This window comes from Pasteurella sp. XG20, from assembly GCF_018968665.1.
In the GTDB taxonomy this organism is placed as follows: Bacteria; Pseudomonadota; Gammaproteobacteria; order Enterobacterales; family Pasteurellaceae; genus Pasteurella; species Pasteurella multocida.
In genome coordinates, this window is record NZ_CP076656.1 from 1 (window position 1) to 57,671 (window position 57,671).

Consider the following 57,671-nt stretch of genomic DNA (forward strand, 5'->3'; position numbering starts at 1 on the left):
ATGAAATTTTTTATGTTAATTAAGCGATTTTTTACCAAGCCTTCTGCCAAAATAGGTTTGGGTATTTTAGTGAGTATTGGCTTTATTGCAGGTGCGATTAGCTGGCAAAAATTTAATGATTTAATGGATCACACCAGTACTGAAGAATTTTGTATTGGTTGTCATTCTATGCAGCAACCATTAGAAGAATTAAAGCAAACGGCACATTGGTCAAATCGTTCTGGTGTCACTGCCACTTGCTCAAGCTGCCACTTGCCGCATGATAAAACCGCCAAATATGCCCGCAAAGTCCAAGCGGTGCGTGAGGTATTTGCGGAATTCACCGGCAAATATGAGGAAGAAGGCGCCTTTGAAAAGCACCGCCAAGAAATGGCAGAACGAGAATGGGCTCGTTTTGCAGCGAATGGTTCGAAAGAATGTAAAGCCTGTCATAGCTATGAGCGCATGAACTTCGACAAAATGTCTGAGGCAGCGAGAAAAGCCATGATTCCTGCCGCAGCGAAAGATCAAAGCTGTATGGATTGCCATAAAGGCGTAGCACACCATTTACCAAAAACACAAGTGAGTGAAGGCAGTACTTCGAAATTTGATCAATTTGTGGCAAAAGCACCACAGGCGGATAAAACGTATTACAGTAAAGCCAATATCGCGCTGTTTAAAGATGAAGCTATGCAAGCGCAAATTGGTCAACTGGAAACGGCGGTACCAGTACGTTTTGTTAAAGCAGGTCAAGGCGCGGATTTAGTGGAAATGACCATGTGGCGTAAAGACAAAGGTTTTGGTCGAATTTGGTATCACCAATTTGGCAAAAATATTACAGATGCCGTATTAAGCAAAGAATTTATGCAAAATGCACCGCACTTTACGGTGTTAGCGAAACAAGAAGATCCTTTAACAGGTTTAACGTGGCAACAAGTCAGCATGCAAGTGTGGATTGCTAAATCACAGTTAATTGAGGACGTGAAGCCAGTATGGGCAGCGGCGGAAAGCATGTACAAAACCCAATGTAGTACCTGTCATAGACAGCCAGAAGTGGCGCACTTTGACTCGAATACATGGATCGGTTTATTCAATGGTATGGTGGGTTTCACCAACATGGATAAACAAACGAGTAAAGAAGTTTTACGCTATTTACAACTGCATTCATCTGACTTTGAAGCCCATTCTGACAGCAAGTAGGAGAGAACACCATGAAACAATCACGTCGTCAATTTTTGAAAAATATGTCTGCCATGGCGGCGACATTTGCGATGCCTAATTTCCTTATTGCTCAAAACGCGTTTGCACAGTCTGCAGAAAACGTCAGTGAATGGAAAATCACAGGTTCACACTGGGGGGCGATTCGTGCCAAAGTGCAAAATGGCAAAGTAGTTGATGTTAAACCCTTTGAATATGATCAATACCCAACGGAAATGATCAAGGGGATCAAAGACTTAATTTATAGCGAAGCACGTATTCGTTACCCAATGGTGCGTTTGGATTGGTTAAAAAAACGTCATAACAGCAATACGGCACAACGGGGTGATAACCGCTTTGTGCGTGTGACTTGGGATGAAGCATTAGATTTATTTTATGAAGAATTAGAACGTATCCAGCAAAATTACGGTCCATGGGCATTACACACCGGTAACGTAGGGTGGCGATCTACCGGGCAATTCCATAGTTGCGGTAACCATATGATCCGTGCTGTGGGGATGCACGGCAACAGTGTCAGTACCAGTGGGGATTATTCCACTGGGGCAGGACAGGTGATTTTGCCTTATGTCTTAGGATCAACAGAGGTGTATTCACAAGGTACTTCTTGGGAAATTATTTTAAAAGAAAGTGAAAATATTATCTTCTGGGCAAGTGATCCGGTGAAAAACTTACAAGTGGGTTGGAACTGTGAAACTCACGAAGCCTATAAATATTTAGAACAATTAAAAGCAAAAGTAGCAGCAAAAGACGTGAATGTGATTTGCGTTGATCCCGTGAAAAGCAAAACCCAAAATTATTTAGGTTGCGACTTCCAATACATCAACCCGCAAACAGATGTTGCCTTTATGTTGGCGCTTGCCCACACCCTTTATGTCGAGAATTTGTACGATAAAAAATTCATCGAGATGTACACCGTAGGTTTTGAAAAATTCTTGCCATATTTACTGGGTGAAAGTGAAGATAAAGTGGTTAAAGATGCTGAGTGGGCAGCAAAAATTTGCGCTATTCAAGCAGAAGACATTCGTCAATTTGCTAGAATGCTAGCGGGTAAACGTACCCAGTTGATTTTTGGTTGGGCAATCCAACGTCAACAACATGGCGAACAACCCTATTGGATGGGCGCGGTGCTTGCTGCCATGCTCGGGCAAATTGGTTTAGCGGGTGGTGGCATTAGCTATGCGCACCATTATAGCTCGATTGGTATTCCAAGCTCGGGTGCCGCCATGCCAGGCGCCTTCCCATTAAACTTAGATGAAGGGCAAAAACCGAAATACGATAACAAAAATTACAACGGCTACAGTGCCGTAATCCCTTGCGCTAGAATAACGGATTCGCTATTGCAACCAGGCGAGACCATTCACCACAATGGTCAAAAAATCACTTACGCCCCATATAAAATGGCGATCTTTACAGGTTGTAACCACTGGCACCGCCATTCTGAACGTAACAAGATGAAACGGGCTTTCCAACGGTTAGAAACCATTGTGTCGATCAACTACAGCTGGACAGCCACTTGTCGCTTCTCGGATATTGTCTTACCCGCCTGTACCCCATTTGAGCGCAACGATATTGATGCTTATGGTTCGTACAGTAACCGTGGCGTGATCGCCATGCAAAAACTGGTAGATCCGTTGTATGACTCGCGTTCTGACTTTGAGATTTTCAAAGATCTTTGCCGTCGTTTTGGTAAAGAAAAAGAATATTGTCGCAATATGGACGAAATGGAATGGGTCAAACACCTGTATGAAGCCTGTCGGCAAGAAAACCAAGGCAAGTTTGACATGCCACCATTTGCTGAATTTTGGCAAAAGGGTTATGTATTATTCCCAGAAGGGGAGCCTTGGGTACGTCATGCAGATTTCCGTGACGATCCTGAATTACATGCGTTGGGTACACCGTCCGGCTTTATTGAAATTTTCAGTAACAAAATTGCCAGTTATGGGTATGCAGATTGTAAAGGTCATCCAATGTGGTTTGAAAAAGCTGAGCGTTCGCACGGTGGACCAAAATCAGACAAATATCCGTTCTGGTTACAATCGGCACATCCTGATAAGCGCTTGCATTCCCAGTTATGTGAATCGAAAGCATTGCGTGAGACCTATGCCATTCAAGATCGTGAGCCTTTGTTTATCAATCCAGAAGATGCCAAACGTTTAGGCATTGTTCATGGTGATTTAGTGCGGGTGTATAACGATCGGGGACAAGCGATTGTTGGTGCGCATGTGTCAGATAATTTCCCACAAGGTGTACTACGTTTACAAGAAGGTGCATGGTATTCACCTTTAGACGAAAAAGTCGGTTCTATTGATACCTATGGTGATCCGAATACCATGAGCTTAGATATTGGCAGTTCAAGTTTGGCGCAAGCGGTATCTGCCAATACTTGTTTGGTCAATATTGAGAAATTTGTGGGACAAGCACCTGCGGTAACGGGTTTCCATGGTCCACATGAGGTCGCCCTATGATGCCGTTTTCCCGTGAAGAACGCCAATTTGTCTATACCTGGCTGAGCAATATGCTTGGTCATGAGCTTTCCGCTAGCCAATTAGCGCAATATCAACAAGGTCTATTTGATGATTTCTTTGCGTTTCTCACGGAGCAAGGCTTTCAAGCACAAGTAGAAGGTATTCAACAGCAATTACAGCAGTTAAAAACAGTTGAATTGGCACATTTGGAATTAGCAGCGGATTACACGCAGTTATTTCTGTTAGATGGTAGCAGTAGTGCGTTACCTTATGCCTCTGCGTATTTACCCGAGGCACAGCTGACTTGCCATTTTACTTTTTTGGAGGCATTGCTCGTGCGTTTTCAGTTACAACTGAATCGGGATAAGCCTGAGCCTAGCGATCATTTGTGTGTCTATTTAGAATTACTACGTCAGCTTGCTGAAGTAGATGACATGAAAACCTACCAGCAACTGATCCAAAATGCACTGTTACCTTGGTTATTACCGTTCAATGACAAAGTACAGCGAGTAAAAACATGCACCACGTTTTATCAACAGGTCGTCGTGTTGTTGATTTTGTTATTACAAGCAGATTGTCAAAATTAAAGGATGCCTCATCAAAAAGAAAGCCCGGCATGTGTCGGGCTTTTTTCTTATGAATATTTATTGCCAATTCGGGCTAGGTTTTATTTAAAATAAGCTACGAGCGCAATGATGAGTGCGGCAAGTAAAATGAGCGGTAACCAACGTGCTACACCACATTTTAACTGACAACATTCGCTGGTTGTGCTTGTTGAACAACAAGCATTTTTAGACGCTTCTTGCTTCGTATGCGTATAAGGAGTCGCTTGCATGAATGCTTTATCAAACTCTTGCGCAATGTTTTTTAAAGTTGCATGCGTTGAAGTACGATAAAGCGGTTTACCTTCAAACTTCGATAAATCAATCTCTATATCCGTGGCGGCAAAGACTAAGTCAGCGGCTGCGACTTCTTCAGCTGTAATCAGGTTATCTGCCCCCATTTGTCCGTGTGTTTCGACTTTGACACACCAACCTTGTGTTTTCGCATACAACATGATTGCTTCTGCAGACATAAAGGTTTGTGTTACCCCTGTTGGACAAGCAGTAACTGCGACAATCTTTTTAGTGGCATCACAGGTCGCAAAATCATTGTGGTAGTCACGTGGTGGTGGGGTGATAATGCCGACATCATCCTCTTTCGGCGCATGATAAACTGTCGCCTGTGTTAATGCTTGTTGGAAAGTGCTTTCTGTATTGTTGAGGACTGCGCGTGTTGATGTACGGTATAACATCTTTCCTTCAAATTTTGACAGATCGGTTTCCACATCCGTTGCCACAAGAACAAGATCAGCCTCTGCAATATCTGCTTCGGTTAGAATATCTTTCACGCCAATCTGTCCACGGGTTTCGACCTTAACATCCCAACCTTGTTGTTTCGCATAGTTCATAATGGCTTCGGCAGCCATAAAAGTTTGTGTGACGCCTGTTGGACAAGCCGTAATCGCAATCAAGCGATTCACGTTATAAGGCGTAGAGAAAGAGGGAGTTACACTTTCGGCATGCTCGTTTAAAACATAGGGAGTTGCCTCTGCGAAAGCCTTAGTTAAAGTATTTTCGGGAGCATTGAACGCCTCTTCTGCATCGACAATAACGCATTTTTTACCTACAAATTGAGGGTTGTGTATTGCTTCACCGAATACAATCACCAGATCTGCCTCATCTAATTCGGTGATTTGGTGACCTTGTTGATGGGCGGCTGCTGTGATAACTTGATGCAATAAGAATACTTTTGCATTGCCAATGTCTTCTTTTTGTGTGAGAAAAATGTTCATGAAATTATCCTTAAATGAATGTGATTTTTATTTTTTCTAAAATTGGGTTGAGTAACGTCAAGTCAGTGATGCCTACATTACTTTGTGAAACTGCTAAGCTCGAAAGTGCGGTCGCAAAAGCCAATGTTTTTTCAGCAGAATATGCATTAAGCATACCATAAATTAGACCCGCCACCATGGTATCTCCCGCGCCTACGGTACTGACGATAGGCGTGTCTTGTGGGGGTTGGGCGTGTAACACTGTATTTTCATTTAGCCAAATTGCCCCTTCTTCCCCCATTGAAACGACGACATGAGGGATACCTTGTCGTTGTAATTGTGTTGCCGCGCGGATGATGTCTTGCTGTGTCGCTAATGGCGAACCATGCCAGCTTGCAAGCTCATCGCGATTAGGTTTGACGAGCCAAGGTTTGGCTTGTATGCCTGATGCGAAAGCTTGTTGACTGGTGTCTAATATGAGCTTGATGTTATTTTTATTAAGTTGGCTGAGCCAAGCTGTAAAGTCATCTACGCTGATTCCTCGAGGAAGGCTGCCACAAACTGCAATCACATCAAATGTTTGGCATTGTTGCAATGAAAAGTCCACAAACGTTTGCCAATCTGTCTTACTCACATGATAGCCTTGAAAATTGAGGTCAGTGACGACGCCATCTGATTCTGTCAGTTTCACGTTGATGCGTGTTGCTCCGGTAATACGATGAAAATGATCAGTGAGCCCCAAACGCGAAAACAATTGTTGAAATCCCGTTTGATTTTCTTGCCCGAGAAAGCCAGTTAATGCCACGTCTACCCCTAAGTCATGCAGAACTTTGCCAACATTAATCCCTTTGCCGGCAGGGTAAAGTCCTAAAGAATCCACTTGGTTTACCGCACCTCGTGTTAGGTGAGGGAGATGCCCTACTAAGTCGTAGGCAGAATTTAGTGTAATGGTCAGTACTTTTGTCATGCTGTCTCACCTAAATGGTTGTCAATAAGCTCACCTACACATTGTATGGCTTGCTGTGCTTCTGCACCAGTGGCAACAAAGCGTAAACGATGTCCTTGTTGTGCACCCAGTGCGATAACTTTCAGCAAACTTTTTGCGCTGATCAGTTGACTGTTGGTTGTTAAATTTTGCACGGCGATAGACGCATTATATTTTTTGAGATGACTGACTAAGATTGCGGCAGGACGAGCGTGTAACCCATGTAGATTACGCAGTGTAAAAATCGCTTCAATAGGTTCAATCTGTTCATTTAAACCCGCAGTCCCTTCCGTTTGGTTTACGTGCTTGTGCTCAAGATTTAATAAGGAGGCAATTGTTTCTTTTGAGCCGGTGAGTAATTGTTGTTGAACTTCTGGTGCTAATAAACGGGTTAGGACGGGATGAATGTTATCATCAATTGCTGCAATGGTGAGTACGGCATGGACGCTTTTACCATTATGTAAGAATGGGTTTTTAGCACGACTAAAAGCACAAGCATTTTTTTGATTGCCGAGCGTAGCATCCGTCAACCAAATCCCTTGCCCTAAAGGCAACGCAGGGCTAGCAAGTACTTCACGAACAAATTCGTTATTGACGGCTTGGTACTGTTGTAATTTTTCGGCATTACGTGCCGTCAAAGTTAATAGGCTAGTTGTATCGAGATCTAAGCTAATTAAATCAGGTTGGTTAGTCGCACTTTTCCCCATTAAGCGCGCATAAAATTCGGACACATCCTGTGTTGTGATTAAGTGTTTGACCGTTTCTTTATCGTGAAGCAGACGAGCTAATTGACGCAGGAGAGCTAGATGTCCATCTGAATCAGCGGCAAGCCCAATCACAAGGTAGGCGATATTATCTTTATCCCAAGCGACGCCTTGTGGAAACTGAAAAATTTTCACGCCTGTTTTTTTGACTAAAGCGCGGGTGGTCACAGAACCATGTGGAATCGCAATACCATTGCCCAAATAGGTAGTAATTTGCGCTTCACGTTCAAGCATGCCAGCTAAGTAGCCTTCTTCTACATAGCCTGATTGTATAAGTGCTTGAGCAACCATTTCAATGGCTTGATCTTTATTGACGGCTTGAGAGGATAAGTGAATGTCGTTTTCGGTGAGTTCAAACACGGCGACTCCTGTACTTCTTCATTATAGATCATGCATATGTCGAGAAAATGTCATCTTTCTCTTTATTGCCAAAAGCGAAAAAAACTGCTGATTTTCACATCAACAGTTTTTCACTTTATTGGGCACAACGTTTTAATAATTGTTCAGAACCTTGGACAATATAAGGGTCATCTTCAGCCCTTTGTTTGCCTTTTTGGAGATCTTTCATTGCATCATATATGCCTTGTGTGACACTAGGCGCATCTAAATATGACCAACAATTTGGGTTAAGCTTGTTAAAGTTGCTTTGTAAAGCGGAGGCAAACACGACACCACTATAGTAAGCGTGAATATTCGAGTCATGCCCACCTTGATAGAGGTTCTCTTTGATTTTGTCAATCGGCAATAAAATACGATTTAAATACCAATCATTTGCACCGCTACTAAATGAGTGCACATCATAATCTTGATTCACTCGTCCTTTATAGGTAGCAAGCGTCGCTTCATAGGCTGTTGCATAAGATTTTTGATCAATTTGTGTTTTATCTAAATCAATCACCGCTTTTTTATCATTCATAAAAGGCACATAAGAAGACATTGAACACGCGCTAAGTAGCGTGATTAAGCTGATAAGAGAGAGTGACTTTAACATAATGAGTTCCTTGTTCAGTCCAGTGCATTGATCGTTGATTATACTGTGAAAGTCTATATTAGCCAATCTCTTGCACATCTTTTAGCAGATAAAGTATGGGGATGAGGTTTACGTCTGCAGATCGACTAAGTTGTTGATATTTTTAAAGGCATCTGGCGTCGCTGAGAAATCGACCGCTATGGCGTGCTGTTGCTGCATAAATGTTAACATGCGTCGCTCACCTGTCGCGAGATATTGTGCTAAAGCCGGTGCGAGTGAGGTGGAAACTAAACAAAAAGTGGGATGTTCTCGTTCGCCGTCATGGGCGTAGGCAAGTTGCGCGTGTTGCGAAATGACAGCGTGTTTGAGTTTGGCAAACAGATCCATAGGGAAAAAAGGACAATCACAAGGCACAAATAACACAAAGTTGCTTTGGGCACGCTGTAAGGCAGTTAAGATCCCACTTAGCGGTCCTTGAAAGCCGGCTAAGTCATCAGAAAAAACCGGCAATCCACTTTGCGCATATCGCTGTTGGTTACGGTTAGCATTAATCGCAACATCAGCAATTTGTGGCTGTAAACGCTGGTAAATATGTTCAAAGAGCGGTTGATTTCTAAAAAGTTGTAAACCTTTATCCACGCCGCCCATGCGACGCGCTTGTCCCCCTGCTAAAATTACCGCACTAAATGTGATTGTCATGTTTTCTTCTTTCTCTAATTACAGTATGATTCTTGCAAATTTTTTCAATCATAAGGAAAACTTTATGAAATGTCATCGTTTGAACGAGGTTTTGGAACTTTTACAGCCTTATTGGTCTAAAGACCCGGATTTGCATTTATTACAAATTTTGCAGAAAATTGCCGATGAGGCAGGGTTCGAGAAACCTTTAGCTGAATTAACCGATGAAGTGATCATTTATCAGCTAAAAATGGATGGGACGGATAAAAATGCGCCGATCCCGGGTATCAAGAAAGATTACGAAGATGATTTTAAGACTGCGTTGCTGAAAGCGCGTGGCATTATTAAATAAGGATTTGCAATGAAAAAATTAGTTTTAGCGGTGACGTCATTCCTTTTTGCTGTTTCTGTACAAGCGACAAATTTAACCGAGGGTAAGCAGTATGTAACGTTAAATCAGGCGCCTGTACAACAAGCAGAAGTCATCGAGTTTTTCTCTTTTTATTGTCCACATTGTTATTCGTTTGAATACGAATACCAAATCCCAAATAAAGTGAAACAGCAGTTGCCAGAAGGTGTGAGCTTGAAACAATATCATGTCAACTTTTTAGGCGGCGAAATGGGGAAAAATCTTACTCGTGCATGGGCATTGGCTATGGCGACCGGTGTACAAGATAAAGTAAAAGAACCTTTATTTTTCGCGGCACAGCAAAATAAATTACGTAGTATGGATGATATTCGTCAAATCTTTTTGGCTAATGGTCTCAGTGCAGAACAATTTGATGGCGGAATTAACAGTTTTGCCGTCACAGCGTTAACCAATAAGCAAGTGACAGCGGCTGAACACATGAAAGTGCGTGGTGTGCCAGATTTTTACGTAAACGGGCGTTATCGTGTTAATCCTGAAGGACTGAAAAACGACAGTCATGAAGCGTTTGTTGCTGATTATGTCGAAACAGTAAAAGGTTTATTGCAAAAATAACAAAAAATTGGTTTAATGCTTCGTTTTTTGAACGAATAGCTTATTGTAGAGGATATTATGGCAGAAAGTTTTAGTGTTACACGTCGTTTTTTTGATGATAAAAATTACCCGAGAGGCTTCTCACGTCATGGCGATTATACAATCAAGGAATCACAAGTCCTTGAACAATATGGACAAGCCTTTAAAGCATTAGAATCAGGCGAACGTGAACCTGTGACAAAAGAAGAAAAAAACTTTGTTGCATTCTGCCGTGGTGAGCGTCCAGCAGAAACCTTTTTTGAGAAAACATGGTCTAAGTATCGTGCGCGTATCTCGACGACTAAACGTGTTTATACGTTATCAGGTGTAGTTGGTACCGATAATTTAGACGATTTCTCAGCAGAATAATCTCGCGTCATCTTATAAAAGGCTTGGACAATGAAACTGAGCCTTTTATCTTCATTTCATACAGACATCATTATAGAACTCATCTTATGCAAGCGTTGCTTCCTATTGAACAATATGACAGCTTATTGGCGGAAAAACAGAAAAAACTGACCGCACTTTTAGCGCCTTTTCATGCTCCCGCATTGGCGGTTTTTCCTTCACCTGTACAGCATTATCGTATGCGTGCAGAGTTTCGTATTTGGCATGACAAAGGGGATTTTTACCATATCATGTTCGATCAACGGACTCGTCAACGTTATCGTGTCGATTGTTTTCCGATGGCAAGTCAGCTTATTAATCAGATGATGGATACGCTCTTACCGTTGTTAAAAACAAACAGGGTACTACATCATAAACTGTTCCAAATTGATTATTTAAGCACTTTAAGCAATAAGATCATTGTCAGTTTGCTATATCACAAAACCCTTGATGAACAATGGGAACAGGTAGCAAAACAATTAAAAGCAAGTTTGTTACAACAAGGCTTTGACTTACAACTGATTGGGCGTGCTAGCAAACAAAAAATCTGTTTGGATCAGGAATTTGTCGATGAAGTGTTAACGGTGCATGGAAAATCTTACGTGTATCGTCAAGTGGAAAACAGCTTTACTCAACCCAATGCGATCGTGAATCAGAAAATGCTTGAGTGGGCGGTGGACTGTACCCAAAACAGTGAAGGTGATTTGCTTGAGCTTTATTGTGGCAACGGTAATTTTTCTATTGCGCTTGCACAAAATTTCCGCAAGGTTTTGGCGACAGAAATTGCCAAACCCTCGGTGGCAGCCGCCCAATTTAATATTGCCGAAAATAGCATTAAGAATTTGCAAATTATTCGGATGTCCGCAGAAGAATTCACGCAAGCGATGAATGGCGTGCGTGAATTTCATCGCTTAAAGGGCATTGATTTAAACGCCTATGAATGTAATACCATTTTTGTGGATCCGCCTCGTGCTGGTTTAGATGAGGAAACGGTGAAATTAGTACAGAATTATGATCGTATTTTGTATATTTCATGTAATCCACATACTTTGTGCGATAATTTACAACATCTTTGTCAAACACACCGTATTGAAAAAGCTGCCTTGTTCGATCAATTCCCCTATACCGAACATATGGAAGCCGGTGTGTGGTTAATTCGGAAATAAGCTATGAATATTCAACTGATTTGCGAAACGGAAAATCCTGAAAAATTCACCGCACTTTGTACACAATATGGTTTAGTGCACGATCCGGAAAGTTATTTGGCACTGGTACAAACCTATGATGAGCAGGGACAAGTCCGTTTAGAGTTACGTAAATTAGATGAAGCAAAACTGGGCGCGGTGTTTGTAGATTTTGTAGCGGGCGCGATGGCACATCGGCGTAAATTTGGTGGCGGACGAGGGGAGGCTGTGGCAAAAGCGGTAGGCATTAAGTCAGGCTATTTGCCGACAGTGATTGATGCGACAGCGGGACTTGGACGAGATGCGTTTGTATTGGCATCGATCGGTTGCCGAGTGCGTTTAGTGGAGCGTCATCCGGTGGTACGTTTATTGCTACAAGATGGCTTACAGCGCGCTTATGCTGACAGTGAGATTGGCGAAATGTTGCAACAAAATATGCAATTATTACCTGTGAGTCACATTGCGCAATTAAATCCTGCATTGGATTGTGTTGATGTTGTCTATCTTGATCCAATGTATCCACATAAACCCAAAAGTGCTTTAGTCAAAAAAGAAATGCGTGTGTTTCAGCATTTAGTTGGGGCAGATCTGGATGCCGATAACTTACTCGAACCCGCCTTAGCGTTGGCAAACAAACGTGTGGTGGTGAAACGTCCTGACTACGCGCCATTTCTTGCGCAACAATCACCGCACTTTAGTCGAGAAACGAAGAATCATCGTTTTGATATTTATTTAACTGGGTAAGCTGATGAATGAAAATGCCCAGCTACGCTGAGTAGCAACGTTGAGTCGTATTTGAACCGCACGATATTCATGCAAAAACCGCACATGTTTTTAATGTGCGGTTTTGTTTTTCTGCTTGCTATCAAGATTAAGGTTGTGGTGGTGGACCATATTTTTGCATTAATTCGTCATTCATTTGCGAAAATTCATTACTTATTTTAAGTAAGATATCTCTTTTCTGTAATAACGCCATTGAACCTTCTGGCGAAGGATTATGATGTAATTTTACATTATCACTGATCAGTTCAGCGGACGTAACCAGTAAAACCTTGGCTTTCTCTTTGAGTTTAAGAATTTCAGCACTGTAAATAGGGAGTGTATCGAGATCTTTTACAATCGCCTTAATTTCCGTTGAAAATTTGTTCACGAGAGGTGCTAAGCTGGCGATATCGCCAGATTGTGTCACATTGGCGATCTCATGATTGAGGGCGGCGATTTTGGCATTATTGGCGTTTTGAAAATCAATAAAAAGATGGAATTCTGCTTTAGGATCCAAGGCTACCGCGGGGGCTTTCGTTTGATTTGTGCTGTTGGATGTGGTTGTGAATTGGGTTATCTGGTCACAGGCGATTAGACCAAAAGATAACAAGCACAAAAAGCCAAGTTTTGAAAATGTCTGCATATTTACCTCTTAACATCACATGAATATGGTTAGCATTGAGTCCTCACTATACACCGCTTTATTTGCTGTTTCAATTTACTTGCTTTAGCTGGCTTGTTTTGGGTGATGTGCGTTTATTTTTATTGTAAAGTTAGATTATAATTTTGAGCAGTTATTTTTTTATTCATCAAACAAGAGAAGATTATGAAAGAGAAAGCATTAAGTATCGTGATTTTAGCGGCCGGTAAAGGGACGCGGATGTATTCTGATTTACCAAAAGTGCTACATAAAATTGCCGGAAAACCGATGGTAAAACATGTGATCGATACGGTGAAATCCATTCATGCAAAAAATATCCATTTAGTGTATGGACATGGTGGGGAAGTGATGCAAACTCGCTTGCAAGATGAACCTGTGAATTGGGTCTTACAAGCCGAGCAATTAGGTACGGGGCATGCTATGCAGCAAGCAGCCCCGTTTTTTGCAGATGATGAAAATATTTTGATGCTTTATGGTGATGGACCATTAATTACTGCAGAAACTTTACAAACATTAATTGCGGCAAAACCTGAACATGGTATTGCATTATTGACCGTCGTATTAGATGACCCAACTGGTTATGGGCGTATTGTGCGTGAAAATGGCAATGTGGTGGCGATTGTGGAACAAAAAGATGCCAATGCAGAGCAATTAAAAATCCAAGAAATTAACACAGGCTTGTTAGTAGCAGACGGTAAAAGTTTGAAAAAATGGTTATCACAGTTAACCAACAACAATGCACAGGGAGAATATTATATTACGGATGTGATCGCCTTAGCGAATCAAGACGGTTGCCAAGTAGTGGCGGTACAAGCCAGTAACTTTATGGAAGTAGAGGGCGTGAATAACCGTCAGCAATTAGCGCGTTTAGAGCGTTATTATCAGCGCAAACAAGCAGACAATTTATTATTGGCTGGAGTGGCATTAGCGGATCCTGAGCGTTTTGATTTACGCGGGGAACTAAGCCATGGGAAAGACGTGGAAATTGATGTGAACGTGATTATCGAGGGCAAAGTCAGCTTAGGTCACCGAGTTAAAATTGGAGCTGGTTGTGTGTTAAAAAATTGCCAGATTGGTGATGATGTAGAAATTAAACCTTATTCTGTGTTGGAAGAGGCGATTGTTGGACAAGCTGCGCAAATTGGACCCTTCTCTCGTTTGCGTCCGGGGGCTGCATTAGCCGACAACACACATATTGGTAATTTCGTTGAAATTAAGAAAGCGCATATTGGGACGGGCTCGAAAGTAAACCATTTAAGTTATGTGGGAGATGCCGAAGTAGGGATGCAATGTAATATTGGTGCCGGCGTGATCACTTGTAACTATGATGGCGCAAATAAATTTAAGACCATTATTGGTGATAATGTGTTTGTAGGGTCTGATGTACAACTCGTGGCACCGGTTACCATCGAAACGGGTGCAACCATTGGGGCGGGGACTACGGTAACCAAAGATGTGGCTTGTGATGAGTTAGTGATTTCACGTGTTCCTCAACGTCATATTCAAGGTTGGCAACGCCCTACTAAACAAACGAAAAAGTAGCCGCACTTACGAACAGTATTTATGTACTTGCTGCCCACCTGTTGGTGGGCGGTTTGTTTAGTTAAACGTGATATCTAATCCCATTTCATTAAGCACGCGTTTTTCGGCTTTTAGCTCGTTACAGATCAGCGGTGTATGCGTCAAATAGCCTTGTGCAAACTTGAGTGTCCAATGGGTTAAAGCACGGTTGAACGTCAAGGTGATTTGCTCGGTTTTCTCTGTAGCTTGACGGGATTTGTTTAAGATAATGGCTAAGCGTAATAAACGTACTAAGGCTAACACATCTTGCTCATCATACCGTGCAAATTTACTTAATTCAGACAGTTTAAACAGGTTAATTTGATAACGCACTAAGGTGGCTAATAAGCGTTGTTGTTCTTTATCGAAACCCGGTAATTCTATATTTTGTAAAATATAGGCGGAGTGTTTTTGCATCCCTTTATGGTTAATCACAATGCCGACTTCATGTAAACGTGCTGCCCACAGGACGATTTCGATCATCTCTGCTGCCAGTTGCGGTTTTTTCCAATGGCGATATTGTTGGCTAAGCAGTTTAACACTTTGATGGACACGTTCTGCTTGGGCTTGGTCTATGGTAAATTGTTCTGCTAAACCTAACGCCGTCCGCTCACGAATATTGCTCACTTGAAAGGTCTTTTCGAGGCTATACATGACTCCTTCGCGTAACGCCCCATCAGAATAACGCATTTGTTGAATACCAAATGTTTCAAATACAGCACTCAAAATAGCCAATCCAGGCACAAAGACATCAGCACGTTCTTCAATCAAGCCGGATAATTTCAGATCTTCAAAATGGGTATGCTGTAATGTTTGTTTGATTAATTGTTGTAGACGTTCAGGGGTGATAAGACCGTTTGGATCAATATTTGCCATGATGACTTGATGTACAGTTTTAATTGTACCAGAGGAGCCTAACACCACATCCCAGCCCAAATGCCGATATTCATAGGCTAAGTCTTCAATTTTCATTAATGCGGCTTGACGAGCATTTTCAAAATGTAACTGACTTATTTCACCTTGAGGGAAAAATTGTTTCGCAAAGCTGACACACCCCATATGTCGACTTTCAGCTAAAATAGGGGTGAAATTTTCCCCAATAATCATTTCAGTCGAGCCACCACCAATATCAATGACAAATTTTTTTCCAGTTTCAGGTTGGGTGTGTGACACACCGGCATAAATAGTTTGCGCTTCGGTTTTCCCTGTAATGATATTGATTGGATAAGGGAAAACAGCTTTGGCTTGGCGTAAAAACTCGTCATTGTTCACTGCACGACGTAAAGTATAGGTGCCAACAACATTGACATTTTCTGGTGCGAACCCCTGTAAGCGCTCCGCAAACAAGGCTAAACAATTTACGCCACGAGTAATTGCCGCTTGGTTGAGAACATTGTTTTCATCTAAGCCCTCTGCGAGCTGGACTTTTTGCTTTAAACGAGAAAGAATCTGAATAGAGCCATTCATAATACGTGCGACAATCATATGAAAGCTATTTGAACCCAAATCAATGGCAGCAATTTCCCTCGCTTCGAGACGCGAGGGAATGGAAAGTGCGGTGCCTTTTTCCATGACATTTTCACTCTTCATATTCTTCCTTAAAATTCAAATTGATATAGCAAATCCACCGCTTGGGTGACACCGGAAACAGATTGTAAATATAATTTAGGGATTAAGCGATAACGTACCGTAAACTCCGCCAGTCCATCAAACAGACCCACACCATATTTGACTTGTAAACGTGGTGTGATATTGCCACTGACCACCACTTTCGAGCTATCGCCGACGCCTTGGGTACCTAAGTTTAGATCTTGAATACCAAAGGCTTGTCCAATTCCGCCAACGGCTTTACCACTTTTCGCGAGCCCGAGTCCAAGTAAAGCAGCACCAATAGACCCACCAGAGCCAGCTTCGCCGCTGTTTTCTAATGAACGCCCTGTCAGCACATAAGATAAAGCTTGATCTTGTGACATACCGGGTTCGGAGAAGACCTTGATCTCAGGACGTTCGGCGAGCCCAAGGACTTTAATTCCAGCGACGACCCCAGCGGTATCCATGGATTCAGGATTACGAATTGCTTCAATGTTTAGCATGGGTTGTGAAGGTTGACCAGAAAAGCTGATCATGCCTTTGCGGATCAACAGATCTTGCCCAAAGGAAGCATAGCGACCATTGGTTAAATGAATTTGCCCAAAGAGACCCAGATTGCCTTTTTCTTGACGTACACTGAGTAACCCATTGAGGTTGGTTTTCAATCCATACGCGTTCAGATAGACATCTTGTCCAATATTAATTTTTAAGTCGGACAGAATCTCCATTCCGGATTTGGTTTTGCTTGGCAGCTTGGCGGTGATTTTTTGTGTTGTCTGATTGTCTAAGATGACTTCATCAGGACTGACGGAGACCGCACTTTCCGGTAAGCTTTCAATTTCAATTCTTGCCCATGGGATATCAATATTGCCCGTTAACTGCAAGCGTTTTGGACTGGCGGTGATTTCCACATTAGGACTGATTTTAAGTTTCGCCATCGCAGGAATATCAACTTTAAATTGGTCAGCTTTGGCATGTAAGCGAGATGTCCAATTATCTAAGTTCTGCCAACTGGCATCACCCTCTAAATTTAAGCGGCTGTCTGGTGTTTTTATATGACCATTTAATGTTGAACGGTTACCTGCAAAGTTTAACGCCAGCTCCCCGCCTTCAATGTCAAAGGGTAATGATTTCATTTTGGCATTTAAGCGAGAAAGCTTGAACTGACCGTTTAAGTTGGGGGCATTGAGGGTACCCGCAAATTTCAAGTTAGCAACAATATCCCCCGTGATGACCTCATTATTGGATAACAACTGATTGAAAATATCTAAATTCAGTTTATGAATTATCAAGCTTCCGCCCAATTGGCGTGCTTGTGCTAGATCTTTGACCTCGAGATTCGCACTGATATTGCCTTGGTCTTGCAGTAAGAGATTACTGTTGAGCACGAAATGGTTATTCTGTAGATCCGCGTTTAATGTGAGTTTAGGGATATCTAAGCCAAAAGTACGGTAGTCTATTTTTTGTGTGAAGCTTAAATTATCCCCTTTGACTTGGACATTCAGCTGGAGCGGTTTGTCACTAAACCAAGCAACTTTTCCTTCACTTTGTAATTGTCCTTGTAGCAGATCTTGTTCGAGGAGATCATTGACTAACGCTAAATCAAATTTCGTTATTTTAAATGGTACTTCGCCACTTTTGCCGACACGAAATGCCTGTGGAAAGCAAAGTTCCACATCGTTATTTTGCCAACAATGTGCAGAAATCTCAGTTTGCATCGTCGGATTATCATAGGCTAAAACAACGTTTTTATCGGTATGCCAATGTCCAATAACTGAGGCAATCGACACTTGTTTTAATGCACCTTGCCAACGTTGTGTCGCACGATCAAATTGCCCTTCCAAACTGAGTTTAGGTGCAACGGGCTCACCTTGAGAAACTAAGGTCAGATTATGCTGCGCTTCATTACCATGTAAGGTTAAATCTAACGTATCCAGTTTTACATCGCCAGATTGGAATTTATTTACCTGTAATGCCAGTTCACCGGCGGTTTGTTTCGCCATATCCACATGACCTTTCAAGGTAACTTTATTGATATTCAAGTCATTAAGTTTGATCTGATTACCGACTAAGTCTAGGGCGACAGTAGGCTGCACAAGTTGTCCATTTAGCTGGAGATGACCTTGTAAATTCGCGCTTAAGTTTGGCATTAAACCACGTAGGTCAGGGGCGTTAATATCGAGTTTGAGATCTGATTTTTCACCAAGAAAACCGGTGGCGACAATCTTATTTTCTCCGTAAGTTAACACTAAATCAGGCACTTTTAACAATAATTGATGAAGCCATGTTTCTGACCCCACACTCAAACTGCCTTTGAGCGCTAATGGACGTTGTGATAGCGTACCTTCTAAGTCTAAATGTGGGATATCAAACAGCCATTGCTGTTGATTAATTAATCCTGTCGAGAACAATTGCCCTGATAATATGGTAGGCAAACCTGCCAAATAGTCACTCAGATTTAATTTATCAAGCTGTAAATTGCTATACCATTGCACCCCATTTTGCCAACCAATTTTCCCTTGTAGATCAGCGCTGCCTTTTAGGGTATCAAGATGGAGTTGAGTAATATCAAGTGATAATAATTCCCCTTTTGCGTCAAATTGGAGTGCTGTTTTGGGAATATTCGCGCCTTCTGCTTCGGTGTTTAGCTGTAATTGATAGTCCAGTAAATTACCGCTCACTTGTAAATTCAACTGAGGAATATGAACAAGAGCCGGTTGTACTGGCTGAAACGGATAACGGAAGTCTTGGCTACTTAACTTGATCTGGAAGGGGGTCTTTTCTTGAGACAGCGCAAATTGTCCGTTCAAATTTGCATTTAATGCTCCACGGCTTTGTAACGTAAGTGCGGTCTGTTTTTTCAAATTTCCAGACAAGGTGACATCTACTTGACTGGCGGGCAATAAAATTGCTTCGCCTTCGTTTAAAGCATGCATTTCAGCATGTAGTGCAACATGCAGGGGAAAATCTGCGTCAAGTTGCAAGTGTCCGCTACCGTGTAAATTTGCTAAGTTACTTTCTACATTGAACTGGCTGAGTTCAATCTGCGCGCCAGTGGCGTTTGCTTGTAACTGAAACACGGGGATATCAATCACTTGCGTGTGTTGGTCGTTGACTTGTTGATATTGCCAGTGCTGTCCTTGAATGTGTTGAATATGCATATCAAAAGGCAAAACGATATTTTCCAATTTTGCTAATAAAGGCGCACTCAACTGTTTTTCTATTTGAACCCAATCAATCGGGGCTTTTTCTGTCTGAGACGGTTCTTTCACAGCTGCCGTTGGTGGGACAACCTTGACTAATAATGCTTGAATTGTCGTTGGTGCAATGGTTAAGCCTGACTCATTATTTAAACTGGCTGCTGTTTGGAAGTGGGCTAAGTCCACGGCATTATCATCAATCACAAGACGTAATTGCTCTACTACCATGTTGTCGACATCAACAGAAATAGGCAAATGGATACGTTGCATTGGTGCACTGGTTGGTTTCTCTTTTGCTTTTGGAGGCAGCAGCGCGGTATTCACTTGAATATGCGGTTGGTGTAAAGCGATCTCTTTAACACAAATATGTAAGCGCCATAGACAGCTTAAATCCAGTTGTAAACGAACTTGTTCTAATTGTGTTTGTACCCCTTCTGCATCAAAACGCACTTGATTCAGGACAAGGCCTTCTTGTAAGCCACCATTTACTTGTGCAATCGAGAGCTGAGGTAAGGCTTTATCTACGAATTCAATCAGCCAGCGTTGACCCGCACTGGTGCTGAGTGTGATGAAGAACGCTAAAATTGATAAGAAAATGACCGCACTTAGACCACATAGCAGTTTGCGCCAAAACGATTTTGGGCGCTTAACCGGTGGGGTCTGGTTTTGTTGTTCAGGTGAAGCTGGTTGTGCTGCGATATGTTCTGTCATGTTGCGTGATCCGTCTTTTTTAGCTACATATTTTCTTTTAGCTACGTCTTCTCTTTTTTGCGGTGATGCTGTGGTGATTAAAGTTCCGCGCCTAGTCCAATATAAAATTGGATATTTTTACTGTTGTCTTTATCTCTGACTGGGGTGGCAATATCAAACTTAATTGCCCCTACGGGTGAGGCCCAACGTACCCCCATTCCTGCGCCATAGCGTAATTCTTTTGTTGTAAACTGGTTAGCAGCCAGTCCCGTATCCGCGAAAGTGGCTAACCACCAGTCAGGATACACTTGATACTGATATTCAAATGACCCGGTTAATAAGCGAGAGCCACCAACTAATTTGCCTGCATTGTTTTTTGGCGCAATTTTTTTATAGCCATAACCACGAATACTGCGATCGCCCCCCGCAAAAAAACGCAAGGCAGGTGGAATGCGTTCGATATTTTTGGTATGTAACCAGCCGAGTTCTAGTCGGGTAACGATACGATGGTGCTGTAAATAAGTTCTGACCCATAAACTCGACCCTTGCATTTTGAGGAAATCCACATCAGACAGCCACCATGTACGACCTAAATCGATGGTGAGTTTTTGTGTATCCCCCCAAGTCGGGAATAGCCCGCCTTGTAAACGGGTTCGTCTGACAGAGGCAGTTGGGAACACAAGCAATGTTTTGTCTTTTACATTCGCTTGAATAAAAGAGTCATAACGGACACGTAAGCCTAAAGAATGTTGCCAACCTGCTTCATGATTCCAATAGCGAATTGCAGATAAGGAAGAGGCAAAGGATTCTGTGTCATTTTTATTTTCATTTTCTAAACCCGCCGAGTACTCGTAATAATAGTTGAGCGGGTTTTTCAATAAAGGCATTTTGTAGGTGGCTTCTAAGGTCTGTTTTGGCGCAGAAACATATAAATTGGTACGGAAACTGTGACCACGATTGTTAATCCAAGGCTTTGTCCAACCTAATTGCAAGCGAGGTCCCACATCAGATGCCCAGCCAATCCCCACTTCCATGCTATTTTTTTTGCGTGGTTGGAGCAATACATCGACATTCACAATTTTGTGTTCTTCATCTAAAACAGGTTGCATTAAAACAGAGCTAAACCAATTTGACGACGTGTAATTGTTGGTTAAGGTAGAAAGATCATTAATCAGGTAGGGCTGACCTTTATTAAAATTAATCATGTTACGCAAATAATCTTCGCGTATTTGCGCATTTTCAAAGGTAACTTCACCGAAGCGGTAACGTTCACCACTATCATAATTTAAGCGCCACCAAGCTTGTTGCGTTGAAGGTCTGACTTCTAAGCGTGATACTAAAAAATCACCGTCGAAATAGCCTCGACTCAATGCGATTTTTTGGATGTGACTTTTATAATTATCATAGGTTTCGTGATTGAGTATGCTCCCTTTTTCTGGGATATTCTTGGTCACGGCGATAAATTCAGGATCTTGTGTGGCTTCACCTTGCAGAACAAAATCGACGTCTGCGATTTTCACAGGTTCGCCGATCTTCACATGGGCGATTAATTGATCTTTTTTAGGGGGTTTTTGGCTTTCGATTTGAAATTCCACTTCACTTTGATAATAGCCGTATGCCCGCAATGCTTTATCGATTGCTTCGCGTACCAATTGCTTATGACGCTCGGAACCGTCGGCTTCTTCTTTATCAATCATACCGACGTAAATACGCACATTATTATTAAGCTGAGTATTCTGGATACCTTTTACTTGTAGTTCTAATTGTTGTGCCAAACTGACTGTACTCAAAAGTACACTGCCGATAAAAAATACCGTTTTTGTGATCAATGATGCCTTTGTATTACTTAATAATTTCATAGCCGCCTCAAATCAAAGATTAGTTTAGTGTACCTTTTAAGCAAAGGCTTTGGCAACGCAAAGTGCGGTAGTTTTTTTGAAAATTTTAGTAAATTTTTGCCAAAAAAAAAGCCAATTATAAAGATAATTGGCTTTTTAACGGGGGAAAGACTAGCGTCCTTTATGCTCAAAATAAAGCACCGTTGCTGCAACACGCGAATGCACATTCAGCTTACGGAGCAAATTACGAATATGCACTTTAACGGTTTCCTCTGAAATAAATAACTGACCAGCGATCTGTTTATTGGAGAGTCCTGTCGCAATTAAACGTAAGACATCCATTTCGCGATCGGTGAGAGAATAAATAGGATCTGCATTCATCTGGCGTTCAATTAATGCATCTTTAATTGAATCGCTTAGGATAACTTCCCCTTGTGCGATACGTTGAATTTGGCTTAAGAGCGCGTCGGGTTCCGTATCTTTTAATAAGTAACCGTCTGCCCCAGCATCAATTAAGGTAAAAATATCACTTTTTAAATCAGACACCGTCAAAATCAAAATGCGTGCATCAATGCCTTCTGCGCGCAGTGCTTTTAATGTATCCAGTCCTGATAACCCTTTCATATTCAAATCAAGAATAATCAAATCAGGTTGCGTTTGTAATGCGAGGCTAATACCTTCACTGCCGTTACCCGCATCCGCAACCACTTCAAAATTTGGCGCTAATTCCATAAGTTGTTTGATTCCTCGACGCATCAATGGATGATCGTCGATAATCAACACTTTCATTTTTTCTGACATATAACCCCCAATATGTTATGACATCGCTAATCGACTGTGGAATGGTACGATTTTTACGCCATTCTCTTGTAATAATAATTGATAGAATTGCGGATAGTTAAAATCACGCTGCACAATTTTATACGGATTGTTATTTTCATCCAAGCCTGAAGATTGATAAATGTGGTTAATCTCCAAAATCTTCTTTTCTTTTTGCCCATCGCAGTTACGGTAAATTTCGATGCGATTGGCTTCATCTAAAATATAGACATTAAAGGAACCATCAGAATTATCTTCAAAGAAAAATTGTAAAAAGCCCTCACTGGCAAAGTGATCAATCTCTGGGGGGTAGGTTCGTGAGGTATCGGGTAAGGCGCTTTCTTTTTCTTCCACTTCGGTTTGTAGCGCGGTATCAAAGCCAGTGGCTTCTAATTCTTCATTTGAGTGAATTTCTTGTAAACTGATGCCACGCTCTTCAAAGAAAAACTGCCAGTTTTTACCTGCCACACGCAATAGATTATTTTGTGGTGGAAGTGCATCGCCAATTTGGATACTAATACAGCGGTTGATTAACGCGGTGACAATATTACTCAACGTCCGGCGGTAACGATGACTATAAGAAAACACTTGAATCAATTTTGGTGAAGGGGCACCACGATGAATTTTATTTGACAGCACCTTCAAGGCTAAGAGGATCGCATTCGGTCCTTCAAAATGTAAGGTTCTAATTTCATTCCAAAGATTACGGTAAGTAATATCGATACTACCGACTAAACTTTCTTCTTTCGGTCCAAAACTAAATAAATCACTGGCTTGAATGCGAGATTTGACTTGTGTGATTTTTTTGGTTGGGTCAACGGTTAAGTTAACTGCCACAATTAAGCTCCGAATTTCACAGGCATGAGTTAAGTCCTCATTCGTGACAGAGGAAACCGTGACCGGAAATGAGAGACGTAAATCGGTGACAAAATGCCGCAAGGTTGTTAAGGAAACATTGGGACTAATAATGTGTAAGTCGGTATTGGCGGTGAGAATACGATTAAAATACGCCCAAGCGACCAGTTTGTTTAAACTCTCACTGTATTCGGTATAGCGTTTTTGTACAAAGCCGGCAACACTTGGTGTTTGATTCACCACATACCACCCGTCTTTGAACGTTTTACTGCCTTTGACTTCAAAAAACAGCAAATTCTTCTCAGATAAATTGAGTGAAATTTGTGGGTTAAGTAGGGTAATTTTACCGGGTAATTCTTCAAATGCTGTATAAAGTTTGCGTGTAAGCACACTGATGTCTTGTGGCATGATACTCGAGTTCACTTTGTGTTTACGAGCAAAGGCTACTAAATTACGATAACTGAGCATTAAGAATTTAATTAAGCTGTTATGTGCTTTTTTGACTTGTTTGATTTTCCAGTTAGCGCGTTGATTTAATTCTTCAATTAAGGCGTCCGACCAATCCCACTCTTGGATGAGCTTTTGCAAATGCTGTAAGCGCCAATTATTTGTCGCATTAGGATCTTGCCAACACATACCTTCAGTTGCTTTTAAGTAAACACTGCGGCGAACAAAACCTAAACGTTTTAATTCATTGTGTTTCGTGAGGTAGCGTGTCGCTCGTTGCAACATGGCTAAATAGGGATCAAAATGATGGCTTGGGTTGAGCTTACCTGTTAATAATTCTTCTTTAAATTGGCGCGCAATTAAATAGGTATTGGGGTATTCTGATGAATACGTTTCTAACAATAAGATTTTGATGACCGATTTATAAGGCGCATCGATCCCCTTGTACAGTTGCCATAAACTTGCACCAAAATACTCGTTGGCGGAAAGTTGCCCCAAACCACCAAAATCAACCCAATCATCAAGACAAATTTGTTGGGTACGGACTAACCGCTCGACTTCACTTTCATAATTTTCTTCTTGTTCGATCAATAAATGTAGCCAGAGTAATGGTTTGCCTGCTAAGCGAATCGCAGAGCGATAGAATTCGTCCAACAGTAACATATATTGAGCTGAACCGCAGTTTTCTGCTGTTAACGGTTCCGCATAACGGAAACAACGGAACCGCTTTTGATCCATTAAATAAAAATTGATTTCAATGTTGAATTGTTTCGCCCAATTTTTTAATAAATGTGTTTTACGTTGTAAGGCTTCTTTTTCTTTTGTACTTAAATCATCACGATGGCAGACCCAAGTATCTAGATCCGATTTTGGTGTTTGTGAAATAGAGGCAATACTGCCCATCACATAGACACCTAAAATGGCATTGGTACTACGATAAGAAAAGGATGGGAGCAGTGACTGATTAGCCTCTAAGCTCGGCACGGTTGTGAGCAGATATTGTTTTTGGTAGGGGGAAATAACAAAGTCAGCAATCCCTACAGGCGCGTCAGCAACGTAGCCGGGCAGATTAGGGTGGTTAATATGTAACAACAACGTAAGTAACTGAAAAACGTGCTGAAATTCGCCAGAAGAACCAGATAATGCGCGCTCAATACGTAGCTTATCTAAATACTCCACTTTCTTTTGGGCACTAAAGAGATCGTAATTCAAATGATATTCCACTCACAGATATGACGAGATTCGCTCCACCTAAGTACTCTAACACTTGGTATAACTGAAAGCAAAAAATTTAAATGGAAACTGACATTTAAACCCAACAATGTTAGGATAGGAGCAAATTATTCTGCCTAAAATGGTTGTGATGATGACAAGAAAAAGCTTGAGAATCGCTACGCGTCAGAGCCCGCTTGCATTGTGGCAAGCGAACTATGTGAAAGCCTGTTTAGAAAAAATCCATGCTGGATTAGTGGTCGAACTTGTCCCAATGGTGACAAAAGGGGATGTGATTTTAGATACGCCACTGGCTAAAATTGGAGGAAAAGGACTCTTTGTGAAAGAGTTAGAACAAGCTTTATTAAAGGGCGAAGCCGATATTGCCGTACATTCGATGAAAGATGTCCCTATGCAGTTTCCAGCAGGATTAATGCTTAGCACCATTTGTCAACGTGAAGATCCGCGTGATGCATTTGTATCAAATTCATACCGCACTCTCATGGAATTACCTGCTGGTGCGGTGGTGGGTACCTCTAGCTTACGTCGCCAATGTCAGTTAAAGCAGTTACGTCCTGATCTACACATTCATTCACTACGTGGCAATGTTGGAACTCGCTTAGCAAAATTAGATAACGGCGATTATGATGCGATTATTCTGGCTGCCGCGGGGCTTATACGTTTAGGGCAACAACAACGTATCACCTCTTTGATTGATGTCACACAATGTTTGCCTGCCGCAGGGCAAGGTGCCGTTGGCATTGAATGTCGTCAAGAGGCAGAAATTGAGCTGTTGTTAGCCCCTTTAGCCGATCCAGAAACGACTGCTTGTGTATTGGCTGAACGTGCGATGAATCGGCATTTACAAGGGGGATGTCAGGTGCCAATTGCAGGTTATGCGATTATCGAAGAGGGACAGCTCTTTTTGCGTGCTTTAGTGGGCGAAGTAGACGGTTCCAGTATACTTCGTGCAGAAGGACGGAGTGCGGTTGCGGATGCCGAAACATTAGGTATTCAAGTGGCAGAAAAACTTTTACAGCAAGGTGCGGATAAAATCTTGCAAACACTTTATTCAAACTAAGGAAGGGAAGAATAAAATGGCGGTATTAGTCACTCGACCTGATGTGCGAGGCGCACAGTTAACAGAGATGTTGATTCAAGCGGGGATTTTTGCAATCCATTTACCGCTCTTTACGATCGAAACAGGACGAGAATTGAATGACTTGCCGAATAAACTGTCGCAACTTAAAGCGGGTGATTATGTTTTTGCAGTTTCAAAACATGCTGTTCAGTATGCAGTCGATACGTTAAAGAATACAGGGTTTTCTTGGCGAACAGATTTAGCCTATTTTGCGGTAGGACAGCGCAGTGCTGAATTTTTTGCCAGTCAAATCGAACGTGCGGTATTGTATCCTTATCGACAGGAAAGTAGCGAAGGATTATTGGCACTGGATGCCATGCAAGATTTGTCAGAAAAGCACATTTTAATTTTACGCGGCAATGGGGGACGTGAGTATTTTTCTGAACAGGCACAATTGCGTGGTGCTAAAGTGGAGACGCTCGAATGTTACCAGCGTGTACCGACTGCCTACAATAATGCAGAGCAGATCAGTATTTGTAAGCGTGCAGGAATTAATCGGCTTGTGATTAGCAGTGCAGAAATTTTGCAGTATCTTGTGGATTTTGTTCCAGAAAGCGAACATAATTGGCTAAAAAGTTGTCAGCTGGTGACGGTAAGTCAGCGTATTGCCAATTTAGCCAAACAATTGGGTTGGTGTGATGTGGTGGTTTCACCGCGAGCAGATAACGTGCATTTACTAAAAACATTGCTGTCTGCGGACTAACTAGTGTTGAATTCTAATGATCATAAAGGAAATGGGTATTATGGCTGAAAATAAAATAACCTCTTCTGAAAGCAGTACTGTACCAAAAAATGAGGGAAGTACAGTCGATAAGAAAAAGACCAGTGGAAAAGTCACGGTAGATCCAAAAGAACAGGCGGTTACACAAGATGCGCCTGCTACGCAGACGGAAACCGCAAAAAACGAGGTGCCAGAGAAAAAGGATGCAGGCAAAATGCGAGATGAGATGAAAGAAAGTGTCAAAAAAGAACCTGCTAAGCAAGCGCGTGCTGAATCAAAAAACACCGCCGAAACAGTTGTGGTGAAGAAAGGTGGTGGCACTGGTTTAGCGTTACTGGCGCTGTTAGTTGCGCTTGGTCTTGGTGCGGCAGGTTATTACTTTGGTTTACAACAAGTGGATCATATTCAACATAAACTCAGCGCCCTTGAACAGCAAACAGCCAATATCACACCCGCAAAAGTGGACCTTCCGACGTTTGAGCAAGAGCGTCAGCAAATTGCCCAATTAATGCGTTCCATACGTGATAATGAAGAAAAATTACAACAGTTAGAAAAAGAGCTTGCAGGCAAAGACCATTCTCTTTCTGCATTGCAAAATCAAGTAAACCGCATGAGTGCTGCCGCGAAACAACAACAGCCAAATGATTGGTTATTATCAGAAGCAGATTTTTTACTAAATAATGCATTACGCAAGTTAGTTTTAGATAACGATGTGGATACAGGTGTTTCCTTACTCAAGATTGCGGATGAAACTTTGGAAAAAATGTCAGATCCGCGTGTTAGCATGGTTAGGACCGCGATCAATAATGATTTAAAACAATTACTTGCAGTGAATAATGTCGATCAGAATGTGATCATGCAACGTTTATCACAGCTGGCTAATACTATTGATGAGTTGACTGTATTAGACGTGAATTTTGATGCAGTGAACAATAATGAAAAACTTACTGATTCGTTAGATGATTGGAAAGAAAACGCCGAAAAAAGCGCGACTTCTTTCTTAAATCACTTTATTCGCATTACACCAAGAAATACGAGTGATAAGGTGCTATTAGCCCCGAATCAGGATATTTATTTACGTGAAAATATCCGATTACGTTTGCAAATTGCCATTATGGCGGTACCACGTCAACAAGATGAATTGTATAAACAATCACTAGAAACTGTAGCATCTTGGATCAGAAGTTATTTTGATACTAACTCTGAAGTAGCGCAGAATTTCTTGAAAACACTAGATGAATTAGCGGAGCAATCTATCTATGTGGATGTACCTTCTCAATTACAGAGTTTAAATGTGTTGGATAAACTACTGGATCGCCCTTCACAAGATGTTAAAAAGATCGAACTTTCCGTGGATAAGGCGTTAGTTGAGGAAACAACAGAGAGTGCTCCTTCGAGTGACGCTTCGACGACAGAACAACAGTAGAGGAAATAGATTATGTTTAGAGTGCTATTTTTAATGCTGGTGTTACTAGCAGGCTTAATTGCAGGACCGTATTTATCGGGTAAACAAGGCTATGTCTTGATTGAAACGAACAGCTACAATATTGAAATGTCCATTACGATGTTAGTGGTGTTTTTTGTGATCGCCATGGCAGTAATTTATGGAATTGAAGTTATTGTGACGCGTTTTTGTCGTTTAAGTAGCGATACTTATCATTGGTTTTCTCGTCGTAAACGTGCCAAAGCACAAAAACAAACCCTCGAAGGGTTGATGCGCATGAATGAGGGCGATTATTCAAAAGCAGAGAAATTAATCGGGAAAAATGCGAAACATTCGGAAGAGCCGATCTTGAACTTCATTACTGCCGCAGAAGCGGCACAACAACGTGGTGATGAATTTTCCGCTAACCGTTATTTGTTAGAAGCAACGGAGTTAGCCGGGTCCGATAATTTAATGGTTGAGTTAGCGAGAACGCGAATTCTATTGCAACAAGGAAAATTACCTGCTGCACGAAGTTCGGTTGATAGTTTGTTAGTGATGACGAACCGTAATAAAGAAGTACTCAAGCTAGCAGTCGATATTTATTTAAAATCAAAAGCGTATTTAGCTCTAGATAAGATACTTGACCAAATTGAAAGTGCGGGATTATATACAGCGCAAGATTTTATCCAATTGCAACGTCAAGTGGAAAATGGCTTATTAGATGAGAAAATGAACGAAGAAGGTGTAGATGGCTTATTGACTTGGTGGAATGATCAGCCACGTAAACGTCGTCATGATCTTTCAGTTAAAATTGCATTAATTCAGCGTTTAATTGATTGCAATGACCATGAAACTGCTTATGAATTGACACTGGAAGCTTTGAAGAAAGTGGAAGATCAAAGCCCAGAAAATCGTTTGTTGTGTACGCAAATTGCACGTTTGCAACCGGAAGATAATAGTAAGTTAATTAAACTGATGGAGAAAAGAGCAAATAAAGCCATAGAAGGTGAGCATTGCTGTATTTATCGCGCCTTGGGGTATTTGTATGTGCGTAATAATGATTTTACCCAAGCTAGCCAAGCGTTCAAACATGTCGTTGCCAATAAAGCACAACTTGAAGCAACCGATGTCAATATGGCGGCCTATGTATTCGAACAAGTAGGGGAAAATGCTTTAGCGCAGCAAGTGCGTGAGGAAAGTTTAAAAGAAACGATGGCAGTTTCTTCACTTACACATTCTCAACTAGAAGAACCGCCGGTGCTTTTAGAAAGTAAATAAACTTGTTGATTGCTAGATTAGGTAGCCCTTCATACTGCAAATTCAGTATTGAAGGGCTATTTTTTAGAAACGATATTATTTATTTTGATGAGATTATTCTTCATACTCTGTATGCCCAACATAATGTGCAAATTGCTCAGGCTTGAAACCATGTGAAAGCATATAACGCCAGACTTTTTGTTTTAATTTTAAGTCGGTGATTTCGGCATGCTGTGGGAATTTTTTTCTCAATACGGTTAAAGCATGGTGCTGCCAATCTGGCGCCAATATTTGTTCAGCTTCAGTGATAAGTGCAGAGGAAATCCCTTTTAATTGTTGTAATTCTTGTTTGATTCTGGCAAATCCATAACCTCGCTGTGCCCGAAAGGTGAGATAATTTTCAGCAAAGCGGCGATCATTTTGCCAGTTTTTTTGTTGGCAAAAGGCAAGTGTGTCATCAATTTCTTGTTCAGAAAAGCCTTTTTCTTGCATTTTACAGCGAAGTTCAAACTCACTGTATTCACGGCGTGCTAATAAGCCAACGACATAATTTAACGCGGGAGAAGACATACGATGGTTACCTGCTTCTTTACAATGTTTAGATATCACTCAGCAAAAAGTGCGGTGAAATTTTGTTAAAACTCACCGCACTTTTTTCGATTAAACCGCTAAAAACAGATTAATAATCCGCTTCTAAGCCCGTAGAGCTTTCATTTTTTTCCGCAATGTCTGCCGCGAGTACTTTTTCTGGATTCGCGAGCAACTCATTGCGTAATTTCGTTTCTAAAGCCAATGCTTCTTCAGGATGCTCTTCTAACCATTTCATCGCGTTAGCTTTACCTTGACCGATTTTTTCACCATTGTAAGCATACCATGCACCTGCTTTATCCACTAATTTGTGTTTTACGCCTAACTCGATGAGCTCACCTGTTTTAGAAATACCTTGACCGTAAAGAATTTGGAAATCTACTTGACGGAATGGTGCCGCCACTTTGTTTTTCACCACTTTGACACGGGTTTCGTTACCGATCACTTCTTCACCTTCTTTAATCGCACCCGTACGGCGAATATCTAAACGTACAGAGGCATAGAATTTCAGTGCATTCCCCCCTGTTGTGGTTTCTGGGTTACCGAACATGACACCAATTTTCATACGGATTTGGTTAATAAAGACCACTAAGCAATTTGAGTTTTTGATTTGTCCAGTGAGTTTACGTAACGCTTGTGACATCAAACGTGCTTGTAAGCCCATGTGTGAGTCACCCATTTCTCCTTCAATTTCCGCTTTCGGGGTTAATGCTGCGACTGAGTCCACGATGATGACATCCACTGCACCTGAACGCACTAACGCATCGCAAATTTCGAGTGCTTGTTCACCGTTATCAGGTTGGGAAACTAACAGTTCATTCACATTGACGCCCAGTTTGGCGGCATAAATTGGATCTAATGCGTGTTCTGCGTCAATAAAGGCACAGGTTTTGCCTTCTTTTTGCGCTTGCGCAATGACAGAAAGGGTTAAGGTGGTTTTACCGGAAGATTCAGGTCCGAAAATTTCAACAATACGGCCCATTGGTAACCCGCCAATGCCAAGTGCGACGTCGAGGCTTAAGGAGCCTGTTGACACGGCTTCAACATCCAAGGCTTGGGTATCGCCCAATTTCATAATAGAGCCTTTCCCAAATTGTTTTTCAATCTGCCCAAGTGCTGCTGCCAGTGCTTTATTTTTTTCTTCTTTTGTTGCCATGTTTGAATCCTCAATAAAATCATCATCAGAATTTGTCGTGTATATTAACTGTATGAATAAACAGTATCAAGTGCTTTTTATCAAATTTGTGGGATTTCTCGCAAAATAAAATTGTGCTATCCGTCAAGTTGTTAGTTTGAAAGTGCAATTTTTGTTTTTTATATCCTTGATATCAATACAAATCTTAGTGCTGTAAAAAAGTACAAATTCTTTGCATTTCTGCGGCAAGCTTATTAAAATCGTGTGAATGTAGTGCAATATTTATAACGTTTTTGTATTTATTGTGATCAGGTTGAACAAGGATAATCTATGTTAAGTGCTTTATTACGTAGCGGTGATGTGAAAAATTACACCGCACTTGGACAAGATGGAACTTCCGTTTATGCGGTTGCTTCGCAATTGCGTGATGCCATTAAGTTTAGAGTCAAGGATGCGAATGACAAAACAATAGGTAAGCGTTTTGCCAATTATTTAGCCATCCCACAGCGTAATGATCAGGGGAGCCAAATTGATTGGTATGTGCCTTTTGAATCTGATCGTGCCGACGGTAAATATATGATTATTCCTTGGACATCCGCTACAGATGAAGAACGCGCGGCAGCTTTTGCTGAATTGAGTCAATTTGAGCAAGCAATGTTGCAATTTGGGCTCAGTTTGAAAAAGAGTGATAATTTGCAAGGTGATCTCTTACTTTTTTCACGTTTGTTGTGCGGTAACCAACATCCTGAGGATATTCATGATCCTGAAAATCTCAAAGCCTTACGTTTTCCTAATCCTGACTATGTGTATTTAGTGAATAATCGCCCAGTGATCACTTTCTGGGGATTTCTAGAAAAAAATACCGAAGCGTATGGGCATCCTTTCTTACGTTTAAAACCCGTTGTGCGTGAACCAGCTGCGCCTGTAATTTCTCCTGAGCCTGCGAATATCGTTGAAAAGAAACCGTGGTGGCGTTGGTTATTATGGTTACTGCCCTTCTTACTATTGGGATTACTTGCTCTGTTCTTTTTGCGTAGCTGTAGCACCACGAATGTTGATCTTGCCAAAAAAACAACGCCAGTAGAAAAAACATCCTTGAGCGCAACAGAACGCCTGATTTGTTTAGACGGGCGTTTGTATCGTTTTACGCAAAATAAGTGGGTATATCAAGACAATGGGCAGATCGTCACAGAGAAGGCATTAATTACACGCTTAACGAAAACCACGACAGCAAATTTAGAAAAATGTGACCGCACTTTTGTTGCTGAACCCGGCACAAAAGTTGTTGAGAAAGTCGGGAAAGTGACAGGTGATGTCGCACACACTGAGCTCAAATCTGTTGCAACAACAGACTCTTCTCTCGCGGATAAAACCATGCAGCCAAATTTGACCGAGAACGGGAATACAGCAGATAAGACACTTGATCCGTTAAAAGCAAATGAGCCGACCTCTCATTCTGATCGTAACTCGCCAACGGCTAAAGAAGATAAAGAAGATCCTGTCGCTCATCAGACGAAAGATCTGACAGCAACGCAAAATCCAGCACAAGATCAAACATTGACGAATAAGCCATTACAGATTCCTGCAGAAAGTAGCAAAACAGGTAATGTGGATTTCCTTAATGGGAAATGGAATGCGGGCGCTGGAATTCAAGATAAAACCACGGGCAAACCGCTTCGTCTCAACTATGAATTTGAAAAAGGAAAAGGAAAAGTCCGTGTGGAACGTGGAGATGGTGTGCAATGTGTTGGTGATGTGAACGCGGCGATGCGTGGTGGCAGTTTAAGCATTGCAAACACCGGTATTGCCAATTGTAGTGATGGTTCATTCTATCAATTACCGAGTGTTAACTGTAAACCCGATGTAGCGGGATCGGCGGACTGTGAAGGCGAATATGGTTCAGGGCAACGTTTCCCAATGTCCATGAAAACCCCTTAAATTGACGAAAAAGAGAGAATAAAAATGCTCCCAGAATTACATTATTTAGGTAAAGAAGTATCGCTAGTGATGAATAGCGGTATTCAGTTTATTGATTTTGGTTTGAAGATTGATTGGAAAGACAGGGAATGGCGTGACATTGCTAGCGGCTACTTTATTTCTTCTGGTGAGAATGGACCGTTACGTCGTTTAATTGAAGATAAAGTCCGTGATGGCTATTATGACCCCACGCAACCCGGTCGGATTGTAACCCCTGAACAAGATATCAGTGTAGAACATTCCTTTACCTTATTTGATGGCGTCTGGTTACCGATTCCTTTTTTACGTACTGTGCCTCCTGATCGTTTTGATGAAGGTCCTTATAACTGGGCGCGTGTGCGTGTTATTCGTTTAGAGAACCCAGATCAAGAAGGTCATACTCATCGTATTACCTTTGCTTTTGATACGAAAGTTTTTCCCAATAGCCAAAATGTGGCTTATTTAGCGCCGACAGAGGAGGATGTGCGTTCTGGTGTCGTATTTGGTTTCGCTCACCAATCCAATCAGATGTCCTGGTTTTTAGATTTCAAATGGGTGAATGAGTGGCTGTTAGAAATTTTCAAAGAGCAGGCGCATAGCATTCGCTTAACCGACTTTGAAGAATTGTCCGATGCGATTACGCTGAAAAATCATCAAGCTCATTATCTGAACATTTTAGCGATCTTAGGCACCTGCTTATCCATGCCAAACATTAAGGTGGTTTCGAAAAAAGCGGATGACATTGTGGAAGCGATTCCGGTGGATATGGTGTTAGATGTAGGGAATTCGCGGACGTGTGGCATTTTAATTGAAGATCACAAACAAGAAAAAGACGGTTTAAAGAAACGTTATGAATTGGAGTTGCGTGATTTAAGCAGTCCAGAGCGGGTGTATAACGAGCCTTTTGAAAGCCGCGTGGAATTTGCTCAAGCCTTTTTTGGTAAAGAACATTTTTCGGTCCAAAGTGGACGTCGTGATGCATTCCAGTGGGCAACGATTGGACGAGTGGGCAAAGAAGCGGCGCGTTTGGCAAGCCGTCGTAACGGTAACGAAGGTGCTACGGGTTTATCTAGCCCTAAACGCTATCTTTGGGACACGGAGCAGTATGGACAAGGTTGGCGCTTTAATAGTGCGTATGTGAAAACCGATCATGAACCTCACGCCACCGCAGAACCGTTGTCTGGCTTAATTAATGAATATGGCGAGGCGCTACATATTCTCGATGACAATATTGATGACGAATTTGAGCGTAAAATTCCGGTTTTCCACCCGAAATATTCACGCAGTTCATTGATGACATTTATGTTATCTGAAGTCTTGATGCATGCCTTAATTCAAATTAATAGCCCGACACAACGTGCTAAGTTAGAGCATTCTCGTACACCGCGTTATTTACGTTCGATCATTCTGACGGTGCCTCCAGCGATGCCGAAACCTGAACGTGAAATTTTCCGTAACAGCGTGTATCAAGCGATTGGACTCGTTTGGAAAAGTTTAGGTTGGGATAAAAGCGATGAAGATCTCAATTTTGACTCGAAAGACAGTCGTGAAAGTTATTGGCCAATGTTGCCTGAAGTGGTAATTCAATGGGATGAAGCAACCTGTGGGCAAGTGGTGTATTTCTTTAATGAAACCCAGAATAATTATGGCGGTCGTCCAGAAGAATTTATTGAAGCATTAAGACGTAGCGATAACCCAGAAAAAGGCAAAATTACCATTGCGACAGTAGATATTGGTGGCGGAACTACAGACTTAGTAATCAATGATTATGCTTTAGATTATGGAGGGAATTACGCTACAGGCGGCAGTAACGCACATATCGTCCCGACCCAACGTTTCCGTGATGGTTTCAAAGTGGCGGGGGATGATATTTTACTTGATATGATTCGCGATGTGGTGGTGAATTCTCTTGCCAAAGGTTTAAAAGAAAAAGGCATGCGTGAACCTGATTCCATTTTGTCTAAATTAATTGGTTCAGAAGAGCGCTCAGTACAGGATAAATTATTGCGTCAGCAATTAACCCTTCAAGTCTTTATGCCTATTGGGTTACGTGTTTTAAAAGAGTATGAGAATTTTGATCCTTATTACAGCGAAGCCAGTTTAACGGATCTGCGCTTTTCGAGTTTGTTAAGTGAGGTGGAAGCACCAACAGAAAACGTCTTAGATTACATTAATGAACCGATCAGACGGGAATTAAATGATCCGCATTTCAGTATTTTAGATTTACCGCTTGAGGTGAATTTACGTGAGATTCATAACCGCTTTGTGCGTGGCGATTATTACGATATTTGTAAAACGTTTAACGCGTTATGCGAAGTGATTAATTGCTATCAATGTGATGTTCTGTTATTGACGGGACGTCCTTCGCGTTTACCCGGTGTACAAGCCTTTTTCCGCTCGCGTTTACCACTGCCGGTAGGGCGTATTTTGCCTTTACATAATTACCGTACCGGTAACTGGTATCCTTTCCACAAACAGGGTCGTATTGATGATCCTAAAACCACCGCGTCTGTCGGTGCAATGCTGTGTTTTTTAAGTACTCATCAGCGCCTACCGAACTTCTATTTGCGTGCCACGGCATTGGTCGCCTATTCAACCGTCAAATACATTGGGTTACTGGATAACAATAACGTGATTAAAGACAGCAATATTTACTATCGTGATATTGATCTGGATAACCCGGATTATGAATTACCTGATACCCATTTTGAAGCGCGTGGGTTAGCCCGTTTAGGCTTCCGTCAATTGAATGTAGAGCGTTGGAGCGCCACACCACTGTATATTTTGACGATTGAAGATGATGCGCTAAATCGTGAGTTAGCGAATGGTGGGGTGTTGGATATCACTTTGCGTATTAAGAAAGCATTAGGTTTAGCGTCAAAACAAAAAGAACGCATTGAACATTTTGAAATCGCCAATGCCGAGTTAAAAACCTTAGATGGCAAAGTGAAAAAAATCCGCTTAAGACGTAATGATCTGGGTGAGCCACAAATCAAATTGAGTTTGAATACCATGACAGATGCCGGCTTAAAAGACAGCCTTTACTGGTTAGATACGGGCAGCATTAAACGGGAGATATAATGAGTAATACAGCAAAACAATTAGTGCAATCATGGAATGAGGTCTTTACTGCATCACAATCAGCAATTGATTGGATTGATGATGTACGCCCGAATGTTGTCCGGTTAAATAACGAAGCCGACAGTTTAATTTTAGAACTGCGCCGTTTGCGTAACACCGCAAAACGTTTAGGCGCGGTGTCGGATAAGCCGATTACAGCGGGTTTCTTTGGCTTATCCCAAGCGGGTAAATCCTTTTTAATTTCTGCCTTGGCGGCGGATGAACGGGGTAAATTGGAAACCTTATTTGATGGGCAAAAACTGGATTTTATTAAACATATCAACCCACCAGGTGGCGGAAAAGAAGCAACAGGGCTAGTGACCCGTTTTACCCGTAAAGAAACCAAAGGGGTAGCAGGCTATCCTTTAGAACTGCGTTTATTCAGTGAAATTGAAGTGGCAAAAATTCTGGTGAATGCCTATTTCAATGACTTTGATAAAGAACGGGTGGAATACGAAATTACGCAATCGCGTATTAATCAATTAGTGAAAAGCTTAAGTGGGCGAGTTTCGGCGAATTTAGTGCCAGGTGTTAATCAAGATGATGTAGTCGATTTGCAAGATTACGCCCAAGACAGTTTTGGCAAGTCGTTATCAGTGTTACAAGGCAATTATTGGGCAAATGCGACCGCACTTGCACCTTATTTAGCGATCCAAGAACGTGCCACGTTATTCTCGATTCTTTGGGGTGAAATTCAAGAGCTGACCGATATTTATATTCAATTCGCTCATTCTTTAGCACGTTTAGGTCATCCTGAACGTGTGTATGCGCCGCTTAGTGCTGTAGTGAAAGAAACTCCTGAAGGGGGCTTATCTCAAGCGGACAGTATTATGAACGTGGATATGCTAGAGCGCTTAGGTACCGCGCGTGATGAGCAAATTGATGTGCGTCCCGCACAGGGTGAAGAGGTCGGGGGAGCGGTGACAATTTCGTTAGCAGAATTAACCGCACTGACCGCGGAGTTAGTTTTCCCCTTGATGAATCCAACGCGTGTGCCTGCGGTTGAGCGTGTCGATTTATTGGATTTCCCGGGGTATCGTGGACGCTTGGCAATTACGTCCTTAGCAGAAGTGAAAGAGGGTAATCCAGTATCTCAGTTGATCTTGCGCGGTAAAGTAGCGTATTTATTTGAACGTTATACAGACAGTCAAGAAATGAACATCTTGATTGTGTGTACGCCATCAACTAAACAATCTGATGTCAATAGTGTCGGTCCTGTGCTTGAGCGTTGGATCCATAAAACACAAGGCGAGAGTCCAGAACAACGCGCGGAACGTAAACCGGGCTTATTATGGGCGATTACGATGTTTGATATGCGTATTAGTCAGGATTTAACCAAAGAGGAAGAATTATTAAAAATTTCTTGGGGTTCGGGTGGTTTATTAAAACAAACTATTTTAGAACGTTTTGGCAATTATGACTGGTTTAATAATTGGGCAAATGGCAACCCGTTTGATAATGTTTTCTTGGTACGTAAACCCGGCTTTAAAGTCCCTTTCTTAAATGTCGAAGGGGAAAACGAAGTCAGTATCAATCAGAGTGAAACTGCACAACTTGCCTTGTTAAAACGCACGTTTTGTCAAGATCCCGATATTCGCAAACATATTGCTCAACCAGAAGAAGCTTGGGATGCGATGTTATTACTGAATGATGGTGGGATGAAACGCATTAGCCAGTATTTAGAAACCATCGCCCTACCTGAAGTGAAAGCCCATCGTTTAACCGAGCAATTGAACGAACGGATTCACCACTTTGTCGAGAATCGTTTTGCGAGCTGGTATCAAAGTGATGGCGAAGAAGAAGTGGCGAAAAAACGACAATTAGCCAATGCGCTCGCAAAAGAACTACATCCACAAAATCCACGTTCTCTTTGTATGGGCGAATTATTGCGTCATCTGCAGTTACCGGAAGAAACAATACGCTCGCTGTATTTCTCTGATTTAGATGACATATTAGGCGAAGAAGAGGTTGAACAAACCTATTCACCGGCAGAAGAGTTCGATTTATTTAGTGATCCAGCCCCAGTTACCACGACCACGCCACAACGTATTGAAAAAGTGGAAGAATCACGCTTTGCACAAGCCGTGTTCAAGGCGTGGGTCAGCCATTTACGCAATTTAACTGCTGATCACCGTTTAATGCAATATTTGGGCGTGTCAGTAGATAATGTCGAAAATGTTGTCAATGAATTGGTGACAGGTGCGACAAGATTAAAATTGCAAGAGCAATTGTCGAAAATCGCGTTACGTAATGAACGTAGCGGGAGCAAACGTGATCAATTGGCTGAGCGACAAGTGTTTACCATGAATACGGCTATTGCTGATTTTATTGCTTGGTTAGGCTATTCAGACATAGCACTAGAACAACGTCCAGCCAGCAGAGTGTTGGCGGGGCAAATGATTTTTGAACAACGTCCCGTTGAGCAACATAACGGCTTACCAAAATTGAATGATCATACCAGCAATTATGATGATAATTATCGTCTAGATTGGCTTGTGGCATTTGGGCATTTTGCCGTAAATAATGCAGGACATAGTGCCGGACGTGAAATGAATGCGGCACAAAATGCACAGTTAGGGAATGTGTTACGCGCTTTCCGTGCCGCACAACTGACAGAATAACAAGAAGAGGAATTGACGGTGTTACGAATTGAATTAAGAGAAGATAGCCCGGGCTATGCACAATTGAGTGCACGGAAATGGAAAGGCAGTCATGAAGTGGAGCTTGCCGTTCAACGTAATCAAGACAGTCATTATTTTGCGGGTGAGGATAAATGGACGCCAGAACCGGTTTGGCATAAAACCACTGAACTGAATGTAGTGGGCGATGCGTTACAAGGACGAATTGGTCCTTGGCTTGTTGACGGATTAATCCGCCAAAGTGGCAATGTCCGCTTTTTATTACAAGTACGCGATGGTCAAGTGGAAGACAGTGGTCCATTGAGTTTAATTGGTAATATCTTAGCCTCTTCTGCCGGTGGTGATTCATCACGTGAAAGTGATGTGAGAGAAATGACACCTCCGGTACAAGTGGAAGAGGCACCTTCTCTGGTTGAAGCGGTTGAAATTGTTGAAACACCAACGGTGGAAACGCCGATTGAAGATGTCCCAGAAATACCGTTAAGTCATGAACCAACAGTGGACATGGCGCCAACACCGGTAGAACCGAAGAAAAGTAAGACAGGACTACTCATTGGCTTATTGGTGTTACTCTTAGGGATTGGGGCGGCAGTCGCGTATTTCTTCTTTGGTCATCAATCTGATAAAACGGCACCGCCAGTCACGGGGGAATGCAGTATCGCAAACAGTAGCGATGAACTGGCGTTTATTCAATCTTGCTTAAAAACAAAACCAAATAATCAACGCTTGTTAGACACTATTGCAGAAGCAAAAGCAGCCAATAAATGTAGCATTGCACAACGTTTATACGCACATCAAGCGCAAAGTGGCAATGTGGAATTGGCGGTTGCTTATGCCAAAGAATATGCGACAGGCAGTCCTTGTTTTGCATTAGATAAAGAGAATGCGATCTATTGGTATGAAACCGCATTGTCGATTGATCCGAATAATGACGCCGCGAAAAAAGCCTTAGCGGAATTAAAAAAATAGATCGACTGGCAGACTGAGTGCCGAATATTGAGAGGAACGTATGACAAGATTGAATTTGCTGCCCTTTTATGTGTTATGTGGCTTACTGCCCTTGAGTTTGCATGCACTGGCGGAGCAAAAGCCGCTATTGCAAGAAGGGAAAACCACCCTTTATCAACGTGTATTGAGTACACCCAGTTGTGAGCTGTTAGACAATCAACAGGCAACATCGGGGAAAAAAATTCCCGCGTTTTCTCGTTACTACGTGTATAAACGTGAAAATCAGGCAGGGAAAAGCTTGGTGCAAGTGGGTCCCGATACGTTTGGTAAAACAGTGGGCTGGCTTGATGAAAGCTGTGCAGTGCCTTGGCAGATGCAAATGACACTGGTGTTTACTAATCCCGCAGAACGTGATCCTTTACTCTTTTTTAAAGACCGAAGCGCGTTAGATCAAGTGATTAATGCCGAAGATCCTGTACAAGTGGTCAATCCAATACGTCAGGCATTGACTGCAAATAAAGCGCATCCTGCGGTGTTAGCACAAGAGCCAAGTGAATTTGTTGATTTTCAGAAAAACTTCTATTTGCTACCGATTTTACAAGGCGAAGAAGTGATGAATGCCAAAGGGTTTTATGAGCGTGCTTTAGAAGTCGCCTCAGTTAGTAAACAAGAAGGAACATTAACCACATCGCCGACTCGCACAGAGACCAACACAAAGACCGTGTCATCGGATGCGAAAAAAACGGCGACGGCGGATAACCCACAAGAAGTGACGGGTTTTCGTGCCGCAGTGGTGTTTGTGATTGACTCGACGATTTCGATGGATCCTTATATTAATCGGACGCGAGAAGCGATCAAACAAGTGTATGATCAAATTGAAAAAGAGAATTTAGGCGAACAAGTGAAGTTCGGCTTGGTGGCATTCCGTTCCAGTACTAAAGCGGTTAAAGGGTTAGAATATACTTCAAAAATGTTTGTAGATCCGACTACCGTGAAAGACGGGAAAGACTTTATGCAAAAAGTCGCCTCATTAAAACAAGCCAAAGTGTCGAGTAAAGAATTTAGTGAAGATGCGTATGCGGGGATTAACCAAGCACTGAATGAAATTCAATGGAATCAGTTTGGCGCACGTTATATGGTCTTGATTACTGATGCGGGGGCGATTGAAGGCGATAATCCGATTTCCACCACAGGATTAGATGCTAAACAATTACGCTTAGAAGCCCAACATCGCGGTGTGGCGATTTATGCCTTACATTTAAAAACGCCTTCTGGCGCGAAGAATCACGAACAAGCGCAAGCACAATATACCGATTTAGCCTTTAATCATTATTTAAATAAAGCGCTGTATTATCCAGTGAATGCCGGTGATGTAAATGAGTTTGGTGAGAAAATTAGCACCTTAGCGAAAGCCCTCACAGCACAAGTGAAATTGGCTTATCGTGGTGAAATGGCGGCAGGCAGTGCATTAAGTGCGGTCGAAAAAGAGAAAAAATCTGCGCCAGCGCCGACCTCTGAAATTGAGCAAGACGCTATGTTGTTAGGGCGTGCAATGCAACTTGCTTATTTAGGCGGCGAGAAAGGAACAAAAGCCCCACCAGTGTTTAAAGCGTGGATCAGTGATAAAGATTTTGCCAAACCAACTGTCCCGACGGCTGAAGCACGTGTGTTATTGACCAAATCACAATTAAGTGACTTGAGTGATGTGGTGAAAAAGATCGCTGATGCCGCCAATGAAGGCTTAATTTCACCCAATGATATGTTTGCACAGTTACGTTCTGTGGCTGCGGCAATGGGACAAGATCCAAGTAAAATCAAAGCAGAAAGTGCAACGAAAATTGCTGATTTGGGTTTATTAGGGGAGTATCTTGACAATATTCCTTATAAAAGCCAAGTGACATCTATTGATGAGGACACTTGGAAAGGCATGAGCGTACAGGAACAAGAAAAGTTCATTCGTGAACTACACAGTAAATTACGTCATTATCGTGTCTTTAATGAAGATCAAAGTCGTTGGATCTCTTTATCAGAAGGCAGTGATCCACGTGATTTTGTTTATCCCGTGCCTTTAGAAGCCTTACCATAACAAACAAAGGGTGAGATTGTGCTTTGTATTGAAAATATGTCTGTGACACGGGGAAAAGGGGAACAACGTTTCACCGTGTCTTTACCGACCCTGCATCTCGCGGATGGAGACGTCTTGGCGATTCAAGGTACAAGTGGTTGTGGCAAAAGCACCCTATTGGAAATGATCGGTCTGATTCTTCAGCCTGAGCAGCTAAGCGGTTTTCAATTGGGCAAGCAAGGAGCACTGTTGGATATTCATCGTCTGATTCAACAGCAAAACCAACCCGCGTTGGCTCAAATTCGCGCAGAGAAACTCGGGTTTATGCTACAAAATGGCGGATTACTGCCCTTTTTAACCGTTGCACAAAATATTGAATTGCCGAACGCGTTATTGCAGAGCTCCGTCGATCAGCAATGGGTTGCCTTCTTGTGCCAAGAATTGAATATTGGACATCTTTTAACAAAGTACCCAAAACAACTGTCGATTGGCGAGCGTCAACGTGTCGCTTTTATTCGCGCAGTTGCACATAAACCCTTAGTTTTATTGGCAGATGAACCTACTTCTGCGTTAGATCCTCATCATGCTGACGTGTTGTTTAGTTTGATTTTAGAGCTGGCGGGACAGCAGCATATTTCTGTGTTATTGGTTACTCATGACTGGGAATTGGTGAAACGTAAGCAGCTGCGAGCCTTGAGTGCCAATTTACTTTCCCCACAACACGCAATTTTTACTGACATCAGCTGAGAGAATGAATATGCAAGCAATCTCTTTTGGGAAAAAAATCCGCTTATTAAGCCAATTAGCATGGCGTGATCTCCGCTATGATCGCAACGTGTCGTTTTGTATTATTGCTTCCTTGATTGCCGTGATTGCACCCTTATTGCTTTTATTCAGCTTAAAATATGGCGTGGTTTCCCAATTACGTGCACAGCTGATGAATGATCCCCGTCACTTAGAAATCAAAATCGTGGGTAATTTGAATTTATCTTCTGAATGGTTTGCTTGGCTACAACAGCAACCCGAAACGCAGTTCGTGATCCCCTTAACCCGTTCACTGAATACGATTGTTGATTTGCGTAGTGATACACGCCATTTTGTATCTGATGTCGAACTCTTGCCTACCGCACCCAATGACCCTATTTTAGCCCCGCTTCAGCTTCAACAAAAAAAAACGGTGGTATTAACGGCCTTAGCGGCTGAAAAATTACAAGTGAGATCGGGAGATAAGATTACCTTACTGGCAACGAGAAACTATGCGGGGTTGACGGAAAAAGGACACCTCGAACTGATTGTGGAAAATATCCTACCAGAAACCCGTTTCTCACGCCCGGCTGCCTTTGTGGATTTGGAAACTTTAGTGGGCATTGAGGATTTTCGTGATGGTTTTCAAACAGACGTCTTTCCTGCTATGTCAGGGCAAGTGAGAGAGCAGACAAGAGAGACCTTTGCGAGAGCGCGTATTTATGCCAAACAGTTAGATGATGTGGCGTTGTTGGCGTTGAAATTGCGTGCGAAAAATATCGATACACGCACAGAAGCTAAAGCCATTGAAAATGTCAAAGCGATTGATGCTGTTTTAAATGTGATTTTTCTTGTCATTGCCGTCACCTCGATTATGGGCTGTATTCTGTCTTTGGTGGGGGCATTTTTAGCCAATATTGATCGCAAAAGAAAAGAAATTGCCGTCCTACGCTTGCTCGGATTTCAATCAATTGGCGTGATGGGCTTTTTGATTTTACAAGCAGTGATTTTAAGCAGTGTGGCTTTTTTGATGTCTTACTTATTTTTTGTTGTGGGAAGCCAATTGTTTAACCATATTTTAACCAACAATTTGGCGGATACGCCTTTTATTAGTCATTTGCAGTCATTGCATTTAGTGTTTGCGTTTATGATTGCTTTTATTTTATCGGCGATCGTCGCTGCTATTGGTGCAATACGAGCCATTCGGATTCAGCCCGCGGAGAGTTTACGAGATGTGTAAATATGTATATACCTTATTGAGCTTGTGTGTGGTGAGTAGTGCAACACAAGCCGCTTGGGAAGAGAAATTTTATAACCCTCAGCCGTTAGAGAATGATGTCATTTTGCCGTTGCCCTGTGAGGGAAATATGGTGTTTCGCGTGGTGAAAACCAATACGCAACAACCTTTAGAAGACACCTTAGTGACATTAGGGGGAAATCGTGAACAAGATGGTTATGCAGAATATGCCACCCCAAACTATATTGCGGGTGGATTTGCCGATAAAGACAAAGAGCGCTTCTTTTTGATGGCGAAATATGAAGTGACCGAAGCACAGTATCAGGCGGTGATGACGGAAAAATGCAATACGCCCACATTAAAGGGATTGTTGCCGATGACCAATATCACTTGGTTTGATGCCATGACGTTTACGCAGAAATACAATGAATGGTTACTGAAACAGGCGAAAGGCGCGTTACCGACAGAAGATGGGGTCGCAGGCTTTGTGCGTTTACCGACCAACGTGGAATGGGAATTTGCTTCTCGTGGTGGTGTTGCCGTGACACCATCGGAATTTCGTGAAAATACTTTCCCAATGCAAGACGGCTTAGTCAACTATGCTTGGTTTAATAATGCCAAATCGGCGAATGGTCGTTTGCAAGTGATTGGGCGTTTAAAACCGAATCCATTAGGGCTATTTGATACTTTAGGCAATGCCAGTGAAATGATGTTTGACAGTTTCAAAATGAATAAATTAAGCCGCTACCATGGTCAAGAAGGGGGCGTAATTGTTCGGGGGGGCAGCTATTTAAAATCAGAAGCTGATGTGAATAATGTCTTACGCTTAGAAATGCCTTTTTATGACCAACAAGGCGCAAAAAAAGCCAAAGATGTGGGCTTCCGTGTGGTGATTGCCGCACCGTTACTCACGTCTAGTGAGCGCATTAAATCCGTTGAAAAAGCGTGGGAGGCATTGGGCAAAGATCATCAACAACCTGAAAAAGGGGAAAATAGCAAGATTGTGGATAAGCTAGAAGAACTGGCAAATAACACGGTAGATGAAAAATTAAAACAAGAGCTCAATAACACTAAAGAGCAATTGCGTGCGGCGAATTTAGAACGTGATGAACAACGGGATTCTGCCGTGCGTTCTGCCTTACAATTGGGGGCATTTTTGTGTGCCAACGTGTCAGATTTACAAGGCGAAGTGGAGCAAAATAAGAAAATTCTCGAGGCAATGACCGCACTTTATCCCAACAGTGAAAAAGAAACGAATGCCAAAAATCGGTTAGCAGAATCAGAAAACGCACGGGATTTTGTGTTGAAGTATTATGCTGATACAATCGTGGCAAGCTCAACAACGTATAATAAACAAACAATTGAAACACAGGTTTCACGTACGAATGCTATCGTTAGCAGTAGTGGAAAAGCAAACTTAACACAATATGTTAATCTTTACTGGCGACATCTTGAGCAATATTATCAAGATAACAAGATCAGCCGCCAAGCATGGTTAGAGAAATGTACTCAAGTCAAACAGGGGAACTAATATGATGAAAATGAAACAATCACGTAAATCTATTTTAGGTGTACTCACGCTTTCAACTGCCGTGGTGCTCGCCGGTTGTCAAAATACCGGGGGCAGTTATTTTGGCTCGCAAAGTAGCCTCTCTACTGGCGAAGAAGCCGAGTTCTTTAGCGATTCAGGTTGGAATGCTTGTGCATGGGGGGCCGCAGGTGGTGCGGTATTAGGTGCAGGTGTTGCACTGTTATCGGGTAAAGATGCAGGCACGGCGGCAGCGGTCGGTGTTGCAGGTGCGGCAGCAGGCTGTGGGGCATTAATGGGAACGAACTATTATCTGGAAAAACAGCGCAAAGCCTACGCTAAAAAAGAAGATCGTTTGAATGCCTATATTGCTGAAACGCGTAAAAATTCGGACATGGTGAGAAAAGCCACTGCAAAAGCGAAAACGCAGCTAGATAGAAACAATAAAACACTCGTGAATTTAAACAAGCAATTAAAATCGGGTGCGATTCAGCAAGCAGATGCGAAAAAACAACTTGCACAAATTGATGCGGATATTAAAGCGGCACAAAACAATTTAGCCTCCATGAAAAAACGTGCACAAACATTGCGCGAGGTGGCGAGTAAAGAAAAATCCAGTGGTTTGAATGTCAGTCGATTTGAAGCCGAAATTGCAAGTCTTAATAAACAAATCGCGACTTATGAGCGTTTAGTCGATGCTTCGTCTAAACAGCGTTCTGCAATTCAAATAGGATAAACTATGAAAGGATTAAAATTATCATTATTAGTGGCGAGCTTGACGGTATTAACAGCGTGTTCCGTTACGCCAGAACAGTGCGACCCAAGTGTTGAGTCGAGTGTATGGAATAAAATGGCATGTACGACATCAGGCAGTTATGATCATCGTGTCAAAGAAAAAGAACGGACGTTGCAAAGTGAAAAAGACAAGCAAACTGCCTTGAATAAAACTTATGCAGACACACAGAAAAAAGCCAAAGCCACTGAGCGCGCTTTAGCGAAGAAGAAAGCTGAACTTGCTACATTGAATAAATCGGTCACCGATTATGCAGCGCAATTGAAGCAAAAAGCCAAAGGCAAAGAGGATGTCCTTGCTGAAGTGAGAAAAGTCGAGCAGCAATTAAAGCAAGTGAATGGTTCTGCCGCGAGTGAAGAAGCCAAACAGGCTGAAATTAAAGCATTGAAGCGTAAGCTTGAAGCATTACAGGCGGCAAGTGGTATTTAACACCTTTTAAATAGGCAGTCACAGGGCTGCCTATTTTTTATCATGTTTATTGGAAAGAAATATGCAACGTTTAGCTCGAGTTCCCCTTCAGCAAGAGAATCAAGCCGCAGTCGCGCTACTATCGCATTATGATGAACTGATGCAGATTATTGTGCGCTATTTGCCGCCGAGTACTGCTACGTTATTTGCTCGTCCTGAAGTGCAATCCGATGGCAAGATCATCGAATGGTATAGTGAATTAGAAGGACAAGCTTATTTATTTCATGCGAATCAGGTTGAAAAGCAACAACGCGATAGCGTGCTGACACGGATTACCCAACGACTGACAGCCATTGAGCAGTTAAATGCAGATCTGTTAAAAAAAGGGCTGATCAGTCCCACACAATCTGAGCGACTGAGGTTATTGGTCGAGGGCGCAAGTCATGACACAAAGCAAATCTATGTGATCAATAATGAACCCGTGATAACCGGATGGGGCATGGGTCAGAAAGTGATGCCACCAGCCTCCCCGCCTGTGGCACCAATCAATCCGGCAAGTCGCACTCGTTGGCTATGGCCTTTCTTGTTTCTTTTATTGTTATTGGGCTTATTGCTTTGGTGGTGGCTGAATACTAAGCAACCAGCAAAAACGCCTGAGGCAGTGAATTCGCCACCCGTGCTGACACAACCTAAAGTCCCTGAGCCAGTTGAAGTGGTGAAACCTAACGAACCTAAAGTGGAGGAGACGAAACCCTTGGAGGTTGTGCCGCCGCCGAAGCCTGAGCCGGTTGCACCAGAAAAAGTGGATGACCCGCCTAAGGTGACGGAGAAAACACCAGCGCCACCGGAAAAAGTCTGTTCTATCTCAACAAAACCAGGCGAGAATCCACAAATGGTGATTGTGTTTGATAATTCACGCTCCATGTTGTATTCCTTGCTTGAAAGTAAACAAACGCTCGCCGATTTTGAGTATCGTTGGGTTCGTTATTTAACCTCAGCAGAAGAAACTGCCCATATCCGTCGCTCACCGAATCGGTTAGAAGTGGCGAAGCAGTCTTCTGCCAGTATTATTAATAGCATTGCGAAAACTGTCGATATTGGACTGGTGGAATTGAAAGGTTGTCCGACAGCGAATAATCATGGTTATTATTCACCCGCGAAGCGCAAACAGCTACGTGCCAAAATTAATGCGATGCAGCCGGCACCAGATAGCGATGAAAACAGTGGCGGTACCCCATTATATAGCGGACTAAAACAAGCCGCTGCAATGGTGGATGGTAAGAAGCGCGATGGATTTATTTTACTGATTAGCGATGGTGAAGATTCGTGCGAAACGGGCGATGTTTGTGCATTAGCGCAACAAATTGCCAAACGGCAACCCCGTCTAAAAATCAATGTGGTGGATATTGGGGGGGCCAAAGCGGCAAACTGTGTGGCAAAAGCCACGAAGGGAAAAGTGTTTACTGCCAATAGTCAAAAACAATTAGTGAATATGATTAATCAAGCGGTAAAACCGATTACAGAAGTGGAAGTGTGTAAGTAATCAGAGGAAAGTATGCAACGTTTAGCCTTTTTTACTCTTCAGAATACTCATCAGGACGGGATTAATTTACTTTCTCGTTATGATGAAATTGAGCGTATATTACGTCGCCATTTACCCCCAAGCACAGTGGATTTGTTTGCACGACCAGACATCAACGCCGACGCAACAAGGGTGGAATGGTACACCGAGTTGCAAGGACAGCCACATTTACTGGGCAGTAGTCAAGCTGATCAGCAACAATTAGCGCAAGTTCAGCCCTTTATTCAGCAATGTTTAAAGGTGATTCGTCATTTGAATCAAGATTTAACGGCAAAGGGGCAGCTGACGCCCGAGCAGTGTACCTTGTTAACGCAGTTTGTCGAAGGGGCTGAACACAATACGATACAAGTGTATATGGTCAATAAGACACCGGTTATCACAGGTTGGGGACTTGGTGAGCGGAAACCTGAACCTGTGCCTGTCGCCCCTGCACCGTCCAAACCAATGCGGTGGTACTGGTGGTTACTGCCATTATTGCTATTTCTGTTAGGTGTATTACTTTGGTGGTTTTTTTGGCGGACACCAGTGGTCGAAACGGTAAAAGCGCAGCCAAAACCAGAACCGCCACCGGAAACGCAGCCGATCAAAGAAGCGCCACCTGTCGAATTACCAAAAGTGGAACCTCCTAAAGTCGAGCCACCTAAAGTTGAGGCACCTAAAGTTGAGGCACCACCTGAAAAAGTGTGTCGCCAGAAAATTATTCCCGCGCAAGCGCCACAAATGGTGATTATCTTTAATAATGCTTCTGGGATGCGTTATACCATTAAAGAAGGCATTAAAAAAATTGATGATTTTGATCGACGCTTAGAGCGTGAAGCTGTCCCGCGTAAAGAGATTGATTATATGTATCGTAAGCCGAATAGATCGACCGCATCGAAAGTCGCGGTCAATAACATCTTAGCGTCGATTGACCCGCATATTGATATCGGTTTAGTGGAACTGAAAAGTTGTTTGACTAAAAAAACAAAGGCTTCTGCCGCTGTCGCACACGGAGTATTTTCTGCGCAACAACGGGAGTCTTTGAAACAAAAAATCAATCAAATGAAAGTGCGTGAGAATCAAGTACCGGGCACCCCAATTTATGAAGGATTGGAAAAAGCCCTAACAATGGTGGATGGAATTGAACGCGATGCCTTGATCCTACTGATTACGGAAGGTAATGGCGATTGTACTTTCCGTGATCCTTGTCAGCTGATTCAACAAGAAATCCAACGCAGACCGAAATTGAAAGTGAATATTGTCAGTATTAATTCACCATGGAATGCCACAGACTGTTTAGCCTCGCTCAGCGGGGGACAGATCTTTAATAGTGAGGTGAAAAGTGAATTACAACTTACCGAACTCATTAACCAAGCAGTGAAATCGGTCCAAACGGAAGAAATTTGCGAATAGCGCTTTTCCATTCCTATTCTTCAGGCGATCAGGCGGTCGCCTGATTTTTTTGCGAGCAGAAAGCGGTATTTTGTCTTGTGATTTTATGCGAAAATAGAGCGCACTTTCTGATGATTTTTTAGAGATAAGACATGGATAATTTAGACTTGCACACGCCCATGATGCGCCAATATTTGGCGCTCAAAGCCGAAAATCCCGATATTTTGTTGTTTTATCGGATGGGTGATTTTTATGAGCTTTTTTATGACGATGCCAAGAAAGCGGCGGCGTTGCTAGATATTTCCTTGACTAAACGTGGACAGTCCGCTGGGCAACCTATCCCAATGGCGGGCGTGCCTTATCATGCAGTAGAAGGTTATTTAGCCAAATTGGTGCAATTAGGGGAGTCGGTGGCGATTTGTGAGCAAGTGGGTGATCCGGCGACTTCAAAAGGTCCCGTTGAGCGCCAAGTCGTGCGGATTGTCACCCCCGGTACCGTGAGCGATGAAAGCCTCTTACCTGAACGGCAAGACAACTTGATCGCCACGGTTTACCAAGAAAAAGATCGCTTTGGTTTGGCAGTGTTAGACATCACCTCGGGGCGTTTTCAAATCAGTGAGCCCGAGGATCGCGCGAGCTTACAAGCGGAGTTACAGCGCATTTCACCTGTAGAGTTATTGTATTGTGAAGACTTTGTGGACATGGCATTGCTTGAGCCGTTTAAAGGGTTACGCCGGCGTCCTATTTGGGAATTTGAACTCGGTACGGCAATTCAATTACTCAATCGTCAGTTTCACACCAAAGATCTGCGTGGTTTTGGGGTGGAAAAAGCCATTTTGGGACTCTGTGCGGCAGGCTGTTTGTTGCAATATGCCAAAGATACCCAACGTACGGCATTGCCGCATATTCAAAGCCTAACCTTATTACAACATTCAGAACATATACAATTAGATGCCGCCACGCGCCGTAATTTAGAGTTAACCCAAAATCTTGCCGGTGGCAGCGAAAATACCCTCGCCTCGGTGCTCGATAAATGTGTCACCCCTATGGGAAGCCGTTTATTGAAACGCTGGATGCATCAGCCAATTCGTCAGCATGAAAAACTCATGGTGCGCCAAAATCGGATTACTGCCCTTTTGCAACAGGATTTGGTAGCAGCGATTCAGCCTTATTTACAGCAAATCGGCGATATGGAACGGATTTTAGCCCGTGTCGCTTTGCGCTCGGCACGTCCCCGTGATTTAACTCGTTTGCGTACTGCCTTGGAACAAATTCCGTATTTGCGCGATATTCTGGCACAACAAACTTCGTCAGATTTGACCGCACTTTTGCAGCCAATCGGTGAATTTTCAGCGCAGTTAGATTTATTACAGCGTGCCATCATTGATAATCCCCCAATGTTAATTCGTGATGGTGGCGTGATTGCTGAAGGCTACAATGCGGAACTAGATGAATGGCGCAGTTTATCGGATGGCGCCACACGCTATTTAGAAGAACTCGAACAGCGTGAGCGAGAAAGTACCGGGATTGATACGTTAAAAATCGGCTTTAATGCGGTGCATGGCTACTATATTCAAATTAGCCAAGGGCAAGCCCATAAGGCACCGATGCACTATGTGCGCCGCCAAACCCTGAAAAATGCAGAACGTTATATTATTCCAGAGCTGAAAACGTACGAAGATAAAGTGCTGAAAGCCAAAGGCGCTGCATTAGCGTTAGAAAAACAGCTTTACGAACAATTATTTGATGAGTTATTGCCACATTTAGGGGCGTTACAACTTGCCAGTTTAACTTTAGCGGAACTGGACGTGCTCACCAATTTAGCCGAACGAGCAGAAACCCTCAATTATGTCGCGCCGCAATTTAGCGATGATATCGGGGTGCATATTCAGCAAGGTCGTCATCCTGTGGTGGAACAGGTGCTCAATGCGCCCTTTATTGCCAACCCGGTTGAGCTTCACCCGCAACGTCATTTATTGATTATCACAGGACCGAATATGGGCGGGAAAAGTACCTATATGCGGCAAACTGCCTTGATTACATTAATGGCGTATATGGGCAGTTTTGTGCCTGCGGAAAGTGCGGTGATTGGTCCCATTGATCGTATTTTCACCCGTATTGGTGCGTCAGATGATCTAGCGTCAGGACGTTCGACCTTTATGGTGGAGATGACCGAAATGGCAAATATTTTGCATCAAGCCACCGCCAACAGTTTGGTGTTAATTGATGAAATTGGACGCGGTACTTCCACTTACGATGGGCTTTCTTTAGCGTGGGCTTGTGCGGAATGGTTGGCGAAAAAATTACGCTCACTGACTTTATTTGCCACTCATTATTTTGAGCTGACGGTGTTACCTGAACAACTGGCGGGTAGTGCCAACGTGCATTTAGATGCCATCGAGCATAATGACACCATTGCTTTTATGCACGCGGTGCAAGAGGGCGCCGCCAGCAAAAGTTACGGTTTAGCCGTGGCGGCATTGGCGGGTGTACCACAATCGGTGATTAAACTGGCGAAACAAAAATTAGCGCAATTAGAAAAACTGTCGCAACAAAATGCCGATCAACGTATCCAAGACTTACGTCAGCTCAATCAAACACAAGGTGAATTGGCGTTAATGGAAGAAGATGACAGCAAAACAGCCGTTTGGGAAATGTTAGAAAAACTCGATCCTGACGAACTCAGCCCAAAACAAGCGCTAGCGTATTTGTATCAGTTGAAGAAGTTGGTTTGATAGGAAAATAAGTACAATAAAAGCCGATTTATGTATCGGCTTTTTATATGAGCCTCTAGATATTTCTAATGATGACTCGTAATACCATCCACCAAGCATAGATACAAGTATACGAGTTACTATCCCCATCATCTAGCAATCCATGAGCAACTTTATTTCTGAGGTTAGCACCTAATGGATGTGTAAATACCGCTTGGAGTTCGAACCACAGATCGTCTCCTAAAAGCTTTCTGGATTGTTCATCATCTAATAAAGAAGAAAGGCTTCTCTCATTTTCTTTTCCATCCGGATCGGTATGGGTAGTAATTACGCCATTATTTTTGAGACATTGTCTGATCATATTCTCTACTTGTGGAGTCAATAAATGTATTGCATTGCCAAAATTATATTCAAATCCTTGGAACAGTGCTTCTGCAACAGAAATGACTCTATTATCAGGCACTATGCGGGAGTGTTTACATAAAGAAATTAAGATTTCTTTAGGTATAGCATATTCACTTTGAAGTTGCATGAGTGCTGGTTTTATAAACGTAAAAACTTCAAATTTCATATCAATCACTGGAAAATCATGAATTGTTTTTAGAAAAATAACTTGGTCTTTGTTTTCCTGTGTCAAAGGTGGGATTTCTTGAATTAATCTACCATCACTAGAAAAACAAGAATGGCTGGAAAGATTCTGGAAAATTGTTTTGCTAGCTATGCCTTCTGTTCGTTGAAGTATACTATTTAAATTAAAAGGTGAGACTCCAGAAAAATATCCTAATGCTAATGATATGTCATTTTTATTTGCAACATGTGCAATAGCTACTTGTTTTAGTTTAGAAACATCTATTTCCGGTGTTTTTACAAGAGTAAACTCATCAATCATTGATTGTGCTGATGTATTTATCCGATTTATAAGATTATTTAGTTTTGTATCATCAATACAAAATTTATTCCTATATCTTTTGGGGATTTTTCTATAAAAGAGTAAAGCTTGCCTATAGTTGTGATTTGCAGTTATGTTACTGTGAGATTTATTTAGATCGCCTTGTTCTTCGTGTAATTTTCCTAAGAGGTGATCGCATTCCGCAATTTTTTCTGAATTTTGTATTTTTTCAAAGATACTTTTAGCACCTGAGATGTACTCATTTTTTGCATTAAAATAATTTTCAAATTTTTGAGATAGTGTTATTTCTAAAAGTTTTTCTCCTAATTGTTGAAGAATACTATTATCTAATCCTGTATTTAAAATGATTTCGCTAATGCGTAACGTATGAAAATCCCAATGTATTGAAGCATTTTCAACTTCTTGTAAAATTTTATTTTTTACTTCCTCTAATATTGTTTGGTCTTTTAGAGATACGCTTAAATAACTAGCACGCTCCCATAAGTCATAAATATCAAGATAAGAAAAGTTATTTGATGCTTCAATTGCAAGGTAGCTCTTAATCGCAGTAATACAGTGTTCTCTTTTCTTAGGTTTAGCATATATCCATAAAATATCGGCAATTCTTGCTTTTAAAATAGGTTGCTCAATTTCTTCTAGAATATCAGCTAAAGAATCAAGTTCTTCACTTGTTAATAATGTAGGTGTGAAAATAGGGTATGGGTTAGAACAAGATGCTATGAATGGTTCATTTCTGCTAGTTGGTTGAAGGGTTGGTGATGTTACTTTTGCTAATAATGTTAACGTCTCTGCTATTTTTTTATCTTTTTCCTTATTAGCTTGACTACTAAATGCAGAGGCAATTTCAAATACTGAATATGGTTCATTCGGTCTTTTAAGAAGTGAAAATACTTCTGTACATTTTTGTTTTAATATTTCCTTTTCACAAAACTCAAGGTTAGGCATAAACTTTTTCTCCTATTTATATAGACACACTCTTTTCCTTCGGATAAATTGCCCCTAAACTGACCGCACATTTTGCCCCTGTTACGCTCGGTAAATTGCCCGGGAGGTCATTGAGGCGTTGATAGGCGAGCCACGCAAAAGCGGCGGCTTCTACATAATCGGCATCTAAGTCGTAGTCATTGGTGGTTTGCACTTGCCATTGTGGCAGTAAGGTGGTGAGGCGTGCCATTAATAGACAATTTTTCACCCCGCCACCACACACTAATAAATGGCGATCTAATGCCGTTTCAATTTGGTTAAGCTGATCCACAATACTTTGCGCGGTGAGTTCTACTAAGGTTGCTTGTACATCTTGTGGTGAAAGTGCGGTGTGTTTTTCTAATTTTTTATTCAGCCAAGCCAGATTGAATAATTCGCGCCCTGTGCTTTTTGGTGCGGGAAGGGCGAAGAACGGTTCATCGAGTAAATCAGCAAGTAAGTCCGTATTTACTTTACCTGATTTCGCCCATTCTGCATCTTTATCATAGGCTTTGCCTTGATGCTTTTCGATCCACGCATCGAGCAACGTATTGCCCGGACCTGTGTCATAGCCAATGACCTCTTCATTTGGTAGTAAGCGAGAAATATTGCTGATCCCACCGACATTTAACACCACGGTCGCTTGATTTGGTTTCCGAAATAAGGCTTGATGAAAAGCCGGCACCAGTGGCGCACCTTGTCCACCGAATGCCATATCTTTGCGACGAAAATCTGCCACCGTGGTAATGCCCGTTTTCGCTGCGATCAGGTTAGCATCGCCAATTTGCATAGTAAATGGATAGTGGCTGTTTGGGGAATGCCAAACGGTTTGTCCGTGGCAACCAATCGCCGTGATCTGTTCTGGGGAAAGTCGATGTTTTTGTAAGAATTGTTGAATGCACTCGGTATAGAGTAAACCCAGTTGGTGATCTAACTCACCTAAGGCTTGTAAAGTGGTTGCGCCGGAGTTACATAATGCTGAAATCTGTTGCCGTATTGCGGGTGGCATTGGGTAAAAATCCGAATGGATAAGTTGTGGTTGCACACAGGAAAAATCCATCAATGCCAAATCCACTCCGTCTAAACTGGTGCCTGACATGACCCCGATATAATACATAGTTGCCTCCTTCATTTCAGCTTGCGTGAATTTCATTATAGGGGAAGGGGAAAAAATAGCCAAAGTTTAGTTTTCAAGAGCCATAAAAAATAGACGCCATAAGCGCCTATTCTTGGTTTTCTTTCGCTAAAATGCGGGTTGTTATCTTACCCACTCCACCACGTCATCAAAGGCTTGGCGTGTTTTGGCTTTTGGCTCGTTTAAACGGTAACCAAAGGCGATCATCACACTCAGTTTATAGGTTTTCGGATCATAAAGTCCTTGTTCCACAAAAATATGATCCATTTTTTCCAATGGGAAACCTTCAATTGGGGTTGAGTCGATGCCGATCATTGCCGCACTGGTCAGCATATTTGCCAGGGCAATATAGCTTTGACGACACGCCCAATCGTAAAAGGCTTTTGGATTCTCAGTTAACGCAAAATCCTGTTCGCTAAACGTACGATAGAAATTTTGGCGGATTTTGCGCATTTCTTCAGGGATATGGTGGATATCTCGCATCATATGTTGCACATATTCACCATCAGCAAGTAAGGTCTCTGGTTGGCGCACTAACACTACCACAAAATGGCTGCAATCCATCACTTTATCTTTCGCACCCCAAGCCGTATCACGAATTAATGCTTTGATTTTTGGGTTTTCAATCACTAAGAATTTCCACGGCTCGAAACCAAATGAGCTCGGCGACAGGCGACCTGTTTCTAAAATAAAACGGAAATCCTCTTCACTGATTTTTTTGCTTGGATCATAGGCTTTGCAAGCGTGACGAAAGTGAAAGGCATTGAGGATATCTGTTTTTGAAATGGACATGGTTTTCTCCCAAAGTGCGGTGGTTTTTCAAAAAGTTTGTTTAAATAATTCGGGAGAACTGTTGGCGTTTCGCCTGTTCTCTGGAATAAGTATCAAAACAAAGGCAAATATTGCGAATCAGCAAACGCCCTTTCGCCGACACTTGAATCGCCTTTTCACCGATCTCTAATAGACCGTCTTCAGATAATGGCGCAAGCAGTTTTAAATCTTCGGCAAAGTGCGAGGTAAATTGAATGCTGTATTGCTGTTCAATCGGTTGATAATCTAATTTGAAGTTACAGATTAATTGTTTGATCACATCACGGCGTAAGCAATCCTCTTCGCTCATGGCAAAACCTTTGTGCAGTGCAAGACCGGTGTTATCAATCGCCGTATAATAATGTTTTAATTCTTTTTGATTTTGTGCGTAAGTGTCGCCTAACAAGCTGATCGCCGAGACACCTAAGCCGAGTAAATCACATTCTTCTTGTGTAGTGTAGCCTTGGAAATTGCGGTGCAATACACCTTGTTGTTGGGCGATCGCCAGTTCATCATCTGGTTTGGCGAAATGATCCATGCCAATAAATTTGTAACCTGCGTCACCTAAGGTTTCGATCATTTTTTGCAAAATGGTTAATTTGGTTTCTGGTGCCGGCAATTGCTCATTTTTAATCTTCGCTTGCCCAGCGAAACGGCTTGGTAAGTGGGCGTAATTGAACACACTTAAACGATCGGGGTTTAATGCAATGACTTTTTGCAAAGTGAACATAAAACTATCGACGTTTTGAAGTGGCAGACCATAAATTAAATCGAGGTTAGTGGATTGGAAACCCAACTCACGCGCGCGTTTTAATAGTGCTTCAATAAAGTCTTCATCTTGTACACGGTTAATGGCTTTTTGCACGTCTTTATTGAAATCTTGCACACCCATACTCATGCGATTAAAACCAATGCGACGTAAATGATCGAGCATATTGAGTTCAATTTCACGCGGATCCATTTCAATGCTGATTTCCGCATCAGGGGCAATGGTAAAATGTTTGCGTAGCATCGCCATTAAACGTGCGGACTGTTGCTCTGTTAAATAAGTTGGCGTCCCCCCGCCCCAATGCACTTGGGTTGCGATACGATCTTTAAATAGCGGTGCACGGTTTTCTATTTCACGTTCTAAAAAGTCGAGATAAATATCCGCTTTGTGTTGGTGACGAGTAATGGTTTTATTACAGGCACAGAAATAGCACAGCTTATGGCAAAATGGGATATGGATATAAAGTGAAAGAGGACGATTTGGATAGCGTTTTGTCGCCTGAATAAAATCTTGGTTGGTATAATTTTCATTAAATTCCAACGCCGTTGGATAGGACGTATAACGTGGACCAGACTGGTTATATTTTTGAATAAGCGCCAAATCCCAAACAATATCGGACATGATTTCCCCCAAT

43 protein-coding genes are annotated in these 57,671 nt (G+C 42.2%); 26 read left to right on the forward strand and 17 right to left on the reverse strand.

Going from position 1 to position 57,671, the window contains the following annotated elements; translation table 11 throughout:
- From torC to torD, 3 genes are read left to right on the forward strand one after another with little or no spacing between them, the layout of a single operon-like run.
- Entirely contained in the window at positions 1–1,179 is a 1,179-nt protein-coding gene (torC, locus tag KPF51_RS00005) for a pentaheme c-type cytochrome TorC (RefSeq protein WP_005757988.1), read from the forward strand.
- An 11-nt stretch (positions 1,180–1,190) separates the two neighbouring features.
- Positions 1,191–3,662, forward strand: a complete 2,472-nt coding sequence (gene torA, locus KPF51_RS00010) for a trimethylamine-N-oxide reductase TorA (RefSeq protein ID WP_064661124.1) — start codon at positions 1,191–1,193, stop codon at positions 3,660–3,662.
- Positions 3,659–4,249, forward strand: coding sequence for a molecular chaperone TorD (gene torD, locus KPF51_RS00015; RefSeq protein ID WP_174823086.1), 591 nt, complete (start codon positions 3,659–3,661; stop codon positions 4,247–4,249). Before torA ends, torD begins: the two co-directional genes overlap by 4 nt.
- An 80-nt stretch (positions 4,250–4,329) precedes the next feature.
- On the opposite strand, the gene KPF51_RS00020 is transcribed toward torD, so the two are convergent.
- The 5 genes from KPF51_RS00020 to mobA all read right to left on the reverse strand — a co-directional run bounded on the left by KPF51_RS00020 (position 4,330) and on the right by mobA (position 8,893).
- Positions 4,330–5,496 carry a PTS fructose-like transporter subunit IIB gene (locus tag KPF51_RS00020; RefSeq protein WP_014326443.1) on the reverse strand — a complete coding sequence of 389 codons (1,167 nt, stop codon included), beginning with the start codon at positions 5,494–5,496 and terminating at the stop codon, positions 4,330–4,332.
- A 10-nt stretch (positions 5,497–5,506) separates the two neighbouring features.
- Positions 5,507–6,442, reverse strand: coding sequence for a 1-phosphofructokinase (gene fruK, locus KPF51_RS00025; RefSeq protein ID WP_061406281.1), 936 nt, complete (start codon positions 6,440–6,442; stop codon positions 5,507–5,509).
- A complete protein-coding gene (fruB, locus tag KPF51_RS00030; RefSeq protein WP_061406280.1) occupies positions 6,439–7,584 on the reverse strand; it encodes a fused PTS fructose transporter subunit IIA/HPr protein in 1,146 nt (381 codons plus the stop codon). The genes fruK and fruB overlap by 4 nt, the downstream gene beginning before the upstream one ends.
- A gap of 115 nt (positions 7,585–7,699) precedes the next feature.
- Positions 7,700–8,215 carry a hypothetical protein gene (locus KPF51_RS00035; RefSeq protein ID WP_005752285.1) on the reverse strand — a complete coding sequence of 172 codons (516 nt, stop codon included), beginning with the start codon at positions 8,213–8,215 and terminating at the stop codon, positions 7,700–7,702.
- Between the two features lie 108 nt (positions 8,216–8,323).
- On the reverse strand, positions 8,324–8,893 hold the full coding sequence (mobA, locus tag KPF51_RS00040) for a molybdenum cofactor guanylyltransferase MobA (protein ID WP_010907345.1): 570 nt from the start codon (positions 8,891–8,893) through the stop codon (positions 8,324–8,326).
- Between the two features lie 64 nt (positions 8,894–8,957).
- Between mobA and KPF51_RS00045 the strand changes: the two genes are divergently transcribed.
- The 5 genes from KPF51_RS00045 (at position 8,958) to KPF51_RS00065 (ending at position 12,187) form a co-directional block, all read left to right on the forward strand.
- A complete protein-coding gene (locus KPF51_RS00045) occupies positions 8,958–9,224 on the forward strand; it encodes a YihD family protein (protein ID WP_005719002.1) in 267 nt (88 codons plus the stop codon).
- 9 nt (positions 9,225–9,233) lie between these two features.
- On the forward strand, positions 9,234–9,854 hold the full coding sequence (locus KPF51_RS00050) for a DsbA family protein (RefSeq protein WP_005752287.1): 621 nt from the start codon (positions 9,234–9,236) through the stop codon (positions 9,852–9,854).
- Between the two features lie 57 nt (positions 9,855–9,911).
- Positions 9,912–10,241, forward strand: a complete 330-nt coding sequence (locus tag KPF51_RS00055) for a DUF413 domain-containing protein (RefSeq protein ID WP_005719007.1) — start codon at positions 9,912–9,914, stop codon at positions 10,239–10,241.
- An 86-nt stretch (positions 10,242–10,327) separates the two neighbouring features.
- Positions 10,328–11,425 (forward strand): tRNA (uridine(54)-C5)-methyltransferase TrmA, encoded by a 1,098-nt coding sequence (gene trmA / locus KPF51_RS00060; protein WP_061406278.1) that lies wholly within the window; start codon positions 10,328–10,330, stop codon positions 11,423–11,425.
- Between the two features lie 3 nt (positions 11,426–11,428).
- Entirely contained in the window at positions 11,429–12,187 is a 759-nt protein-coding gene (locus KPF51_RS00065; RefSeq protein ID WP_010907347.1) for a class I SAM-dependent methyltransferase, read from the forward strand.
- A 127-nt stretch (positions 12,188–12,314) separates the two neighbouring features.
- Here KPF51_RS00065 and KPF51_RS00070 read toward each other — a convergent pair whose 3' ends face one another.
- Positions 12,315–12,848, reverse strand: a complete 534-nt coding sequence (locus KPF51_RS00070) for a hypothetical protein (RefSeq protein WP_010907348.1) — start codon at positions 12,846–12,848, stop codon at positions 12,315–12,317.
- 183 nt (positions 12,849–13,031) lie between these two features.
- Here KPF51_RS00070 and glmU point away from each other — a divergent pair, with 183 nt between their 5' ends.
- Positions 13,032–14,408 carry a bifunctional UDP-N-acetylglucosamine diphosphorylase/glucosamine-1-phosphate N-acetyltransferase GlmU gene (gene glmU / locus KPF51_RS00075; protein ID WP_005755410.1) on the forward strand — a complete coding sequence of 459 codons (1,377 nt, stop codon included), beginning with the start codon at positions 13,032–13,034 and terminating at the stop codon, positions 14,406–14,408.
- A gap of 57 nt (positions 14,409–14,465) precedes the next feature.
- Here the strand turns inward: glmU and ppx are convergent, their stop codons facing one another.
- The 5 genes from ppx to KPF51_RS00100 form a co-directional block, all read right to left on the reverse strand.
- Entirely contained in the window at positions 14,466–16,016 is a 1,551-nt protein-coding gene (ppx, locus tag KPF51_RS00080) for an exopolyphosphatase (protein WP_005755413.1), read from the reverse strand.
- Positions 16,017–16,024: 8 nt separating this feature from the next.
- Positions 16,025–19,927, reverse strand: coding sequence for a translocation/assembly module TamB domain-containing protein (locus KPF51_RS00085; protein WP_005724805.1), 3,903 nt, complete (start codon positions 19,925–19,927; stop codon positions 16,025–16,027).
- A gap of 77 nt (positions 19,928–20,004) precedes the next feature.
- A complete protein-coding gene (locus KPF51_RS00090; protein ID WP_061406277.1) occupies positions 20,005–21,765 on the reverse strand; it encodes an autotransporter assembly complex family protein in 1,761 nt (586 codons plus the stop codon).
- Positions 21,766–21,915: 150 nt separating this feature from the next.
- Entirely contained in the window at positions 21,916–22,545 is a 630-nt protein-coding gene (locus tag KPF51_RS00095; RefSeq protein ID WP_005724807.1) for a response regulator, read from the reverse strand.
- A gap of 15 nt (positions 22,546–22,560) precedes the next feature.
- On the reverse strand, positions 22,561–25,077 hold the full coding sequence (locus KPF51_RS00100) for a class I adenylate cyclase (RefSeq protein ID WP_005724808.1): 2,517 nt from the start codon (positions 25,075–25,077) through the stop codon (positions 22,561–22,563).
- A 154-nt stretch (positions 25,078–25,231) separates the two neighbouring features.
- On the opposite strand from KPF51_RS00100, the gene hemC reads away from it, so the two are divergent.
- The 4 genes from hemC to KPF51_RS00120 are packed head-to-tail and all read left to right on the forward strand — an operon-like array spanning position 25,232 to position 29,643.
- Positions 25,232–26,158, forward strand: coding sequence for a hydroxymethylbilane synthase (hemC, locus tag KPF51_RS00105; protein ID WP_014391553.1), 927 nt, complete (start codon positions 25,232–25,234; stop codon positions 26,156–26,158).
- A gap of 16 nt (positions 26,159–26,174) precedes the next feature.
- Positions 26,175–26,921: a uroporphyrinogen-III synthase gene (locus KPF51_RS00110; RefSeq protein WP_005724810.1), complete on the forward strand. Its 747-nt coding sequence runs from the start codon at positions 26,175–26,177 to the stop codon at positions 26,919–26,921.
- Positions 26,922–26,961: 40 nt separating this feature from the next.
- Positions 26,962–28,365, forward strand: a complete 1,404-nt coding sequence (locus KPF51_RS00115; RefSeq protein ID WP_064661125.1) for a uroporphyrinogen-III C-methyltransferase — start codon at positions 26,962–26,964, stop codon at positions 28,363–28,365.
- A 12-nt stretch (positions 28,366–28,377) separates the two neighbouring features.
- A complete protein-coding gene (locus KPF51_RS00120; RefSeq protein WP_005724812.1) occupies positions 28,378–29,643 on the forward strand; it encodes a heme biosynthesis protein HemY in 1,266 nt (421 codons plus the stop codon).
- Between the two features lie 93 nt (positions 29,644–29,736).
- Here KPF51_RS00120 and recX read toward each other — a convergent pair whose 3' ends face one another.
- Positions 29,737–30,192, reverse strand: a complete 456-nt coding sequence (gene recX / locus KPF51_RS00125; protein ID WP_005724814.1) for a recombination regulator RecX — start codon at positions 30,190–30,192, stop codon at positions 29,737–29,739.
- Between the two features lie 109 nt (positions 30,193–30,301).
- The gene (recA, locus tag KPF51_RS00130; RefSeq protein ID WP_005724816.1) at positions 30,302–31,366 is read right to left on the reverse strand and encodes a recombinase RecA; all 1,065 of its coding nucleotides are present in this window, start codon (positions 31,364–31,366) and stop codon (positions 30,302–30,304) included.
- Between the two features lie 309 nt (positions 31,367–31,675).
- Here recA and KPF51_RS00135 point away from each other — a divergent pair, with 309 nt between their 5' ends.
- The 13 genes from KPF51_RS00135 (at position 31,676) to mutS (ending at position 52,471) form a co-directional block, all read left to right on the forward strand.
- Positions 31,676–33,283 (forward strand): SrfA family protein, encoded by a 1,608-nt coding sequence (locus KPF51_RS00135; RefSeq protein ID WP_061406276.1) that lies wholly within the window; start codon positions 31,676–31,678, stop codon positions 33,281–33,283.
- A gap of 24 nt (positions 33,284–33,307) precedes the next feature.
- Positions 33,308–36,382 (forward strand): virulence factor SrfB, encoded by a 3,075-nt coding sequence (locus KPF51_RS00140; RefSeq protein ID WP_005755436.1) that lies wholly within the window; start codon positions 33,308–33,310, stop codon positions 36,380–36,382.
- Positions 36,382–39,042 (forward strand): putative virulence factor, encoded by a 2,661-nt coding sequence (locus tag KPF51_RS00145; RefSeq protein WP_061406275.1) that lies wholly within the window; start codon positions 36,382–36,384, stop codon positions 39,040–39,042. Before KPF51_RS00140 ends, KPF51_RS00145 begins: the two co-directional genes overlap by 1 nt.
- Before the next feature lie 18 nt (positions 39,043–39,060).
- On the forward strand, positions 39,061–40,029 hold the full coding sequence (locus KPF51_RS00150) for a hypothetical protein (RefSeq protein ID WP_005724822.1): 969 nt from the start codon (positions 39,061–39,063) through the stop codon (positions 40,027–40,029).
- A 40-nt stretch (positions 40,030–40,069) separates the two neighbouring features.
- A complete protein-coding gene (locus tag KPF51_RS00155; protein WP_005724824.1) occupies positions 40,070–42,094 on the forward strand; it encodes a vWA domain-containing protein in 2,025 nt (674 codons plus the stop codon).
- Between the two features lie 18 nt (positions 42,095–42,112).
- A complete protein-coding gene (locus KPF51_RS00160; protein ID WP_005724825.1) occupies positions 42,113–42,820 on the forward strand; it encodes an ABC transporter ATP-binding protein in 708 nt (235 codons plus the stop codon).
- 10 nt (positions 42,821–42,830) lie between these two features.
- The gene (locus KPF51_RS00165) at positions 42,831–44,057 is read left to right on the forward strand and encodes an ABC transporter permease (protein WP_005724826.1); all 1,227 of its coding nucleotides are present in this window, start codon (positions 42,831–42,833) and stop codon (positions 44,055–44,057) included.
- Entirely contained in the window at positions 44,050–45,585 is a 1,536-nt protein-coding gene (locus tag KPF51_RS00170) for a formylglycine-generating enzyme family protein (protein WP_010907362.1), read from the forward strand. Before KPF51_RS00165 ends, KPF51_RS00170 begins: the two co-directional genes overlap by 8 nt.
- 1 nt (position 45,586) lies before the next feature.
- A complete protein-coding gene (locus tag KPF51_RS00175; RefSeq protein ID WP_005752308.1) occupies positions 45,587–46,318 on the forward strand; it encodes a hypothetical protein in 732 nt (243 codons plus the stop codon).
- A 3-nt stretch (positions 46,319–46,321) separates the two neighbouring features.
- Entirely contained in the window at positions 46,322–46,804 is a 483-nt protein-coding gene (locus tag KPF51_RS00180) for a hypothetical protein (protein ID WP_005736678.1), read from the forward strand.
- Between the two features lie 61 nt (positions 46,805–46,865).
- Positions 46,866–48,326 carry a VWA domain-containing protein gene (locus KPF51_RS00185; protein ID WP_061406273.1) on the forward strand — a complete coding sequence of 487 codons (1,461 nt, stop codon included), beginning with the start codon at positions 46,866–46,868 and terminating at the stop codon, positions 48,324–48,326.
- 12 nt (positions 48,327–48,338) lie between these two features.
- On the forward strand, positions 48,339–49,757 hold the full coding sequence (locus KPF51_RS00190; RefSeq protein ID WP_061406272.1) for a hypothetical protein: 1,419 nt from the start codon (positions 48,339–48,341) through the stop codon (positions 49,755–49,757).
- Between the two features lie 131 nt (positions 49,758–49,888).
- Positions 49,889–52,471, forward strand: a complete 2,583-nt coding sequence (gene mutS / locus KPF51_RS00195; protein ID WP_005724843.1) for a DNA mismatch repair protein MutS — start codon at positions 49,889–49,891, stop codon at positions 52,469–52,471.
- A gap of 55 nt (positions 52,472–52,526) precedes the next feature.
- Here the strand turns inward: mutS and KPF51_RS00200 are convergent, their stop codons facing one another.
- From KPF51_RS00200 to hemN, 4 genes are all read right to left on the reverse strand, one after another.
- A complete protein-coding gene (locus KPF51_RS00200) occupies positions 52,527–54,305 on the reverse strand; it encodes a DUF4209 domain-containing protein (RefSeq protein ID WP_061406271.1) in 1,779 nt (592 codons plus the stop codon).
- A 16-nt stretch (positions 54,306–54,321) separates the two neighbouring features.
- Positions 54,322–55,455: an anhydro-N-acetylmuramic acid kinase gene (locus KPF51_RS00205; RefSeq protein ID WP_256447823.1), complete on the reverse strand. Its 1,134-nt coding sequence runs from the start codon at positions 55,453–55,455 to the stop codon at positions 54,322–54,324.
- A 126-nt stretch (positions 55,456–55,581) separates the two neighbouring features.
- Positions 55,582–56,250, reverse strand: coding sequence for an NAD(P)H-dependent oxidoreductase (locus KPF51_RS00210; protein ID WP_005724847.1), 669 nt, complete (start codon positions 56,248–56,250; stop codon positions 55,582–55,584).
- Positions 56,251–56,290: 40 nt separating this feature from the next.
- Complete coding sequence (gene hemN / locus KPF51_RS00215; RefSeq protein WP_005724849.1) at positions 56,291–57,658, reverse strand: oxygen-independent coproporphyrinogen III oxidase; 1,368 nt, start codon at positions 57,656–57,658, stop codon at positions 56,291–56,293.
- Between the last annotated feature and the right edge of the window lie 13 nt (positions 57,659–57,671).

Coding starts and splice junctions, on each gene's coding strand:
- trmA (WP_061406278.1), top strand. CDS start 10,328: ATGCAAGCGTTGCTTCCTATTGAACAATATGACAGCTTATTGGCGGAA.
- torA (WP_064661124.1), top strand. CDS start 1,191: ATGAAACAATCACGTCGTCAATTTTTGAAAAATATGTCTGCCATGGCG.
- KPF51_RS00170 (WP_010907362.1), top strand. CDS start 44,050: ATGTGTAAATATGTATATACCTTATTGAGCTTGTGTGTGGTGAGTAGT.
- KPF51_RS00115 (WP_064661125.1), top strand. CDS start 26,962: ATGGCTGAAAATAAAATAACCTCTTCTGAAAGCAGTACTGTACCAAAA.
- recX (WP_005724814.1), bottom strand. CDS start 30,192: ATGTCTTCTCCCGCGTTAAATTATGTCGTTGGCTTATTAGCACGCCGT.
- KPF51_RS00090 (WP_061406277.1), bottom strand. CDS start 21,765: ATGAAATTATTAAGTAATACAAAGGCATCATTGATCACAAAAACGGTA.
- KPF51_RS00200 (WP_061406271.1), bottom strand. CDS start 54,305: ATGCCTAACCTTGAGTTTTGTGAAAAGGAAATATTAAAACAAAAATGT.
- KPF51_RS00180 (WP_005736678.1), top strand. CDS start 46,322: ATGAAAGGATTAAAATTATCATTATTAGTGGCGAGCTTGACGGTATTA.
- fruK (WP_061406281.1), bottom strand. CDS start 6,442: ATGACAAAAGTACTGACCATTACACTAAATTCTGCCTACGACTTAGTA.
- torD (WP_174823086.1), top strand. CDS start 3,659: ATGATGCCGTTTTCCCGTGAAGAACGCCAATTTGTCTATACCTGGCTG.
- KPF51_RS00110 (WP_005724810.1), top strand. CDS start 26,175: ATGGCGGTATTAGTCACTCGACCTGATGTGCGAGGCGCACAGTTAACA.
- KPF51_RS00185 (WP_061406273.1), top strand. CDS start 46,866: ATGCAACGTTTAGCTCGAGTTCCCCTTCAGCAAGAGAATCAAGCCGCA.
- KPF51_RS00210 (WP_005724847.1), bottom strand. CDS start 56,250: ATGTCCATTTCAAAAACAGATATCCTCAATGCCTTTCACTTTCGTCAC.
- torC (WP_005757988.1), top strand. CDS start 1: ATGAAATTTTTTATGTTAATTAAGCGATTTTTTACCAAGCCTTCTGCC.
- KPF51_RS00070 (WP_010907348.1), bottom strand. CDS start 12,848: ATGCAGACATTTTCAAAACTTGGCTTTTTGTGCTTGTTATCTTTTGGT.
- mutS (WP_005724843.1), top strand. CDS start 49,889: ATGGATAATTTAGACTTGCACACGCCCATGATGCGCCAATATTTGGCG.
- KPF51_RS00020 (WP_014326443.1), bottom strand. CDS start 5,496: ATGAACATTTTTCTCACACAAAAAGAAGACATTGGCAATGCAAAAGTA.
- KPF51_RS00035 (WP_005752285.1), bottom strand. CDS start 8,215: ATGTTAAAGTCACTCTCTCTTATCAGCTTAATCACGCTACTTAGCGCG.
- recA (WP_005724816.1), bottom strand. CDS start 31,366: ATGGCAACAAAAGAAGAAAAAAATAAAGCACTGGCAGCAGCACTTGGG.
- KPF51_RS00190 (WP_061406272.1), top strand. CDS start 48,339: ATGCAACGTTTAGCCTTTTTTACTCTTCAGAATACTCATCAGGACGGG.
- KPF51_RS00050 (WP_005752287.1), top strand. CDS start 9,234: ATGAAAAAATTAGTTTTAGCGGTGACGTCATTCCTTTTTGCTGTTTCT.
- KPF51_RS00095 (WP_005724807.1), bottom strand. CDS start 22,545: ATGTCAGAAAAAATGAAAGTGTTGATTATCGACGATCATCCATTGATG.
- KPF51_RS00205 (WP_256447823.1), bottom strand. CDS start 55,455: ATGAAGGAGGCAACTATGTATTATATCGGGGTCATGTCAGGCACCAGT.
- ppx (WP_005755413.1), bottom strand. CDS start 16,016: ATGAAGAGTGAAAATGTCATGGAAAAAGGCACCGCACTTTCCATTCCC.
- hemN (WP_005724849.1), bottom strand. CDS start 57,658: ATGTCCGATATTGTTTGGGATTTGGCGCTTATTCAAAAATATAACCAG.
- KPF51_RS00140 (WP_005755436.1), top strand. CDS start 33,308: ATGCTCCCAGAATTACATTATTTAGGTAAAGAAGTATCGCTAGTGATG.
- mobA (WP_010907345.1), bottom strand. CDS start 8,893: ATGACAATCACATTTAGTGCGGTAATTTTAGCAGGGGGACAAGCGCGT.
- KPF51_RS00145 (WP_061406275.1), top strand. CDS start 36,382: ATGAGTAATACAGCAAAACAATTAGTGCAATCATGGAATGAGGTCTTT.
- KPF51_RS00045 (WP_005719002.1), top strand. CDS start 8,958: ATGAAATGTCATCGTTTGAACGAGGTTTTGGAACTTTTACAGCCTTAT.
- KPF51_RS00135 (WP_061406276.1), top strand. CDS start 31,676: ATGTTAAGTGCTTTATTACGTAGCGGTGATGTGAAAAATTACACCGCA.
- KPF51_RS00055 (WP_005719007.1), top strand. CDS start 9,912: ATGGCAGAAAGTTTTAGTGTTACACGTCGTTTTTTTGATGATAAAAAT.
- KPF51_RS00120 (WP_005724812.1), top strand. CDS start 28,378: ATGTTTAGAGTGCTATTTTTAATGCTGGTGTTACTAGCAGGCTTAATT.
- hemC (WP_014391553.1), top strand. CDS start 25,232: ATGACAAGAAAAAGCTTGAGAATCGCTACGCGTCAGAGCCCGCTTGCA.
- KPF51_RS00155 (WP_005724824.1), top strand. CDS start 40,070: ATGACAAGATTGAATTTGCTGCCCTTTTATGTGTTATGTGGCTTACTG.
- KPF51_RS00165 (WP_005724826.1), top strand. CDS start 42,831: ATGCAAGCAATCTCTTTTGGGAAAAAAATCCGCTTATTAAGCCAATTA.
- KPF51_RS00175 (WP_005752308.1), top strand. CDS start 45,587: ATGATGAAAATGAAACAATCACGTAAATCTATTTTAGGTGTACTCACG.
- KPF51_RS00085 (WP_005724805.1), bottom strand. CDS start 19,927: ATGACAGAACATATCGCAGCACAACCAGCTTCACCTGAACAACAAAAC.
- KPF51_RS00065 (WP_010907347.1), top strand. CDS start 11,429: ATGAATATTCAACTGATTTGCGAAACGGAAAATCCTGAAAAATTCACC.
- glmU (WP_005755410.1), top strand. CDS start 13,032: ATGAAAGAGAAAGCATTAAGTATCGTGATTTTAGCGGCCGGTAAAGGG.